This window comes from Megalodesulfovibrio gigas DSM 1382 = ATCC 19364, assembly GCF_000468495.1.
Taxonomy (GTDB): domain Bacteria; phylum Desulfobacterota; class Desulfovibrionia; order Desulfovibrionales; family Desulfovibrionaceae; genus Megalodesulfovibrio; species Megalodesulfovibrio gigas.
The window spans coordinates 617,480-675,150 of the sequence record NC_022444.1 but is presented as its reverse complement, the minus strand read 5'-3'; the positions used below and the strand labels follow the sequence as shown (position 1 = coordinate 675,150).

General features: G+C 65.6%; 46 protein-coding genes (2 of these 46 running past the window's edge). 21 read left to right on the top strand and 25 right to left on the bottom strand.

Annotated elements, in window-relative coordinates; all coding sequences use genetic code 11:
- Window positions 1–117 carry the beginning of a carboxymuconolactone decarboxylase family protein gene (locus tag DGI_RS02935; protein WP_021759181.1) on the bottom strand. It extends 267 nt beyond the left edge of the window, so only the first 117 of its 384 coding nucleotides appear in the window; its start codon is at window positions 115–117; the stop codon falls past the left edge of the window.
- Window positions 118–373: 256 nt separating this feature from the next.
- Between DGI_RS02935 and DGI_RS16805 the strand changes: the two genes are divergently transcribed.
- The 4 genes from DGI_RS16805 (at window position 374) to ftsH (ending at window position 7,601) form a co-directional block, all read left to right on the top strand.
- Window positions 374–3,733, top strand: coding sequence for an ABC transporter substrate-binding protein (locus DGI_RS16805; RefSeq protein ID WP_021759179.1), 3,360 nt, complete (start codon window positions 374–376; stop codon window positions 3,731–3,733).
- Between the two features lie 4 nt (window positions 3,734–3,737).
- A complete protein-coding gene (locus DGI_RS02925) occupies window positions 3,738–4,598 on the top strand; it encodes an AraC family transcriptional regulator (RefSeq protein WP_021759177.1) in 861 nt (286 codons plus the stop codon).
- 51 nt (window positions 4,599–4,649) lie between these two features.
- A complete protein-coding gene (locus DGI_RS02920) occupies window positions 4,650–5,564 on the top strand; it encodes a DMT family transporter (protein WP_021759175.1) in 915 nt (304 codons plus the stop codon).
- Between the two features lie 93 nt (window positions 5,565–5,657).
- The gene (ftsH, locus tag DGI_RS02915; RefSeq protein WP_021759173.1) at window positions 5,658–7,601 is read left to right on the top strand and encodes an ATP-dependent zinc metalloprotease FtsH; all 1,944 of its coding nucleotides are present in this window, start codon (window positions 5,658–5,660) and stop codon (window positions 7,599–7,601) included.
- Window positions 7,602–7,799: 198 nt separating this feature from the next.
- On the opposite strand, the gene DGI_RS02910 is transcribed toward ftsH, so the two are convergent.
- On the bottom strand, window positions 7,800–7,997 hold the full coding sequence (locus tag DGI_RS02910) for a heavy-metal-associated domain-containing protein (RefSeq protein ID WP_027192729.1): 198 nt from the start codon (window positions 7,995–7,997) through the stop codon (window positions 7,800–7,802).
- Window positions 7,998–8,254: 257 nt separating this feature from the next.
- Between DGI_RS02910 and DGI_RS02905 the strand changes: the two genes are divergently transcribed.
- The 5 genes from DGI_RS02905 to DGI_RS02885 all read left to right on the top strand — a co-directional run bounded on the left by DGI_RS02905 (window position 8,255) and on the right by DGI_RS02885 (window position 13,107).
- A complete protein-coding gene (locus DGI_RS02905; RefSeq protein ID WP_021759171.1) occupies window positions 8,255–10,006 on the top strand; it encodes a GspE/PulE family protein in 1,752 nt (583 codons plus the stop codon).
- A 123-nt stretch (window positions 10,007–10,129) separates the two neighbouring features.
- On the top strand, window positions 10,130–10,858 hold the full coding sequence (locus DGI_RS02900) for a metal-dependent hydrolase (protein ID WP_021759169.1): 729 nt from the start codon (window positions 10,130–10,132) through the stop codon (window positions 10,856–10,858).
- A 108-nt stretch (window positions 10,859–10,966) separates the two neighbouring features.
- Window positions 10,967–11,407 (top strand): thioredoxin family protein, encoded by a 441-nt coding sequence (locus tag DGI_RS02895; RefSeq protein ID WP_021759167.1) that lies wholly within the window; start codon window positions 10,967–10,969, stop codon window positions 11,405–11,407.
- A 55-nt stretch (window positions 11,408–11,462) separates the two neighbouring features.
- Window positions 11,463–12,641, top strand: a complete 1,179-nt coding sequence (locus DGI_RS02890; RefSeq protein WP_021759166.1) for an aminotransferase-like domain-containing protein — start codon at window positions 11,463–11,465, stop codon at window positions 12,639–12,641.
- A gap of 121 nt (window positions 12,642–12,762) precedes the next feature.
- On the top strand, window positions 12,763–13,107 hold the full coding sequence (locus tag DGI_RS02885) for an EF-hand domain-containing protein (protein ID WP_021759165.1): 345 nt from the start codon (window positions 12,763–12,765) through the stop codon (window positions 13,105–13,107).
- 92 nt (window positions 13,108–13,199) lie between these two features.
- On the opposite strand, the gene trpA is transcribed toward DGI_RS02885, so the two are convergent.
- The 13 genes from trpA to DGI_RS02820 form a co-directional block, all read right to left on the bottom strand.
- The gene (gene trpA / locus DGI_RS02880; RefSeq protein WP_021759164.1) at window positions 13,200–13,973 is read right to left on the bottom strand and encodes a tryptophan synthase subunit alpha; all 774 of its coding nucleotides are present in this window, start codon (window positions 13,971–13,973) and stop codon (window positions 13,200–13,202) included.
- The gene (gene trpB, locus DGI_RS02875) at window positions 13,970–15,172 is read right to left on the bottom strand and encodes a tryptophan synthase subunit beta (protein ID WP_021759163.1); all 1,203 of its coding nucleotides are present in this window, start codon (window positions 15,170–15,172) and stop codon (window positions 13,970–13,972) included. The genes trpA and trpB overlap by 4 nt, the downstream gene beginning before the upstream one ends.
- Before the next feature lie 25 nt (window positions 15,173–15,197).
- On the bottom strand, window positions 15,198–15,869 hold the full coding sequence (locus DGI_RS02870; protein ID WP_021759162.1) for a phosphoribosylanthranilate isomerase: 672 nt from the start codon (window positions 15,867–15,869) through the stop codon (window positions 15,198–15,200).
- Entirely contained in the window at window positions 15,869–16,675 is an 807-nt protein-coding gene (locus tag DGI_RS02865) for an indole-3-glycerol-phosphate synthase (protein ID WP_021759161.1), read from the bottom strand. The genes DGI_RS02870 and DGI_RS02865 overlap by 1 nt, the downstream gene beginning before the upstream one ends.
- Window positions 16,669–17,703 (bottom strand): anthranilate phosphoribosyltransferase, encoded by a 1,035-nt coding sequence (gene trpD / locus DGI_RS02860; RefSeq protein WP_021759160.1) that lies wholly within the window; start codon window positions 17,701–17,703, stop codon window positions 16,669–16,671. The genes DGI_RS02865 and trpD overlap by 7 nt, the downstream gene beginning before the upstream one ends.
- 5 nt (window positions 17,704–17,708) lie before the next feature.
- Window positions 17,709–18,287 (bottom strand): anthranilate synthase component II, encoded by a 579-nt coding sequence (locus DGI_RS02855; protein WP_021759159.1) that lies wholly within the window; start codon window positions 18,285–18,287, stop codon window positions 17,709–17,711.
- Window positions 18,268–19,686 carry an anthranilate synthase component I family protein gene (locus DGI_RS02850; protein WP_021759158.1) on the bottom strand — a complete coding sequence of 473 codons (1,419 nt, stop codon included), beginning with the start codon at window positions 19,684–19,686 and terminating at the stop codon, window positions 18,268–18,270. Before DGI_RS02850 ends, DGI_RS02855 begins: the two co-directional genes overlap by 20 nt.
- 113 nt (window positions 19,687–19,799) lie before the next feature.
- Window positions 19,800–20,585: a prephenate dehydrogenase gene (locus tag DGI_RS02845; RefSeq protein WP_021759157.1), complete on the bottom strand. Its 786-nt coding sequence runs from the start codon at window positions 20,583–20,585 to the stop codon at window positions 19,800–19,802.
- Complete coding sequence (aroA, locus tag DGI_RS02840) at window positions 20,582–21,946, bottom strand: 3-phosphoshikimate 1-carboxyvinyltransferase (RefSeq protein WP_021759156.1); 1,365 nt, start codon at window positions 21,944–21,946, stop codon at window positions 20,582–20,584. The genes DGI_RS02845 and aroA overlap by 4 nt, the downstream gene beginning before the upstream one ends.
- A 10-nt stretch (window positions 21,947–21,956) precedes the next feature.
- Window positions 21,957–23,108: a prephenate dehydratase gene (gene pheA, locus DGI_RS02835; RefSeq protein ID WP_021759155.1), complete on the bottom strand. Its 1,152-nt coding sequence runs from the start codon at window positions 23,106–23,108 to the stop codon at window positions 21,957–21,959.
- A 1-nt stretch (window position 23,109) separates the two neighbouring features.
- A complete protein-coding gene (locus tag DGI_RS02830; protein ID WP_021759154.1) occupies window positions 23,110–24,087 on the bottom strand; it encodes a 3-dehydroquinate synthase II family protein in 978 nt (325 codons plus the stop codon).
- A gap of 9 nt (window positions 24,088–24,096) precedes the next feature.
- Window positions 24,097–24,900: a 2-amino-3,7-dideoxy-D-threo-hept-6-ulosonate synthase gene (locus DGI_RS02825; protein WP_021759153.1), complete on the bottom strand. Its 804-nt coding sequence runs from the start codon at window positions 24,898–24,900 to the stop codon at window positions 24,097–24,099.
- Window positions 24,901–24,932: 32 nt separating this feature from the next.
- Entirely contained in the window at window positions 24,933–25,736 is an 804-nt protein-coding gene (locus DGI_RS02820) for a 2-amino-3,7-dideoxy-D-threo-hept-6-ulosonate synthase (protein WP_021759152.1), read from the bottom strand.
- 673 nt (window positions 25,737–26,409) lie between these two features.
- On the opposite strand from DGI_RS02820, the gene DGI_RS02815 reads away from it, so the two are divergent.
- A complete protein-coding gene (locus DGI_RS02815) occupies window positions 26,410–27,828 on the top strand; it encodes an ammonium transporter (RefSeq protein ID WP_021759151.1) in 1,419 nt (472 codons plus the stop codon).
- 36 nt (window positions 27,829–27,864) lie between these two features.
- Window positions 27,865–28,194, top strand: a complete 330-nt coding sequence (locus DGI_RS02810; protein ID WP_021759150.1) for a P-II family nitrogen regulator — start codon at window positions 27,865–27,867, stop codon at window positions 28,192–28,194.
- 121 nt (window positions 28,195–28,315) lie between these two features.
- Here the strand turns inward: DGI_RS02810 and DGI_RS02805 are convergent, their stop codons facing one another.
- The 5 genes from DGI_RS02805 to DGI_RS02785 form a co-directional block, all read right to left on the bottom strand.
- Entirely contained in the window at window positions 28,316–29,338 is a 1,023-nt protein-coding gene (locus tag DGI_RS02805) for a DHH family phosphoesterase (protein WP_021759149.1), read from the bottom strand.
- Between the two features lie 32 nt (window positions 29,339–29,370).
- Entirely contained in the window at window positions 29,371–29,928 is a 558-nt protein-coding gene (locus DGI_RS02800; protein ID WP_235619895.1) for a bifunctional adenosylcobinamide kinase/adenosylcobinamide-phosphate guanylyltransferase, read from the bottom strand.
- Window positions 29,925–30,743 carry a cobamide remodeling phosphodiesterase CbiR gene (gene cbiR, locus DGI_RS16800; RefSeq protein ID WP_021759147.1) on the bottom strand — a complete coding sequence of 273 codons (819 nt, stop codon included), beginning with the start codon at window positions 30,741–30,743 and terminating at the stop codon, window positions 29,925–29,927. The genes DGI_RS02800 and cbiR overlap by 4 nt, the downstream gene beginning before the upstream one ends.
- Window positions 30,740–33,958, bottom strand: coding sequence for a UvrD-helicase domain-containing protein (locus DGI_RS02790; RefSeq protein ID WP_021759146.1), 3,219 nt, complete (start codon window positions 33,956–33,958; stop codon window positions 30,740–30,742). Before DGI_RS02790 ends, cbiR begins: the two co-directional genes overlap by 4 nt.
- A 101-nt stretch (window positions 33,959–34,059) precedes the next feature.
- Complete coding sequence (locus tag DGI_RS02785; RefSeq protein WP_021759145.1) at window positions 34,060–35,049, bottom strand: SAM-dependent methyltransferase; 990 nt, start codon at window positions 35,047–35,049, stop codon at window positions 34,060–34,062.
- On the opposite strand from DGI_RS02785, the gene DGI_RS02780 reads away from it, so the two are divergent.
- Window positions 35,032–37,227 (top strand): fused MFS/spermidine synthase, encoded by a 2,196-nt coding sequence (locus DGI_RS02780; protein WP_021759144.1) that lies wholly within the window; start codon window positions 35,032–35,034, stop codon window positions 37,225–37,227. The genes DGI_RS02785 and DGI_RS02780 overlap by 18 nt on opposite strands.
- Before the next feature lie 169 nt (window positions 37,228–37,396).
- On the opposite strand, the gene DGI_RS02775 is transcribed toward DGI_RS02780, so the two are convergent.
- Together DGI_RS02775 and acs are read right to left on the bottom strand one after the other, a co-directional pair.
- Window positions 37,397–39,172: a HAMP domain-containing methyl-accepting chemotaxis protein gene (locus tag DGI_RS02775; protein WP_021759143.1), complete on the bottom strand. Its 1,776-nt coding sequence runs from the start codon at window positions 39,170–39,172 to the stop codon at window positions 37,397–37,399.
- A gap of 470 nt (window positions 39,173–39,642) precedes the next feature.
- Window positions 39,643–41,628 carry an acetate--CoA ligase gene (gene acs / locus DGI_RS02770; protein ID WP_021759142.1) on the bottom strand — a complete coding sequence of 662 codons (1,986 nt, stop codon included), beginning with the start codon at window positions 41,626–41,628 and terminating at the stop codon, window positions 39,643–39,645.
- 280 nt (window positions 41,629–41,908) lie between these two features.
- On the opposite strand from acs, the gene DGI_RS02765 reads away from it, so the two are divergent.
- From DGI_RS02765 to DGI_RS02755, 3 genes are read left to right on the top strand one after another with little or no spacing between them, the layout of a single operon-like run.
- Window positions 41,909–42,256: a DMT family protein gene (locus tag DGI_RS02765; protein WP_021759141.1), complete on the top strand. Its 348-nt coding sequence runs from the start codon at window positions 41,909–41,911 to the stop codon at window positions 42,254–42,256.
- 55 nt (window positions 42,257–42,311) lie between these two features.
- Entirely contained in the window at window positions 42,312–42,989 is a 678-nt protein-coding gene (locus DGI_RS02760; RefSeq protein ID WP_021759140.1) for a response regulator transcription factor, read from the top strand.
- Window positions 42,990–42,992: 3 nt separating this feature from the next.
- Window positions 42,993–44,441: a sensor histidine kinase gene (locus DGI_RS02755; RefSeq protein ID WP_021759139.1), complete on the top strand. Its 1,449-nt coding sequence runs from the start codon at window positions 42,993–42,995 to the stop codon at window positions 44,439–44,441.
- 73 nt (window positions 44,442–44,514) lie between these two features.
- Here DGI_RS02755 and DGI_RS02750 read toward each other — a convergent pair whose 3' ends face one another.
- Both DGI_RS02750 and DGI_RS02745 read right to left on the bottom strand, forming a co-directional pair.
- A complete protein-coding gene (locus DGI_RS02750; protein ID WP_021759138.1) occupies window positions 44,515–45,411 on the bottom strand; it encodes an EF-hand domain-containing protein in 897 nt (298 codons plus the stop codon).
- Window positions 45,412–45,686: 275 nt separating this feature from the next.
- The gene (locus tag DGI_RS02745) at window positions 45,687–48,827 is read right to left on the bottom strand and encodes a transporter substrate-binding domain-containing protein (RefSeq protein WP_034606725.1); all 3,141 of its coding nucleotides are present in this window, start codon (window positions 48,825–48,827) and stop codon (window positions 45,687–45,689) included.
- A 125-nt stretch (window positions 48,828–48,952) separates the two neighbouring features.
- Here DGI_RS02745 and DGI_RS02740 point away from each other — a divergent pair, with 125 nt between their 5' ends.
- The 5 genes from DGI_RS02740 (at window position 48,953) to DGI_RS02720 (ending at window position 54,770) form a co-directional block, all read left to right on the top strand.
- Window positions 48,953–50,128, top strand: coding sequence for a PAS domain-containing sensor histidine kinase (locus DGI_RS02740; RefSeq protein WP_021759135.1), 1,176 nt, complete (start codon window positions 48,953–48,955; stop codon window positions 50,126–50,128).
- Window positions 50,129–50,154: 26 nt separating this feature from the next.
- Complete coding sequence (locus DGI_RS02735) at window positions 50,155–50,682, top strand: chemotaxis protein CheX (RefSeq protein WP_021759133.1); 528 nt, start codon at window positions 50,155–50,157, stop codon at window positions 50,680–50,682.
- Window positions 50,679–51,065: a response regulator gene (locus tag DGI_RS02730; RefSeq protein ID WP_021759132.1), complete on the top strand. Its 387-nt coding sequence runs from the start codon at window positions 50,679–50,681 to the stop codon at window positions 51,063–51,065. Before DGI_RS02735 ends, DGI_RS02730 begins: the two co-directional genes overlap by 4 nt.
- Window positions 51,058–51,960 (top strand): GGDEF domain-containing protein, encoded by a 903-nt coding sequence (locus DGI_RS02725; RefSeq protein WP_021759131.1) that lies wholly within the window; start codon window positions 51,058–51,060, stop codon window positions 51,958–51,960. Before DGI_RS02730 ends, DGI_RS02725 begins: the two co-directional genes overlap by 8 nt.
- Window positions 51,961–52,052: 92 nt before the next feature.
- Window positions 52,053–54,770, top strand: a complete 2,718-nt coding sequence (locus DGI_RS02720; protein WP_021759130.1) for a bifunctional acetate--CoA ligase family protein/GNAT family N-acetyltransferase — start codon at window positions 52,053–52,055, stop codon at window positions 54,768–54,770.
- A gap of 99 nt (window positions 54,771–54,869) precedes the next feature.
- Here the strand turns inward: DGI_RS02720 and DGI_RS02715 are convergent, their stop codons facing one another.
- A complete protein-coding gene (locus tag DGI_RS02715) occupies window positions 54,870–56,207 on the bottom strand; it encodes a tetratricopeptide repeat protein (protein ID WP_034606662.1) in 1,338 nt (445 codons plus the stop codon).
- 186 nt (window positions 56,208–56,393) lie between these two features.
- On the opposite strand from DGI_RS02715, the gene DGI_RS16795 reads away from it, so the two are divergent.
- On the top strand, window positions 56,394–57,671 hold the 5' portion of the coding sequence (locus tag DGI_RS16795) for a GGDEF domain-containing protein (RefSeq protein WP_081696647.1). It continues 72 nt past the right edge of the window; 1,278 of the gene's 1,350 nt are visible here — the first part of the coding sequence; it begins with the start codon at window positions 56,394–56,396; its stop codon lies off the right edge, out of view.

Here is a 57,671-nt window from a genome sequence, read left to right as displayed (position 1 = left end):
CTCCACCACATAGCGCGCCAGATCCGGGGAAATGGCTTCCAGACTGGCCAGAACCTCCTGACCGGCACGGCCGTCGATGGCCTGCAGGTTGCGCAGGCCGGTTTCATATCTGCTCATGCTCGCCTCCTTGGCTGACAAAGAGGTTAGCATGCTAATAGGATTTGTCAAGATGTGCCGCCGCGCCTGCACCATACCGGGCCTTGAGCTTCCGCCAGCCGGATGCTATCGCTCTGCGAGGCCGTCTGATCCACCAGGACCGCGGCGCAATGCGCGCACGAAGTCCTGGCCCGGACCGGCAGGGGGGGCGATGCAGGCGTATGGGAAAACGGGTCCGCAGCACTGGCAACGGCTGGTCCAGGCAGTTTGCCTGGCCATGTTGCTGGTGTGGGCAGGGGCTGCGCCGGCGCATTCCGTTGCCACCGACGCCAATTTCGATCAGCCCCTGGAATCGGTGACGCTGCAGCTCAAATGGAAGCGCCAGTTTCAGTTTGCCGGCTATTACGCGGCCCTGGACAAGGGATTCTACCGCGAAGCCGGCCTGGACGTGACCATCCGCGAGCGCGAGCCCGGTGAGGATGCCGCCGCCCTGGTGCTGGCCGGCAAGGCAGAGTATGGCGTCGGCTCCGGCGAGGTGCTGCTGGAGCGGCTCAACGGCGCGCCCCTGGTGGTGCTGGCGGCCATATTTCAGCATTCCCCCGTGGCCCTGCTCACACTCGAAAGTGCAGGCCTCGTGACTCCGCACGATCTGGCGGGCAAGCGGCTGCTGCTGGGGCACGGCCCTGCGCCCACCATCCGGGCCATGCTGCAGCACGAGGGCATTCCCATGGCGCGCATCATTCCTTTGTCCGGCCCCAACCACCCGGAGGCGCTGTACAAGGGCGAGTGCGACGCCATGGTCGTCTATACCTCCAACGAGCCGTTTTTTTACCGGAAGGCCGGCATTCCCGTGCGTGTCATCCACCCCCGGTCGTATGGGGTGGATTTTTACGAAGACAGTTTGTTCACCACGGAAGAGATTGCCCGCCGCCACCCCGACCGCACCCGCCGCTTCAGGGATGCCAGCCTGCGAGGCTGGCAGTACGCCCTGGCGCATCCTGGCGAGATCATCGATCTGCTCATCGAGAAGTACCAGTGCCCCAACACCCGGGAGCATCTGGAGTTCGAGGCCACGGAGGTCCATGCCAACATCCTGCCGGAGCTGGTGGAGATCGGCCACATGAACACCGGCCGCTGGCAGCGCATGGCCGATGTTTTCTTTGCCCTGGGCATGGCAAACACCAACATCCTGACTGGCTTCGTGCATGATCCGGAGGACGAGCACCACAAGAGCCAGCACCGCCTTGCCCAATGGTGGCTCACCATGGCGGCGGCGGCGTGCGGGCTGCTGCTGCTGATGTACGTCTGGGTGTTTTTTTTGCGGCGCGGCATCCGAATCAAAACAGCACGCCTGCGCCAGAGCGAGGCCCAGTTCCGGGCCGTGTTCGACGCCCTGCCCCTGTCCCTGGCCCTGTGGAAGTGGCGGGGGGACGACTTTGTGCTGACCGACGTGAACCCGGCCCTGGTGCGCCTTACCGAAGGCAATGTCCTTGTGCACCTTGGGGCGCGGATGCGGGAATTCTACAAGGATATGCCATCGATACGTGACGATGTGGAGCGCTGCTTCACCCAGCGGACCGTCATGCACGGCGATTTGGCCTATACGTTCCGCTCCACGGGCCAGACGCGGCACCTGGAATACTTTTTCGTGTACGTCCCGGACGACACGGTGATGACCGTTGCCGAAGACATCACTGACCGCAAGCGTTTCGAAGCGGTGCTCCAGGAAAGCGAATTCCGCCATCGCACGCTGTTCGAGGACAGCCCCATGGTCATGCTGCTGCTGGATCCTGTCTCCGGCCGCATCCAGGATGCCAACATTTCCGCCAGCACCTATTACGGCTGGACCCTGGACGAGCTGCGCAGCATGCACATCTTCGACATCAACGTCCTGCCTCCCGAAACGCTGCGGCAGGAAATGCAGACCGCACGCACGCGGGGCAAGCGCGTGTTTCTGTTCCAGCACCGCCGCAAGAGGGGCGATGTGCGCGATGTGGAGGTTTACAGCCGGCCCGTCAAGCTGGGGGATGCGGAGCTGCTGTACTCCTGTGTGGTGGATGTGACAGACCGCAAGCGCGCGGAACGGGCCCTGCAAGCCAGCGAGGAGCGGTTCCGCCTGCTCTTTGAGTCCATGCAGGAGGGCATGGCCCTGCATGAGGTGCTGTACGACGCCGCCGGCCAAGCCGAGGAATATCGCATCCTGGACGTGAATCCCTCCTATGAGCGTCTGGTGGGGCTGCACCGGGAACAGGTGCTGGGCCGGCTGAGCCGGGAGGCCTACGGCACGCCGGAGCCGCCGTTTTTGGACGTGTACGCCCAGGTGGCCCGCAGCGGCAACAGCGCCTACTTTGAAGCCTACTTCGAGCCCCTCGGCAAGCAGTACGCCGTGTCTGTGGTGTCGCCTTCGCCGGGTCATTTCGCCACGGTGTTCGAGGACATCACTGCCAGAAAGCGGGCGGAGCAGGACCTGCTGGCGTCCAAGGAGGCGGCCGAGGCGGCCAGCCGGGCCAAAACTGAGTTCCTGGCCAACATGAGCCACGAAATCCGCACGCCGCTCAACGGCGTTGTCGGCATGCTGCAGCTGCTCAAGTATTCGCTGTTGTCGCAGGAGCAGCAGCTGCATGTGGATACGGCGCTCATGGCCAGCCGTCGGTTGACGAGCCTGCTTTCGGACATCCTGGACATCTCTGCCGTGGAATCCGGCAAGTTGCGGCTGCACTACAAGCCGTTCCGGGTGAACGAGGTGCTGGTATCCGTGGAAAACCTGCTGGGCATCGTGGCGGCGGAAAAGGGCCTGCAGCTGCAGGTGCACATCGCCCCGGAGGTCCCGGAACTGCTGCAGGGGGACGAACAGCGGCTGCGGCAGATCCTCTTCAATCTGGTGGGCAACGCCATCAAGTTCACGGACTATGGCCAGGTCCGGGTGGACGTGTTCCGCCTGGATGGCCCGCATCTGCGCCGTCCGCATACCCTGTTCATGGTCAGCGACACCGGCCCCGGCATCCCCGATGAGATGCTGGACGTGGTGTTCGAGGCCTTCGGCCAGGGCGATCAGGGTCTGGCCCGCAAGCATCAGGGCGCCGGTCTGGGACTGGCCATCGTCCGAAGGCTGGTGGGACTCATGGACGGTACCTTGTGTCTGGAAAGTGGCGATGGCCAGGGGACACGGGTGCATGTGTCCCTGCCCATGGACGGTGCAGCCCCGGAGCCGTCGCCGGCCCAGGCCGCCAAAGCGCCGCAGGACGATGCCTTGCGTCTGCCAACGGTGCTGCTGGCCGAGGACGACGACACCAACCGCCTGACCATGCAGCGCATGCTGGAAATCGCGGGCGCGCGGGTGGATGCGGCCCCTAATGGGTTGATTGCCCTGGAAATGCTGCGGCAGGCGCGCTACGATATGGTCTTCATGGATGTGCAGATGCCCGTGATGAACGGCCTGGAGGCAACCAGAGCCATCCGCAACGGCGAAGCCGGCGCGCACCAGGCCGACATTCCCGTCATCGCCCTCACGGCCTATGCCATGCCCAGGGACCGGCAGGCGTGTCTGGATGCCGGCATGAACGAGCACCTGGCCAAGCCGGTGGAAATGGACCACATGCGCGCCGTGCTGGCCCGGTTCTCGCCGACCGGGCGGTGAGCGCATGGCCGCCGGCATGCGCCAGGGGGGTGAGGAGGCACGCCTGCTCGTCCGGCCGGAAGCGCCCGGCGTGGAGCTGCTCAGGGCCTCCTTCCGCACCCAGCGCTTTGACCGGCACTTTCACGAAGAATACGCCCTGGGCGTGGTCGAGCGGGGAGCCTTGCGGTTTCGGTATCTGGGCCGGACCATGACCGCCGCCGCCGGACAGGTCAATCTGGTCGTCCCCGGCGAACCCCACGATGGCCATGCCGCCCTGCCCGAGGGCTGGACCTACCGCATGTTCTACCTTGCGCCCCAGGTGGTGGACGCCGCCTGCGCCGAGCTGGCTCCCCGGCGGGCCGCGCCGCATTTTGCCGCCGGGGTGCTGGATGATCCGACCCTGGCCGCGCGGGTGCGGCAGGCGCATCTGCTGTGGGAGCTGCCCGGCGCGAGCAGTCTGGCCCGCCAGACGGCCTTGCTGGGGGCCGTGACATGGTGGATTGCCCGCCACGCCGAGCGCCCGGCCGTCCTGCCCCGCCTGGGGAACGAACGCGGCGCGGCAGCCAGGACCCGGGCGTTGCTTCAGGAGCGCTACGCCGAGGATCTTTCGCTGGATGTGCTGGCCGGGCATGCGGGGTTGAGCCCCTATCATCTGGTGCGCGTCTTCAAGGCCTGCTACGGCCTGGCCCCCCATGCCTATCTGGTGCAGGTGCGGCTGGCCCGGGCCCGAACGCTGCTGACCGGGCCGGATCGGCTGGCAGACATCGCCGCGGCGGTCGGGTTTGCGGATCAAAGCCATTTCACCAGACTGTTCAAACGGCGCCATGGCCTCACACCGGGTGCCTGCCGCAATTTTCTTCAAAACCGGGAGACCGGGAAAGGGTAGGGTGCGCGCAATCATCTGTCGGGATCGATCCCCGAAAGCAAGGAGGCGCGCATGCAACGACCCTGGACGGCATACGGCAATCTGACGGCGGCCATGGTCATCGTCGGCAGCTCGGTGGTGGCGGGCAAGCTGATGGTGGCGGAACTGCCGGTGTTTCTGGCCTCGGCCCTGCGGTTTGTGGTGGCCCTGGCCGTGCTGCTGCCCCTTATGTGGTGGCGGGAAGGCCGGCTGCTGCCGCGGCTGCGGGGCCGCAACTGGCGCATCCTGGGTCTGCAGTCGCTTTTTGGCTCCTTTCTGTTCACCACCTTCCTGCTGTACGGGCTCCGCTGGGCCTCGCCGGCGGCGGCCGGGGTGGTGGCCGGGTCCACCTCTGCCTGGATGGCCGGGTTGGCGTGGCTGTTCCTGGGCGAGCGCCCCGGCCGGCGCGGTATGGTCGGCATCCTGTGTGCCATGGCCGGGGTGGCCTGCCTGAATGTGATGACGCCAGACGCGGCGGCAGCGTCGGATGCTGGGCAGGCCGGCGCGGCCGATGCCTGGCTGGGTCTGGCCCTGGTGCTGGCGGCGGTGCTGTGCGAGTCCCTGTTTCTGCTCATGCGCAAGGGCGTGGATCAGCCGCTATCGCCCCTGGGAGCGGCCACGGCCGTCTCTGCGTTCGGGCTGTTGTGGTTCCTGCCCATGGGGGTGGTGGAGGCGGTCCGCTTCGACTTCGCGGTGGCAGGTCCCGGGGCCTGGGGGGCGGTGGTCTATTATGGTCTGGTGGTGACCATTCTGGCGTACTGGTGCTGGTTTGCCGGGGTGGTGCGGGTGGATGCGGCCACGGCGGGCGTGTTTACGGGCCTTATGCCGGCCAGCGCGGTGTTGTGCGCCGTGCTGATACTGCATGAGCCGCTGACCTGGCCCGTGGCGGCCGGCTGTCTGCTGGTGCTGGCGGGCATCGTCCTGCTGACGGCCCGCAGCAGGGGCTGAAACCGTTCGGCATTCCGCCTTTTTTCTTGCCGGACATCGGATTTCCAGGCATGAATACGGCCACCCTCACGAGGAACCCCACAGGGCCAGCGCATGCCACCACGCAGCACCCCTTCCGCGCCGACCTCCAAGAAAGCCCCGGCAGGCAAGGAGCGTCCGCGGGAAAAAAAATCGCCCCTTAACACCAAGGTCACGTTCAGCATCTGGTATGTGCTGCTGGCCATTTGGGGCGTATACCTGCTGCAGTACGGCATTTCGCACTATTACGGCCCCAAGCGCATCCCCTACAGCGAGTTTCTGCAGGCGCTCAACGAAAATCGTGTCCTGGAAGTGGCCATCACCCAGGATGCCATTGAGGGCCGCATGCATCCCCGGCATTCCGGTCAGCCGCCGGCGGAAAACGCCACCGAGCCGGCCAAGCCGGAGACCATCATCTTCAGCACCGTGCGGGTGGAGACGGATCTTTCCCAGCAGCTGGCCAAATTCGGCGTGAAGTTTCGCGGGGAGATCGAATCCACCCTCTGGCGCGACGTCGTTTCCTGGCTCATCCCCATTGTGGTGTTCGGGGTGGGCTGGTTCTTCATCATCCGGCGCATGACGCCGGGCGCAGGCATGCTCTCCATGGGCCGCAGCAAGGCCAAGGTCTACATGGAAAAGAGCATCCCCACGCGCTTTGCCGACGTGGCCGGCGCGGACGAGGCCAAGGAAGAGCTGCAGGAGATCATCGAGTTCCTCAAGAATCCCAAGGTGTTCACCCGTCTGGGCGGCCGCCTGCCCAAGGGCGTGCTGCTGGTGGGGCCCCCCGGCACGGGCAAGACGCTTCTGGCCAAGGCCGTGGCTGGCGAGGCCCGCACGCCGTTTTTTTCCCTGTCCGGTTCGGACTTCATGGAAATGCTGGTGGGCGTGGGCGCGGCCCGGGTGCGCGATCTCTTTCAGGAGGCGCGGGACAAGGCCCCGTGCATCATCTTCATCGACGAGCTGGACGCCATCGGCAAGTCCCGTGGGCCGGGCGGTTTTTCCGGCAACGACGAGCGCGAGCAGACCTTGAATCAGTTGTTGGTGGAGATGGACGGCTTTGATGCCCGGGTGGGCGTCATCATCATGGCTGCCACCAACCGCCCGGAGATTCTGGACCCCGCCCTGCTGCGCGCCGGCCGTTTTGACCGGCAGGTGCTGGTGGACAAGCCCGACGTGCACGGCCGCGAGGCCATCCTCAAGGTGCATGCCCGCACGGTGATCACTGCGCCGGACGTGGACCTGCTCCAGATCGCCCAGCGCACCCCCGGTTTTTCCGGGGCTGATCTGGCCAACGTGACCAACGAAGCCGCCCTGCTGGCTGCGCGGCGCAAGAAAGACGCCGTGGAGATGGCCGACTTCGAAGAGGCCGTGGATCGCGTCATCGGCGGCCTGGAGAAGAAGAACCGGGTCATCAATCCCAAGGAAAAGCGCATCGTGGCCTACCACGAAACCGGCCACGCCCTGGTGGCCGCGGCCACGCCGGGGGCGGATCCGGTCCACAAGATTTCCATCATCCCCAGGGGGATGGCTGCCCTGGGCTACACCGAGCAGCGCCCCACCGACGACCGCTACCTCCTGAGCAAAACCGAGCTGTTGGCACGCATTGATGTGCTGCTGGGCGGTCGGGTGGCCGAGGAGCTGGTCTTCGGCGACGTGACCACCGGCGCCCACAACGACCTGCAACGCGCCTCGGACATTGCCCGGGCCATGGTCACGGAATACGGCATGGGCGAGACGCTGGGCCTGGCCAGCTTCCCGCAACGGGGGCAATCCATGTTTCTGGCCCAGGAAGGCATGGGCGTGAACCCGCGGGAATACTCCGAGGCCACGGCCGCCCGGCTGGACCAGGAAGTCAAGGGCATCCTGACCGGGCGCGAAGCCCACGTCCGGGCGCTGCTGACCGCCAGAACCGCCCAGCTGCACACCATCGCGGCGCGGCTGCTGGAAACCGAAGTCATGGGTCAGGAGGAGTTCATGCGCCTGGCCGAATCCACCCCCACGGGTTCCATTTTCCCATAGGGCAAGGTATCTTTGAAAGGAGTTCTCGGGGGAAAACCTTTCTGAAGAAAGGTTCTTCCCCCGAACCCCCTTTCCAAAGACTTTTTATTGTGATTCAAGGTCACTATCAAAGTTTTGGAAGGGGAGAGCGTGAGAGGGGAGAACCTGTTGCAAAAAGGTTTCCCATCTCGCAATGTCCTTTTTCAAGAGTAAAATGCTCTACGCCACCTCGAAGCCGATCATCTTGATGGCCAGCTTGATCTGCTCGGCGGGCAGGCCCTTGGTGTTCTCGAAGGTGGCCGTGCCTGTTTCCAGATTCACCTGGACCTGCTGCACGCCGTCCAGCTTGGACAGGGTGTCGGTGACGGATTTGACGCAGTGCATGCAGGACATGCCGACCACTTTGATTGTTTCCATGGATGCATCCTCCTTGCCGCAAAATAGTGATGCGTTGGGCGTGATTATACGTACGATGCCATTGCGGGCGGAAAAACGCCAGCCGTTTTTCCGCCGCGTTGCCTGCCGCCATAAGGGGGGCCGGGTGCGCTGGCCTTTCGCGGCGAAGCCGTGTATGTCGGCAGGGATGCGGCACCTGGTGCCATGACCCTTCAATGGATGCAGCGCCCGGGGCAGATGTTCCCGGGAGCGGGCATTGCTTGTAACGAGAAGCGTGCATGACCAACACCTCCGCCACATCCGCGCCTGCCGGCCGATATGCAGGGGGCCGGAAGCGATTGGGCGAGATGCTCATCGAGGCCGGCTTCATCACCGAAGCCGTCCTCAAGGAGCAGCTTGCGGAACAGAAAGCCCGCAAGATGCGCCTTGGGCAGTGCCTGATCTTCAATCGCATCGTCACCGAAGAAGACATCATCGCCGTCGTCTCGAAGCAGTTGCGCATCGAGACCTTGCGCCAGAGCAAGTTCGCCGCCGAGCCGTCCCTGGCGAGCGTGGTCAGCGAAAAGCTGGCGCACAAATGCTCGGCCATTCCGGTGCACCGGGAAGGATCGTTGTTGTGGGTGGGGATGACAGATCCCACGGACTTCAACAGCATCAACGATCTGATGCAGGCCACCAACCATGACATTGAACCGGTCATGTGCACGGAGCAGGAGTTCGAGGAACTCTTCTTCGCCACGTATGGCAGCAAGTACAGCGCCCAGTCGGACATGCTGCTGGATGTGGAAGACATCGCCGTGGAGCAGGAGCGCCGCAGCGATGCGGAAACGGCCACGTTCTCCGTAGACTCGTTGCAGAACATGGCCGAAGAGGCCCCGGTGGTGCGGCTGGTGAACTCCATCCTTGTTCAGGCCCTCAACAGGCGCGCCTCGGACATCCACATCCAGCCGGAGCAAGACAGCATTGGCATCCGTTTCCGGGTGGATGGCAAGCTGGAGAACGTGCCCTCGCCGCCCAAGTCTGTGCTGCTGCCCCTGGTCTCCCGCATCAAGTTGCTGTCGAACATCGATATTTCCGTCTCCCGCATGCCCCAGGACGGCCGCTTCACGTACCGCGCCCAGAACCGCGAGGTGAGCGTGCGCACCGCCACCGCCCCGAGCATCTACGGGGAAAAGGTGGTCATGCGTCTGCTGGACCAGGGCGCGCACTCCCTGACCCTGGAGGACATGGATATCGTGTCCTCGGATCGCCGGAAAATTGACGCTGCCCTGCGCAGGCCCCACGGCATGCTCCTGGCCACCGGCCCCACGGGCAGCGGCAAGTCCACCATGCTCTATGCGCTGCTGAAAAAGATGAACAAGCCGGAGCATTCCATCGTCACCCTGGAAGATCCCGTGGAATACCGCATCAAGGGCATCTGCCAGATGCAGTTGAACACCAGGGCGGGGATGACCTTTGCCTCGGGCCTGCGGTCCATCCTGCGCCAGGACCCGGACACCATCATGGTGGGGGAGATTCGGGACCAGGAAACCGCGGATATCGCCATCAAGGCCGCCCTTACCGGTCACAAGGTCCTGTCCACCCTGCACACCAACGACGCCCCCGGCGCCGTGACCCGCTTTGTGGAAATGGGCATCGAACCGTTTCTGGTGGCCTCCACCGTGGTGCTGGTCATGGCGCAGCGGCTGGTGCGGCGCATCTGCCCGGACTGCGCCGCGGCGTATACCCCCACCCGGGAGGAGCTGGCCCAGCTGGGCGTCCGCTACGACAGCGGCATCCAGTTCTTCCGCGGGGCCGGCTGCTTTGCCTGCAACAGGACGGGGTACCGCGGCCGGCTGGCCGTGTTCGAGATGCTGCCCATGGAGAACACCGTGCGGGATCTGGTGCTGCAGCGGGCGTCCTCCCAGGAAATCCGCGACAAGGCCGTGGCCGGCGGCCTCTTGCGCACCCTTACCCGCGATGCTGCCGAACGCGTGCTGGCCGGACAAACCACCTTCGAGGAGTTCCTGGGCGTGAGCTTTGACACATGACACACGCGCCCGCCGGCTTTTTCAGGGGGATCTCCCCCGCGTTCCCCTTTCTACAGAAAGAGGTTCCCCCAGAGGCTCTTTTCAACCATAGATTCCCATGCACACCACAGCGCGGAGGACCCCATGCGTACCACGCTCACTTGGCACGGCCACTCCAATTTTCAGATTGTCGATCCCGCCATCAACATCTGCATCGACCCGTTCTTCGAGGGCAATCCCAGCGCCGGCAGCACCATTGAGAGCATTGCCGCGCCGGATCTGATCTGCGTCACCCACGATCACGGGGACCATATCGGCCAGACCGTGGAACTGGCCAGGGCCTCGGGCTGCATGGTGGCAGCCGTGGTGGAGACGGCCGGCAAGCTCATGCACCTGGGGGTGCCGCAGGCGCAGATCGTCAACGGCATCGGCTTCAACCTGGGCGGCACGATGGTGGTCAAGGGCGCAGCCATCACCATGGTGCAGGCCTGTCACACCTCGGAATCCGGCGTGCCCGTGGGCTACATCATCACCCTGCCGGACGGCTTTACCCTGTACCACGCCGGCGACACGGCCATCTTTGCCGAAATGGCGCTCTGGGGCCAGCTGTACGCCATCGACGTGGCCTGTCTGCCCATCGGCGGCGTGTTCACCATGGATCCCCGTCAGGCGGCCCATGCCTGCAAGCTGCTGCAGTGCGACCGCGTGGTGCCCATGCATTGGGGCACGTTCCCCGTGCTGGAAAAGAACACCCGCGCCTTTGCCCGGCATCTGGCGGAAATCGCCCCGGACACCGCCCTCATGGAAATGGCTCCCGGCGAAACCGTGGTGCTGGAGAAAAATCCCGACACCTGCGGCTGCCACGACGGCTGATGCATCGGCGGCCATGACGTCAGGATTGCGTCCGCCGCGGGAAAGGAATACATACGAACCGTTGCGCCTTACCCCTGCTGTTTATTGCAGTGCCTGCGAGGTTTGCTCATGTCGTTTCGTCTGTTGATTGCAGCAGGAATGCTGCTGCTGTGCACGGTGCAGCCCGTCTGGTCCCAGACCCTGCCCTGTGCGGTGCGGGGCAAGGTGACGTTGGTGGACTTCACTGCTGTCTGGTGCGGGCCATGTAAGGCGCAGAAGCCCATCGTCCAGGCCCTGGCCAAGGAGCTGGGCAATCGCGCGGCGGTGGTCATCGTGGACATCGACAAGGACACCCGCGCCAGAGCCTACAAGGTCGCCTCCATCCCCACCCTGGTGTTTCATGACGCTGCCGGCGAAGTGCGCTACCGGCATGTCGGGATTATGGGGCGCGAGGCCATTCTGGCAAAACTCATGGAAATCGGGCTGCCCCCGGCTGCGCCGCCCGCCGTACCCGGCGCGCCTGCCGCGCCCACCACGGCATCGCCACGCAACACGCTGACCGTCTATTGATGCCGGAAGGCGTTCACCCCTCATCCTGCTGTTCGCGGCCAAGGACCGCCACCCCGTGCGCTATTCCCCCAGACTCGCCACCGTCAAACGCTCCTATATCCGGGAAATTCTCAAAGCCACGCAGGATCCCGCCATCATCTCCTTTGCCGGCGGGCTGCCCAGCCCGGATCATTTCCCCTCCCAGGCCTTTGCGGAGGCCGCCCATGCCGTACTGACCGAGAACGGCGCCGCCGTGCTGCAGTATTCCATCACCGAGGGCTACCCGCCCTTGCGGGAATATATTGCCCGCCGCTACGCCGACACCCTGGGACTGGACGTTCCCATGGAGCAGATTCTCATCACCACCGGCTCGCAGCAGGGGCTGGACCTCATGGCCAAGGTGTTTCTGGACCCCGGCGACGGCGTGCTCATGGAGCGCCCCGGCTATCTGGGGGCCATCCAGGCCTTTTCCTTGTTCGGCGCAGCCTTCGACACCGTGGACCTGGGGCCCACAGGGGTGGATCTGGCCCAGCTGGAAGCCGGCCTGGCCAAGAAGCCCAAGCTGTTCTATGCCGTGCCCAATTTTCAGAACCCGTCCGGCTGCACCTACGATGAACCCACCCGCCGCGAGGTTGCCCGGCTGCTGGCCGGCAGCGACACCGTGCTGGTGGAGGACAACCCGTACGGCGAGCTGCGGTTTTCCGGCACGCCCCTGCCGCCCCTGCGGGCCTTCGCGCAGGGTGCATGCACCGTGCTGCTGGGATCCTTCTCCAAGATTGCCAGCCCGGGCATGCGCGTGGGCTGGCTGGTGGCCGATCCGGATCTCATGCACAAGCTGGTCACGGCCAAGCAGGCCTCGGACCTGCACACCTCCATCTTCACCCAGCGCGTGCTGCACAGATTTTTGACGGACAACGATCTGGACGCACACATCGCCGTCATCCGCAAGGCCTACGGCGAGCGCTGCCAGTGCATGCTGCAGGCCATCCGGGCCAGCTTCCCCGAGGAAGTGCGCTACACCGAGCCCGAGGGCGGCATGTTCCTCTGGGTGCAGCTGCCGGAAGGGCTCTCATCGGAACGGCTGTTCCAGAAGGCCATTGCGCGCAAGGTGGCCTTTGTGCCCGGACATCCGTTCTACGTGGACGGCACGGCCAATTCCCTGCGGCTCAATTTCTCCAATTCCACGCCGGAGCGCATTGAGGAAGGCATCCACCGCCTGGCCGAATGCCTCAAGGAGTTGCTGGCGACACGCTGACGCTTGCCGGGTCCGTGCGTATCGGTGAGGCCGGTGCGCACGGACTGCTGGAACGATTGCTGCATGTAGCTCGTGCGAGGGCAGTTTTTTCACCCGCACGATACCGCAGCAGGAGTCCGCCATGCGTCGAGTCAGCCACAGCATGCTTGAATATTCCTTGTCCTGCTACATGGGCAAGGAGTCCTCCGGGTCCACCCAGTTTGACAACCTGGCCTCCAAGGTCGCTGCCCAGAAATACCTCAAGGAGCGCGACACCAACAAGGACGGTACGTTGTCGCAGGATGAAGTGACCTTTTCCGAAGAAGCGTTCAGCAAGCTGGATACCGACAAAAGCGGCGTGCTGTCCGTGGACGAACTCAAGGTCGGCCTGTCCGGCTATGAAGGCGAGATCTACAATTATCTGGCCAAGACCGATGCCCGCTGGGCCAAGATCAGCCAGCTTTCGTCCATGCTGAAGAAGGTGTGACCCACACTCCAGTTGCAATCGGCTGCGGGTTGGGCAAGGCATTCAGGGGCGGCGCATCATGCACGATGCGCCGCCCCTTTTATTTCAAGCGGTTACTGCCATCTGGCCATGAAGCCGGCGGCGTCGCCACCGGCTTTGATGTGGCGGATCAGGGCGCTGCCGAAGATGGCTGCGTCCGCCGGCAAATCCTGCAGCTGCTCCGGCCGGCTGATGCCGAAGCCCAGGGCCACGGGCACGGGGAAGATCTCCCGGGCCACGGCCAGTTGGGCCTTGACCGGCTCCGGCAGGGTGTCGCGCTCGCCCGTCACTCCCATGACACTCACCAGATAGGCGAAGCCGCGGGCGTTGTCTGCATAGAGCCGCATGCGCTCGGGGCTGGTGTTCAGGCCGATGAGGGGGATGAGGTCCACGCCGGCCGCGGCCAGGGCGTCCTGGAACGGGCCGCGTTCTTCATAGGGCAGATCAGGGATGATCATCCCGGCCACGCCACCGGCGGCGGCGTCCGCGGCCAGGGCCGCCAGGCCGTATTGCAGGAACGGGTTGGCGTAGCCCATGAGCACCAGGGGGGCCTTGGGAGCCGTGCCGGCGGCGGCGCGGGCCTTGAGCTCCGCCAGGATCCAGGCCAGGGTGACGCCGGCCTCCAGGCATTCCAGGGAGGCGGCCTCCACCACGGGGCCGTCGGCCACGGGATCGGAGAAGGGCACGCCGATTTCGATGACGTCTGCCCCGTGTGCGTCCAGGGCGGCCAGCTCGGTCCAGAAGCGGTCCTTGTCTGGATAGCCGGCGGGGAGGAAGGGAATCAACGCGGGACGACCGGTGGCGGTGGCGGCACGGATGGCCGCTTCGAGTCTGGAGGGGGCGCTCATGCCTGCTTCCTTTGCGTTTCCTGGATTTCCTGGATGATGCCCAAGTCCTTGTCGCCACGACCGGAAAGCGTCACGGCCACGTGGCAGCCCTTTGGCAGGGAGGCGCTGTTTTCCAGCACCCAGGCCAGGGCGTGGGAGCTTTCCAGGGCCGGGATGATGCCCTCGGCGCGGCACAGGGTATGGAAGGCCGCCAGGGCCTGCACATCGTTCACGCATTCGTAGCGGGCGCGGCCGCTGGCCTGCAGCCAGGCATGCTCGGGACCCACGCCGGGATAGTCCAGCCCGGGGGCCACGGAGTGCGAGGGCAGGATCTGCCCGTCCTCGGTCTGCAGTAGCTTGGTGCGGGTGCCGTGGAGCACGCCGTTCGTGCCCTGGGTCAGGGTGGCGGAGTGGTAGCAGCCGGGGTCACCGGTGCCGGCGGCTTCCACGCCCACCAGCTGCACGCCCTCGTCCTCGATGTAGGGATAGAAGGTGCCCATGGCGTTGGAGCCGCCGCCGCAGCAGGCCACGACGTAATCCGGCAGGCGGCCGATCTTGGCGCGGAACTGGGCGCGCATCTCGTCGCCGATGCAGCGTTGGAAATCCCGCACGATGATGGGGAACGGATGCGGCCCCACGACGGAGCCGATGCAGTAGTGCGTGGTGGCCTGTTCGGCAATCCAGTACCGCAGGGCGGCGTTGATGGCGTCCTTGAGGGTCTGGGTGCCGGACTGCACGGGATGCACCGTGGCGCCCAGCAGTTCCATGCGGCGCACGTTGTGGGCCTGACGCACCACGTCCGTGGCGCCCATGAACACCAGGCATTCCAGGCCCAGCATGGCCGCGGCCGTGGCGGTGGCCACGCCGTGCTGCCCGGCGCCGGTTTCGGCCATGAGCACGGTCTTGCCCATGTGCTTGGTCAGCAGGGCCTGCCCCAGGGTGTTGTTGATTTTATGGGCGCCCGTATGGGCGAGATCCTCGCGCTTGAGCCACAGATTGATGCCGAGTTCCTTGGACAGGGTCCTGCACCGATACAGGGACGTGGGCCGGCCGACATAATCGGTCATCAACCCGGCCAGCTCCTCCTTGAAGGCGGGAGAGGCGGCGATGGTGGCGTAGGCCTCCTCAAGCTCGTGCAGGGGCGGCATGAGCAGTTCGGGCACGAACTGGCCGCCGAAGTCGCCGAACCAGCCGGCGCGCAGGGGGGCGGAAGTGGTCATGACAATGCCTTTATCTGATGACGAATCAGGTTGTTTTGTTGGAAGCCGGCGCGCAGAGGGCCTCGCGCGCGGCGGCAAGTTTGGCGGGGTCCTTGATCCCGGGGGCAGCTTCCACCCCGGAATTGAGGTCCACGCCGTCGGGGTTGCAGGCGTCCACGGCCTGCCGCACGTTGTCCGGCGAAAGCCCCCCGGCCAGAAACCAGCTCCGGGGCGATTTGAGCCGGCCCAGGGCCGCCCAGTCCAGGGACTTCCCGTGCCCGCCGCCAGACGCGCCGGCGTCGAACAGGAAGAAGCGGCAGAACGGGGCAAAGCGGGCCAGCTCGGCCTCAAAGTCCGCCAGGTTGGCGTGGCGTTCGGGCCAGAAGGCGCGCATCACCCGCTGCCGGCCCAGGGCCAGGCAACAGGCTTCGTCCTGGTCGCCGTGCAGCTGGGCCAGGTGCAGGCGGGCGTCGTCCATGATGTCCAGGATTTCGCCGGGGGTTTGATTGACGAAGACTCCCACACGCATGCGCTCCCCGGTGCAGATGGCCCTGGCCTTGGCCGGCGTCATCGCCCTGGGGCTGGCGGGGTGGAAGATGAATCCCAGCAGGGACGCGTTGATGGCGATGGCCGCGTCGGCATCTTCCTGACGGGTGATGCCGCAGACCTTGACCAGCACGTCGCCACAAGCACAGGCGCAGGGGGAGCTTTCGTACATCACGGGCGGACCTCCGAGAGCAGTTCATGCAGGGCGGATCCTGGATCCGGCGCGGCCATGAGGGACGAACCGACCAGAACGCCGTCGTACCGAAGTGCTCGCATCTGGGCAAGGTCCCCGGGGCGGGACATGCCGGAGGCGCTGATCCACAACTCGCCCGGCTGCCGGAAGGCCGCCAGACGGGCGGAGGTGTCCATATCCATGCGCAAGGTGTCCAGATCCCGGTTGTTCACCTGGATGATGCGCGGCGTGGCCGCCTGCTCCAGGGTGCCCATGGCGGTTCTGGCGCGGCGCAGATCCGTCTCGTCGAAGATCTCCACCACCGCCTCCACCCCCAGGGACTCGGCCGTGCGCAGCATGCCGGCCAGGGCGTCATCGGTCTCGAACATGCGCACGATGACCAGCGCTGCCGCCGCCGGGGTGGCCGCGGTCTCCACCAGTTGCAGGGGATCGAGCAGGAAGTCCTTGCGCAGAAGCGGCAGGCCGAGGCCGGTGGCGTTGGCCATGCGCTCCAGGAACTGCAGGGAGCCCTGGAAGTGCTGCTCCTCCGTGAGTACGGAGATGGCCGAGGCCCCGCCGCGGGCGTACTGCTCCGCCACGTCCTCGGGGGACAGGGCAAGGTTGATGGGCCCCTTGGACGGCGAGGCCCGTTTGTATTCGGCAATGACGGCCAGGGGCGGCGCAGCCAGCACCGCAGCCAGGGACAATCGCGGGCCGGGCCGGGCCGGTGGCAATGCGCCGGCCGCAGCCAGGGTCCTGAGTCGGGCAATGCCCGGCTCCTGGGCTTGGCGGAAGCGCGCTAGCATCCGAACCGCTCCCGCAGGTACTGGGCGGCCACGCCCGAGGCGATGACGCCGCGGGCCTTGTCCATGCAATCGCCCAGGGTGGATTCCTCGTCGGCCAGGTGCAGGGTGACGCCCAGATTCAGGGCGCACATGTCCTGCATGGCCTTGGGGCCCTTGCCGGCCAGCACCTCGCGCATGCGGGCCACGCCTTCTTCGCGGTTTTTGATGGCCACCTCGGCCGGGGTGTAGGCCGGGAAGTCGAAGTCCTGCGGGTCCAGCTCGGTGTGGGCCAGATCGCCTTCCACCACCCAGGTGACCAGGGCCGGGCCGAAGGTGGTCAGCTCATCCCAGCGTTTGCCCGCCTCCCCGCCGCTGCCGCAGACCACGGCGGCGCGGGCCACGCCGGACAGGGCCAGGGTTTCGGCCATCAGCTCCATGAGCTCGGGCCGGGCCACGCCCACCAGCTGGTGGCTGGGTCGGGCCGGGTTGAGCAGGGGACCCATCAAATTGAACACGGTGCGGATGCCCATCTCCCGGCGCGCCGGCATGACGTGCCTGAAGGCGGGGTGGAAGTTGGGGGCAAAGAGGAATACGAAGCCGCGTTCGTCCAGCTGGGCGGCAGCCAGCTCCGCATCGGCCAGCAACTCCATGCCCATGCCCTCCAGCACGTCGGCCGAGCCGCAGTTGCCGGTCATGGAGCGGTTGCCGTGCTTGGCCACGGGATACCCCAGGGCGGCCATACAGAGAGCCACGGCCGTGGAGCAGTTGAAGGAGCAGCTGTGGTCGCCGCCGGTGCCGCAGGTATCCACCAGCACGGGATAGTCGGCGCGTTTGGCCACCATGTTGGCCTGGGCCAGGGCGGCGTCCACGGCGGCGGCCACTTCTTCCGCCGTCTCGCCCTTGGCCCGCAGGCCCATGAGCAGGGCCCCGGTCTGGGTGGGGGTGAGCTGGCCGGCCATGAGCATGCCGAAGGCGGCATCGGCCTCGTGGCGGGAAAGCGTCGCCCCCCCGGCCAGGGCATCCAGGATTTCTGCAATAGTGATGGACATCTGCACTACTCCGCCAGAAGCTGTTTGGGGAAGTTGGCCAGCAGTTGCGGGCCATCCGGGGTGAGGATGGATTCCGGGTGAAACTGCACCCCGGCCCAGGGACGATCCTTGTATCTGAGGCCCATGACCTCGCCCTCGTCCGTGGTGGCCGTCACTTCCAGCAGCGCCGGCGCTTCCTCGGCCCGCACCAGCAGGGAGTGGTAGCGGCCCACCTCGAAGGGGTTGGGCAGCCCGGCGAAGAGGCCCTTGTCGTTGTGCCGGATGGGCGACGTCTTGCCATGCATGATGCGGTGTCCCACGTTCACCGTGGCCCCGGCGAAGTGCCCGAGGATCTGGTGTCCCAGGCAGACCCCGAGCACGGGCGTGGTCCTGGGCAGACGCTCCAGGAATTGCAGGCACAGCCCGGCGTTTATCGGGTGGCTGGGGCCGGGAGAGATGCAGACCATCTCCACCTCGGGCGAGGTGGCCAGATCCAGCAGCTCGGGACGGTCGTTGCGCACCACCGTGGGCTCCAGGCCGATCTTCTGAAACGCCTGGACGAGATTGTAGGTAAACGAATCGAAATTATCGATGAGCAAGAACATGCTGCACTCCTTCGCCGGCCAGGGCGGCTTGCTGGGCGCGGGCCTTGTTGTGGCACTCCTGCCATTCCTTGTCCGGATCGGAATCGTAGACCAGGCCGGCGCCGGTCTGCCATTGGACGAGGCCGTCGCGTACCCAGAAGGAGCGGATGAGGATGCCTGTATCCATGTCCACACGATCCTTGTCCAGCCCGAACCAGCCGATGGCCCCGGCGTATGGCCCGCGGGCAATGCCTTCCAGCTCGGCGATGATCTCCATGGCCCGCACCTTGGGCGCACCGGAGACGGTGCCGGCCGGGAAGCAGCTGGCCAGCACGTCCAGGCTGTCCTTGCCCTGGGCCAGTTGCGCGGAGACGTAGGAGGTCATGTGCATCACGTGGGAGAAGCGTTCCACTTCCATGCTGCGATCCACCTGCACGCTGCCGGGCGTGGCGATGCGGCCCAGGTCGTTGCGGCCCAGGTCCACCAGCATTACGTGTTCGGCGCGTTCCTTGGGGTCTGCCAGCAGTTCTTCGGCCAGGCGCTTGTCTTCGGCCTCGGTGGCGCCGCGGGGGCGCGTGCCGGCGATGGGGCAGGTGGTCAGGCGGCCGTTGTCGCAGCGCACCAGCATTTCCGGGGAGGAGCCGAACACCGCCACCTTGGGCAGCCGCAGGAAGAACATGTACGGCGAGGGGTTGATCTGCCGCAGCCGCCGGTACAGCACAAAAGGTTCCCCGGAGAAGGAGGCCTGAAAGCGTGTGGAGAGCACCACCTGGATGCATTCGCCCTGGGTGATGAGTTCCTTGGCCCGCAGCACGCCTTTTTTGTAGGCCACTTCCTCGGGCATGTTCATGATGGGGCCGTGGACGGGAATATCCTGACGGCGGTTGACGTACTGGGAATCCAGTTCCACCTTCACGCCTTCCACCACGCTGAGGATGCACAGCTTGCCGAAGAGGTGGTCGAAGAGCGCCACATGCCCGGGCAGCACCAGAGTGGATTCCGCCGCCTCCACAGGGATGAGGGATTCCAGCTTGGGTTCAAACAACCGGGCCGTGGCATACCCGAAGTAGCCGTACAGGCCGCGGCAGATGGGCGGCAGGTCTGCGAACTCGGCGTCAGGCTCGATGCGGATGTGCTGCATCACCGTGCGCAGGCCCTCCAGATAGGGCATGCCTTCGAATTTTTTCAGGCCTTCCAGGCGATTGTCGCGGCAGGCCACTTCCAGCAGGCCGTTTTTGCAGGTAAGGCGCAGCCGGTAGTTCCAGGCGATGACCGAATAGCGGCCCAGGCGGCCGTCCACCTCGGCGCTTTCCAGCAGCAGGCCCTGCTTGGATCCCACCAGGCCCAGGAACAGGCTGATGGGAGTATGAATGTCCGCGGCCGTCCAGGACCCGGTTTGTCTCAATACCACAGGTTCCATTGTCGTGCTCCGTTGATGCGGGTTCAGCGTTCAGATCCCCTGTCTCGTCGGGCTTGATGGACCTTCCGCAGCGGGGCGGAACGTCCGGGCGGCCCTTCAGCCGTAGTCCGTTCTCATGATTCGCTCCGTGCGGATGCGTCCTCCCACCAGCGTTGGGCGTGCTGGATCAGCAGATCCATGTCTCCGCCTGCCGCCACGTGGAGGAAGTTGCGGTATTGCCGCACCAAATCCATGGAATATGGATTGGCGTCGAACAATGTGGAAAAAAGCGTCGCGTCCTGGGTGAGCATTTTGCGGGAGGCATCCAGCCGGCGCTGGAACGACGGCGTGAGGAACGGCCGCAGGGACGCATCTCCCGAAAGCGCCGCCAGATACGCCACGGTGGTGACGAAGTTCAGGTTCTGGATGGCAGCCATGGCCCGGTCGTGCTCCTCGGCCGTGGTCCGGAAGCAGGCAAAGCCCATGGCCTCGAAGAGCGCCGTCACGCGGGCCAGGGCCTCAGCATCCTGCGGCCGGTCGCCCTGCACCAGGGCCACGCGGGCGTCCTCGGGCGGTTCCGGTCCGAAGAGGGGATGCGTGCCCACCACCGGCCCGTTCCAGGCGCGCAGCATGGCCTGCATGGGGCCGAGCTTCACCGAACAGACGTCGGCCAGCGTCGTCTGCGGGTGCAGGTGCGGGAGGATGGCCTCCAGCACGGCATCCATGGCCGTTACCGGCACGGCCAGCAGCACCAGATCCGCCTGCGGCAGGCCTGCGTCCCGGTCGGCCAGGGCCGCCGCCTCCAGGGGCTGGTCGTACACCTGCACGGCCAGCCCCAGAGCTTCGGCCCGCCGGACGAACAAGCCGCCCATCTGCCCGTGGCCGCCCAGGACGGCCAGGTGTCTAAACGGCAGGTTCACGCGGACGCTCCATGCTGGGTGCGGACGATTTTCCAGGCGTCCCAGAAACCGGGGAAGCTCTTGGAAACCACATGGGGCGTATCCAGCCGCACGGCAATGCCCCTGCGCTCGAAGAGGGACAGGCACATGGCCAGGCGGTGATCGTTGTAGGTCAGGCAGTCCACCCCGGTGCGCAGCACGGCTTCCGGCACCGGCTGCGGGAGGATGCGCAGGCCGTCGTCCAGGATCTCCACCTGCGTGCCGATGCGCCGCAGCTCCGTGGCCACGGCGTCCAGGCGGTCGCACTCCTTGATGCGCAGATGGGCCACGTTGCGGATGACCGTGGGCGAGGACGCGAACGCCGCCGCCACGGCCACGGTGGGGACAATGTCCGGGCAGGTGCCCATGTCCAGCTCGGCCCCGTGCAGGGCAGTGGGTTCCATGGTCAGGGTGCGGCCCTCCCAGCGGGGGGATGCGCCCATGGCTTCCAGGCACGTCAGGATGGCGCGGTCGCCCTGGAGGGAATCCCGGCGCAGTCCCTGCACGGTCACGGGACCCATGGACGCCGCGCCAAGCACCCCGGCGGCCAGGAAGTAGGAGGCGTTGGACCAGTCGCCCTCCACCACATAGTCGCAGGACTGATAGGCCCCCGGCGCGACGAGGAAGCGGAACCTGCCGGGGGTGATCTGCGTCAGCGTCTGCCACTCCACCGTGCTCCAGACGTCGTCCTGCAGCTCCTGCACGGTCACGTCCACGCCAAAATCCTGCATGGCCTGCAGGGTCAGGGAGACATACGGCCAGGAGACGGCCTTCTTGCCGCTGACATGGATGCGGCTCGCCTCCCGGGCCATGGGCGCAGCCAGGAGCAGGCCCGAGAGGTACTGGGAGCTTTCTTCCAGGTCGATTTCCACATCCCCGCCGGCCAGGCCCTGCGCCTCGATGATGCAGGGCGGGTTGCCGGGAGTCCCTTCCCATTGGAACACCGTCCCCTGGGATTCCAGCGCCCGGGCCAGGGGCGCGATGGGCCGGTCGTGCATGCGGCCGCGGCCGTGCAGGCGGAACCGGCCCTGCCCGGCGGCGGCGATGGCCGTGACCAGGCGGCAGGTGGTGCCGGATTCGCCCACGTCGAGATCGGCGGGCGTGTCGTCCCCGCCTGTCGGGTGCCCGTCCAGCCCGGTCACGGCGTAGGCGCCGGGACCCTGGCGGGTGATGCGTGCGCCCATGGCCGCCAGCACGGCGGCGGTACGGGCCAGGTCCTCGCTTTCCAGGACATTGCGGATGGTGGAGACGCCCCCGGCCAGGGCGGCGCACAGACAGGCGCGATGCGAAACCGATTTGGACGCCGGGGCTGTGACAACAGCCGGAGTAGGTGATGCAGTCATGACGGGCTCCTCACATCGCTTCCAGGTATGGTCCCTGGGGATAGCTGCCCAGGATGCGCAGGGTGTGGCAGTGTTCGCGCATGGTTTCCAGCGCGCCGCGGTAGCTGGCCTCTTGCAGGTCGGCCTCCACATCCACGAAGAACACGTACTGCCAGCGCTCCCCGCGCAGGGGGCGGGATTCCAGCTTCTTCATGTTGATGCCCAGGCCGGAAAGGACCATGAGCACCCGCACCAGGGACCCGGCCTTGTCCGGCAGGGTGAAGAGCATGGAGGTCTTGTCCCGCGTTTCCTGCCTGACCGGGGACGCGCCGATGATGACGAAGCGCGTCCAGTTGTCTGGCAGGTCCTCGATGGACCGGGCCAGGATCTGCAGTCGGTGCTTCTCGGCCAGGGCGGCATGGCCGATGGCCGCGACCTTTTGGCCGGTTGCGCCCAGTTCCGCCACCAGACGCGCGGCGGCGGCGGTGGATTCCGTGGGGATGTACTTTGCCTTGGGCAGGCGGGCCCGCAGCCAGTCCCCGCACTGGGCCAGGGGCTGGGGATGCGAGTACACGGCCTCCACCTCGGCGATGTCGTCCGTGGTGCCCAGCAGGCAATGGGAGATGCGGCTGGAGAGTTCCGCCTGGATGAAGACCTCGTACCGCAGGAAGAGATCCAGGCTCTGGCCTACGGTGCCCTGCAGGGAATTTTCCAGGGGGATGATGCCCAGCTCGCATTCCCGGCTGTGCACGGCGTGGAACACGGCCTGCAGGTCGTGCATGGGCGTCAGATCCACGCTGTGGCCCAGATACTGCTGCCCGGCAAAGTAGGAGAAGGTGCCTTCCGGACCCAGATACGCCACCTGCTGGGGCCGCTGCAGGCTGCGGGAGGAGGAGAAGATCTCCCGGTAAATGGCCTGCAGGTGCGATTCCGGCAAGGGGCCGTCAAGGGCTTGGTTGGTCTGGACGAGCTTTTCCAGCACGTCCTTTTCGCGGAAGGGTTTGAAGATGAGGTCCTTGGCCCCGGCCTTGACCGCGCCCACCTCCTTGCTGCAGGCGGCGCGCCTGTTCAGCAGGGCCAGCAGTTCCTTGTCCAGCCCGTCGATCTGCTCGCGCAGGGCGCGCATGCGTTCCTCGGCAGTCGAGGTGGGCGCGCATGCTGTGTGTTTGTCCTCGACTGGCATCCTAGTGCTCCTTGATCTGTTCCTGGATGCGCATGCCGAAGTGGCGGCCGGGCGCGTCGGCGTTCACCAACACGTCATCGCCCACCTTGAGGGTCACCACGCTCACGGGCTGACCGCCGGGATGCACCAGACGGATGGTCTCCGCGTTCTGCAGGAAGATGGCTCCCTTCTGCCCTGTGGCCTTGATTTCGGCGTCGATGCGCAGCATGGGCCGCACTTCCACCTTGGCCCGGCCCACGGTGGCCACGGTGGTGGCGCCGTCGTGTCCCACAATGAGCACTTCGCGGCCGGAGGTCACTTCTTCCAGGTAGCAGGTTTTGTCCCCGGGCATGAGGGCATAGGCGTGCACGGCGCCGGCGTTGATGCGGAAGGGCCGGGCGGCCACATAGGGGTTGGACTCGGTTTCAGCATTCACCAGAAAGGTGAAGGCCGAGGAGTTGCCCACCAGCATGCCCTGGCCGGACTTGAAGACGCTCATGGTATCCACACACACGCGATGCCCCAGCCCGGCCGAGGCGATGGCCGTGATGGTGGCCGTGGCCAGCTCGATGCGGCCCTGGGAGAGCTTGATTTCCTGCACGATGGTCTTGAGCTCCGGCGCAGCCTCGGGGTTCACCACCAGAAAGTCCACGCCGCGTTCCAGAATGCCGGCAGCCAGACGTGCCTGATCCAGATTGTCCACCTCCACGCCCAGGCCGGTGCTCTGGGCCAGGATGTTTTCCACGGGGATGATCTCCCAGCCCTTGGTCAGGATCACCTTGTCCCCGGCCATCAGACAGGTGACGGCCTGTTCCTCGTCCGCCTTGGCCGTGAGACAGATGGCCGTGAAATCCGCAGGGGTGAGCGCTTCCACGCGGCTCAGCGCCTTGACGTCCTCCACGTGCTCGGGATCCACAATCACGCCATCCACGCCGGATTCCAGCGCCAGGGTGACCAGGGACTTCTCGTACGGCAGTGCCTTGAAGTACACGGTTTTCATGAACAGTCCTTATTGGGGTCTGGGGATCATGGCCAGGGCTTCATCCACGGTGGCGTCATCATGCACCACGGCATGCAGGGCAGACACCAGTTCCCGGATGGCGCGATGCTGGAAGATGTTGCGGCCCACGGAAAGCCCCGCGCCGCCCGCCTGCACGCTGTCGTACGCCATCTGGATGAAGGCGCGCTCGGAGTCCAGCTTGGGACCGCCGGCAATGACCACAGGAATGCAGCAGCCTTCCACCACCTTGACGAAGGAGTCGGGGTCGCCGGTGTAAGGCACCTTGACGATATCCGCGCCCAGCTCCATGCCCACCCGGGCGCAGTGGGCCACTATGTGGGGATCGAAGGAATTTTTGATTTTGGGGCCGCGGCCGTAGACCATGGCCAGGAAGGGCACGCCCCAGTCTGCGGCTTTTTCCGCAGCCTCGCCGGCTTCCTTGAGCATGTGGCGCTCCAGCTCGTCGCCCAGGTTGATGTGCACGGACACGGCGTCCGCCCCGTGCTTGAGGGCTTCTTCCACGCTGGTCACCAGGGTCTTGGCGTTGGGGGTGGGGGAGAGATCCGTGGAGGCAGACAAATGGATGATGAGCCCGATATCCTGCCCGCGGGTGCGATGCCCGCACCGCACCAGGCCTTTGTGCATGAGCACGGCGCTGGCGCCGCCCTCGGCAATCTGGTTCACGGTCTCCTTCATGTCGATGAGCCCTTCCACAGGCCCGATGGAGATGCCGTGATCCACGGGGACGATGATGGTGCGGTTGGTGTTCCTGTTGACGAAGCGTTCAAGCCGGACGGATTTGCCGATGCGCATGGTCGTGTCCTCGCAATGTGCAAAATTGGTAATCAGCCCTCGGCTCCCACGAGCTCAAGCGCCTGGTCCACGTCCCAGTCTTCATGGACGATGCCGTGCAGGGCCTGGCACAGGCGCACGGGATCGGCATGCTGGAAGATGTTTCTGCCCACGGAAAGGCCTGCGCCGCCGGCCTGCACGCTGTCGTGCACCATCTGGAGCAGATCCCGGGTGGACTCCATCTTCTCCCCACCGGCAATGACCACCGGCACGCAGCAGGCTTCCACCACCTTGTTGAAGGAGGCGACGTCGCCCGTGTACACCACCTTGATGATGTCTGCGCCAAGCTCCTGGGCCACGCGGGCGCAATGGGCCACCACGTCGGCATCATAGGGGTTTTTGATGCCCTTGCCACGGGCGTACATCATGGCCAGCACGGGCATGCCCCAGCCGGCGGCGTCCGAGCAGATGCGGCCCAGGTCTTCGAGCATCTTGGGTTCGGATTCGTCACCCAGATTCACATGCACAGACACGGCGTCCGCGCCCAGGCGGATGGCGTCCTCCACCGTGCCCACCAGGGTCTTGGCGTTGGGAAAGGGACACAGGGAGGTGGAGGCGGAAAGATGGACGATGAGGCCGATGTCGCGCCCGTAGCCGCGGTGGGTGCAGCGGGGCAGACCCTTGTGCATGAGCACGGCGTTGGCACCGCCGTCTGCCACTTTATTGACCGTACCCTTGAAGTCCACAAGCCCGTAAATGGGGCCCACGGAAACGCCGTGGTCCAGGGGCACCACAATGGTACGGCCGGTGTTCCGGTTGAAGATACGTTCCAGACGGACGCTTTTTCCGAGCAACATGGATCGCCTCCTGCAGCGTTTGGGTCGCTGGTGCAGACGCATGGTGCGCCTGCTGCGTTCGCCAGGGCCAAAAAAAACGGGCCGCTGGCGTGTCGCCCGCGGCCCGTGTGGTGGTGGTGCGCTGGTTATCTGGTTAAGGCTGCACCCCCCCTGCCGGACCCCGGGCCCTGGTAAACCAGAAATAAAACCAAAAGTACTGAGGGGTCTGACAGGTGTGCATGTGGGGCGAATATCCCAGGGCAGGGCGCAATGTCAAGCGGGAGCCGCAGTGGGTCGGGAAAAAATCCCGGGATGGCGTGTCACGTAGCCTTGATTGTCAATTGCGGTGTGCTGCTGCTCGCGCCGGCCGGTGGTGTTTGACATTTTTGTGTATCTGGAGCAAGACGTCCAGCGTGGATGGATGTTCATATTTGTCAGGTGCGGCGCAAAAAAGTTTTCCAAATTGTTAAATTTGGACCAGTCGCACAGGGGGAATGGCAGCGGCATTTTTCTTACTTACTGAAATTGCGTGGTTTTTTAGTTTGGCGAAGTTTTTGCTTTAGCAGGGCTGGAAATCAGGTTTTCACTGGCTGCGTTGCAAATGAATCACCCTGCTGCCCCGGGCCGCATGCGATGTCCACCCCGGTTCGCTTCAACAGGGAATGATTCAACCCATTTTAAAGGAGGCACGATCATGAGTTTCTGGACTTCATTCCGCATGCGGCGGCCCGGGATGCTCCGGGCAGGCTTGCTGGGCGCAACCGCCCTGGTGGCACTGTTGCCGGCCCTGGCTCTGGCGCAGGACGCTCCCGCAGAAGAGGCCCCGGCCATGCTGCTGCAGAAGCACGGGGACATCATCTGGACGCTGATTGCGGCCATGCTGGTCATGTTCATGCAGGCAGGGTTTGCCCTGGTGGAAACGGGCTTCACCCGCGCCAAGAACGCCAACAACATCATCCTGAAGAACGTCATGGACTTCGCCCTGGGCGCGCCGCTGTTCTTCTTCATCGGGTTTGCCCTGATGTTCGGCACCAACGCGGGCGGCGGCTTCATGGGCCTTTCCGGCTTTGCCTTGTCCGGGGTGGACGGCTCTGCGCTGGAGGGGCAGTGGACTCTGACGTTCTGGTTCTTCCAGTGCGTGTTCTGCGCCACGGCGGCCACCATTGTTTCCGGGGCCATCGCCGAGCGCACGAATTTCAAGGCGTATTTGATGATGACCATGTTTGTCTCCGCCATCATCTACCCCATTTCCGGCCACTGGGCCTGGGGTAGCTTCTGGCTGGGCGAGGAATCCATGGGCTGGCTGCAGGCGCTGGAAGTGCCCTTTGTGGACTTCGCCGGTTCGTCCGTGGTGCACTCCTGCGGCGGCTGGATTGCCCTGGCCGGGGCCATGCTGCTTGGGCCCCGCATCGGCAAATACACCAAGGACGGTCAGGCCCGCGCCATTCCCGGCCACAACATCCCGCTGGCTGCCCTGGGCGTGTTCATTCTGTGGTTCGGCTGGTTCGGCTTCAACCCCGGCTCCACCACCGCGGCCAACGGCACCGTGGGCTACATTGCCATGAATACCAACCTGGCCGCCTGCCTTGGTGTGGTGGGCTCCCTCATCACGGCATGGCTGCGTTTCGGCAAGCCAGATCCGTCCATGACCCTCAACGGCGCCTTGGCAGGCCTGGTGGCCATCACCGCCGGCTGCAACGACGTGGCTCCCATTGGTGCCTGCCTCATCGGCTTCATGGCTGGCATTCTTGTGGTGCTCTCCGTGGAATTCATCGACAAGGTGCTCAAGATTGACGATCCCGTGGGCGCGGTCTCCGTGCATGGCGTGTGCGGCTTCTTCGGCACGGTGATGGTGGGCTTCTTTGCGGCTCCCGGCTTTGGCGGCGACGTGGAAGGCTTGCTGTACGGCGGCGGCACCGGCCTGCTGCTGTCGCAGTTGCTGGGCGCATGCTCCATTGCAGTGTGGGCTTTCGGCGGCGGCTTTGTGGTCTTCAAGCTGGCGGACCTTATCTTCGGCATCCGCGTCAGCCCTGAGGAAGAACTCAAGGGCCTGGACATCACCGAACACGGCAGCGAAGCGTACAGCGGCTTCCAGATCTTCACCGTGGAATAACGATCCAGCGATCAGCCAGATCAGGAGGACGCGCACATGAAACTCGTCATCGCATACGTTCGGCCCGAGAGCCTCACTGCCGTCAAGCAGGCGCTCTTTTCCAAGAACATCTACTCCATGTCCGTCACCAACATCCTTGGTGCGGGTCGGCAGAGGGGCTTCACCGAAATGTACCGCGGCGTGCAGATCGAAGTGAACCTGCTCAAAAAGGTGCGCATCGAACTCGGCGTGGCCGATGAGAAGGTGGATGCAGTCATCGAGGCCATCACCTTGGCGGCACGCACGGGCAAGGAAGGCGACGGCATCATCTTCGTCCAGGATCTCGGCCGCGCCATCCGCGTCCGCACTGGCGAAGAAGGGTTGTAGGTCGTCCACAACGCAGGCCTGCAGACCATCCTGCACCAGCACAGACACGCCAGTCCTTCCGGGGGCTGGCGTGTTGCATTTGGCGATGTTTACAAGTTTGTAAAAGGCGGCACGGTGTTCATCAGCCAGTCACGGCCGGCGCAGTGGTGCGCTGACCGTGGCTGCGCTTGCGGCACAGCCGGCTCCAGACGAAGTGCTCCGGATCCTCGTCGCCGATGGCGGCCAATGGAATTTCAGCCCGGGCCATGGTGGCGTGCCCGCCGGCCGAGCCCACATCGCCGAAGGTGTCGGCGGCCAGCTGGCCCAGGTTGCGCACGCCGCGGCTCTGCCCGTCGCCCCGGAAGATGCAGACGATGCGCTGATCGAACAGCCCGGCCACGGTGGTCCAGGAAATTTCCTGCACACCCATGAAGAAATCCGCCAGGATCACCAGCACGTCGGGATTCTCCACCGGGCCCATGAACACGTGCAGGCCGTTTTTGTCGAAGCGGATCTGCTCAATGGCCCGGGAGAAGTAGTGCAGCCAGTCCAGGCGGAATTCGCTGCGGGCCACCTTGCGCAGCAGGCCCTGGTCCGCCAGGGGGGTGAGCATGCGGAAGGCGCGCACGTCCACGTCTGCGAAGGCCCGGCCGAAGCTGTTGGTGTCGGCCTTGATGGCGTATTGCAAGGCTGTGGCCAGCCGCTTGCCAGGCTTGATGCGCAGGGCGTGCAGGTATTCCACGAGGATGGTGGCGTTGGCGCCGTACTCGGTCTTTATTTCCACAAAATCCGCGCGCACGGGCTTTTCCGGCACCAGGGGGTGATGATCGATGACGATGGAAAAGCGCACGCCCTCGAAGAGGGGGTGGTGGTGAGGCTGGGAGTCCACCAGGGCGAATTTGTTGTACTCCCTGGCCTTTTCGGGGTCGTAAAACTCGGTGGGGATGCGCAGATAGCGGATCATGGACAGGTTGTCCGGCCGGCGGACCTCATTCACATGCATGATGCCCACGGCCTTGACCTTGCGCTGCATGATGCGCTGCAGGGCCAGGGCCGAGGCCAGGGCGTCGGGGTCGGCATTGATGAGGATCAGCCAGCGGTCCTCGCGCTGGAAGAGTTTTTCCAGCTGGGCACATTGGGCGGTCAAGGTGCGGAAGTAGCCCATGGAATCACCCCCCTTCAGGTCTGCCTGCGCAGTCAGCGTTGTTTGAGGAACAACGGCAATCCGGCCGCCACCAGCACCACTTCCTCGCAGCATCGGGCCAGGGCCTGATTGCAGGCGCCCAGGCTGCGCACGAACCGCCGGGTGACGGCGTCCGCGGCGATGGGGCCAAGGCCTGTTTCGCAGGAAACCAGGGTCACGGCCAGGTAGTCCTGCAGCGTGTCCAGGGTATCGGCCAATCGCAGGATCGCGGTTGCGATTCTGTCTGCGATTCTGTCCGGATCCGGGGTGTCCTGGGACTGAGCCGCGGCGAAGAGCCAGAAATCCACGCTGTCCACCAGCACGGCGGCCATGCCGGCCTCGGCGGCGCGTTCCAGGGCCAGGGGCAGGGCCTGGGGCGCGGCGGCCACTTCCTCCACAAAGAGCGACGGCGCGCGCTCCTGGCGGTGCCGCTCAATCTGCTGGCGGAAGGCCAGGTCCCGGGCCTTGCCGGTGACAAGCAGCCGATGCGGTCCGGAATCATCCAGAAACCGGGCCATGGCCCAGGCCGACTTGCCGCTTTTTTCTCCGCCCAACACCAACCTGTGCATCATCCCGCCTTGCGTGCTTCGGCTGCCTGCAGCCAGCGGATGGACGACACCACGCCGTCCCAGTCGAACACCTCCACCATGCGCCGTGCCTGCGGCGCGCCGTCAAGCAGCGCCCTGGCCAGGCGGGTTCCTGCCGGGTCCAGCCGGCCCAGCCGATCCAGCCGATCCAGCTGATCCAGCCGATCCAGCCGATCCAGCTGATCCAGCCGATCCAGGGGCAGATGCCGGTGCCCGCGTCCCCGTTGTTCCGGGCAGCTCAGGTGCAGCATCCGGCACCGGGCCAGGGCCGCGGCGTCCGGCTGTTCGCCGGTCAGCAGCAGATGCCCCAGGTCCAGGCACAGACCCATGCCCAGTTCGTACGCCAGGGAGACGACGGATTCAAGCCGCACGGCGGGGATATTTTCCAGCAGCAGGGCCGCCGTTGGCCAGCCGGCAGCGCTCCAGGCGGCGACAAGGTCGCGCAGTCGTGCCGGCTCCTCGAAGGGATGCACCACGCAGGCCCAGGGCCGCAGGGGGCGGGCGCGATCCATGAGCTGCAGGCAGACGCCGGTGGGATCGGGCTGGTGATCCAGGTCCAGGGGGAGATGCAGGTGGTAGCCGAGGGGCAGGGCGGCCAGTTCCTCCCAGACGGCGGCGGGATACTCCAGGCAGGCGGCGGACTCGAACAGGCACAGCCCGACCTCGGTCACGCCCCAGGCGCGCGGGGCGTCGTCCCTGGCCAGGAAGCGGCAGTTCTCCAGCATGTCCCCGGGCAGGACCCACGACGGGACCGCAACGGAACTGGCCGGGGCGGCGATGGGTTCGGGGGCGTGCATCATCCCAGTAACGACAACGTCGTTTCCTTGTGCCGGACCTTCTCCAGCAGCGCGGAACGCCGGCAGGCCGGGTGCGAGGTGGCCGCACTCAGGAACCGCGAGGGCGGCAGCCGCAGTTCCCGGCCATACAGGCGACGTCGGCCGGCACGGGACAGGAACAGCGCATCCCGGGCCCGGGTGCAGGCGACGTAGAACAGGCGACGCTCTTCTTCCAGATCCGGCCCCTGTCGTCCCTGTCGCGCCTGTCGCAGATTGCCCGGCGGCAGCGCCCCCGAGAGCAGCCCGGGCCCGGCAAAGGGCACGAGCCCGTCTTCCAGGGCCGGCAGGAACACGGCGCGAAATTCCAGGCCCTTGGCAGCATGCATGGTCATGATGCGGACGGCCTCGCTGCGGGCGCGGACCTGCTCGGCCTCGGTCTGCAGGGCCAGCCAGTTGCAGACGGCCTGCCAGGACCCCTGGGCTGCGAACACCGCCGCAAGTTCCCGGAATTGCGGAGAGGTCCAGTAGGCGGCGTCAAAGGGGGCTGTGGCGGCCAAGGTTTTGGGCAGGGCCGCCGGGCCGCGGGTGAGAAGTGTTTCGGGGATCAGCGAGGGCGTGTGTGTCGAATCGTCACCCTCGATGTCCTCATTTTCCAGGCCGAGCATGGCCCGCACCGACCGCAGGATGCACGCCGTGCGGGATTCCTCCCAGAATCGTTCCGCCTCGGCCGCATCCACGGGCAGGCCGGCCTCGGCCAGGGCAGCGCGCAGGGGGGCCGCCAGGGTGGAGAGGCGCACCAGCACGGCCATGTCGCCCGGGGCCAGACTGCCGGCCAGACCCGTGCCGGCCAGGGAGCCGCCCGCAGCGTCCTGCAAGGTGTGGCTGGTGGCGCCCAGCAACTGGCGCATCTGCTGGGCCATCCACTGGACTTCGGCCGCGGCGGTGGGGGCTTCGAACAGGCGGATGCAGGCATCGCCCTGCCGCACCGGGCGGATGATCGGCCGCATGAGGAAGTCTTCCGGCGGGAACACGGCCATGGCCACCTCCAGGATGGCCGGCAGGGCGCGGTAGTTTTCTTCCAGCAAGAGGGTCTGCAACAAAGGCCAGTGGTGGGTGAGGGTTTCCTGCACCTCGGGGGCTGCGCCGCGGAAGCCGTAGATGCTTTGATCCGGATCGCCGATGAGAAACAGCCCGTCGCCCTCGGCGGGCATGAGCCGGGCCAGGCAGTGGAGTTGCAGGGGGGTGAGATCCTGCACCTCGTCCACCAACACGTGGGTCCAGGGCCGCTGCCAGAGGCCATGCTCCATGGACTGCAGCCAGAATTCCAGCAGATCGGTGTAGTCCGCCAGATTCAGGTGTTTCTTGCGATGGTCGTATTGCAGGAGGATGTCTTCCCACTGGTCCAGGCGTTCCAGGCGTTCGCGGGCCAGCTGGCAGGCGTTGTACAGGGGGTCGGCTTCCCTGGCAGGCAGGCTGGGCCGCGCGGCCTGGGCGGATTCGCGGAACAGGCGGCGGGCGGCGGGTTCGTCCATGATGGTGGGCGGATTCCCGGCGTGGCTTGTGCTCCAGGCATCGTAGGCCAGGGCATGGAGGGTGTCCGTCCGGGGCAGGGCCTGGCTGTCCCCCAGGGTGTTCAGGAGGCGTTCTTCAATCTCTGCCGCCGCCTTGCGGGTGAACGTCACCAGCAGCAGATGCCGGGCGGGGCGTCCGGCTTCCAGCAGGGCCAGACAGCGGGCCAGCAGGGTGCGGGTCTTGCCCGCGCCAGGACCGGCCACCACCAGCACCGGACCGGGACCAGCCTGGACGGCCGCCTGCTGGGAGGGATTGAGGCCGGCCGGGGAAGCAGGCGGCGGGATGACTGCCGCTTCGCCGGGGTCCGGGTCGGCCGGGTCTACCGGATCGGTACGACTGGCGCTGGCGTCCCGCTTCCGCCGGGGAGCGGGCGAGAGCCGGCCGCCCTGCTTGCGTGCGGCGCGTTCTTCTTCGGAAAACACGCGGATGACGCCGAATTCCCCGTCATAGCCGGCCTGACGGATGACCTGCCCGCGCCGCATGCGGTCCAGGGCCTCGGCCAACACGGTGTTGACCCGGCGCACGTCTTCCAGGGGGGCGTCGCGCAGCACGTGCAGTTCCGGTCCCAGCCGCTGCAGGGTGGTGGCGTAGAGCTGTTTGACCTTTTTGGTGGAGGGGCCGGCGCCCAGCACGTCGGCGATGCATTCCGACAGCGGGAACAGGGAGGTGAACCCCGGCTGGAAGGCCGGCTGCGCCGGTGCCTGACGGTCGGCGAGTTCCATCACCCGGTGCAGCACGCCCACGGTGAGGGGTTTGCCGCAGATGGGGCAGCGGTCCTCGGGAAAGGTCTGCACCGTGGGATCGAACTTCACGCCGCAGGCGCGGTGCCCGTCCAGGTGGTACTTGCCTTCCTCGGGAAAGAACTCCACCGTGCCCAGAAAGGTGTGGGAGAGGGATTCGCGCTGCAGGGCCTGGAAGATGCCGGCATAGTCCGGCTCGCCCTGGAAGAGATTGCATTCCCGGGCCAGCTTTTCGCCGGAGTGGGCGTCCGAATTGGAGATGAGGGCGTAGCGGTCCAGGGCGGAGATGCGCCAGTTCATTTCCGGATCAGAGGACAGGCCCGTTTCCAGGGCGAAGATGTGGGGGGCGAGATCCCCGAAGCATTCCTCCACCGAATCAAAGCCGGATTTGGATCCGAAGAGGGAGAACCACGGCGTCCAGATATGCGCCGGCACCAGAAAGGCCTGGGGGTGCAGCTCCAGGACGATTTCCAGCAGGTTGCGCGAGTCCAGCCCCAGGATGGGCCGGCCGTCCGAGGCCAGATTGCCGATGGCGGCCAGCTTGCGGTTCAGAGCGCGGGCGGTCTCGAAGTCCGGCACGAACACCAGATTGTGCACCTTGCGCACCTTGCCGCCGCGTTTGTAGATGGAGCTGATTTCCGCCTGCAGCATGAACAGGGTGCGGCCGGGCAGGGGCGCGCCGTCCAGCTCGGGGAGTTCCCGGGCCAGTCCGCGATCATCCTTCAGGCGGTACAGGCCGCTGTCCTGGTGCGGGGTGAGGGTGGCTTCCAGCTCGTCCAGCCAGACGGGATGCGTGAAGTCCCCGGTGCCCAGCACGTCCACGCCTTTGGCCCGGGCCCAGGCGGCCAGCAGCCGGGGGGTGAGGGCCTTGCTGGTGGCCCTGGAAAAACGGGAATGGATGTGCAAGTCGGCAATGAACGTCTGCATGCGTCTATCCCTGGGCTTGCCTGTGTGAACAAAACCGGGCCGGGCGACAACGCCTGGAGGCCCCGGGCTTTTACCATGATTCCATGCCGACCGCCACCGGCCTATGCCTGCGCCAGCACCCAGGTCAGCTCGTGCTTGTTGTGGGACAGATGCAGCAGCGTTCCGCCAAGGGCCTGGAATCCTTCCATGGCCGCGTAGTCCGTCTCTCCCTGGAACTTGAGGGTGCAGACGAAGTTGCGGCAGCGGCCATAGGCGATCCACCGGCGGACATATTCAAGCAATCTTGCCGGATAGCAAATGACATCGGAAAAAATCCAGTCTGGATGCACGTCGTTTTTGGAGGAGCGGGGATCAATGCCAAAGGCGCTGCCGCGGCGTTCCGTCACGCCGGGAAGGCCGGTCACCCGCGGATCCAGGGGGGCGCGATCCACGGCCAGCACCCGGCAGCCCAGCCGGGCCAGCACCCAGCTCCAGCCGCCGGGGGAGGCCCCCAGGTCCAGGCACAGGGCGTCCGGGGCTGGGCGGATGCCCATGCGGGTGAAGACTTCCCAGAGCTTGAGATAGGCCCGGCTGGGCGGGCCGGTCTTGTCTTCCACAAACCGCAGTTCCCCCAGAGGAAACGGCGAGCTGCAGCGCGGGGCGGCCAGCAGGGTGTGCTCGTCCAGCAGGGTCCAGGCACCCAGGGAGGCCGTGGGCAGGGGATCGCCGAAGCGGTGCGGTCGGGCCGAGACCGGCGGCAGCTGCTCCTGGATGAGGGCTGCCCGGCGGTGGTGGGCATGGCTGTAGCAGACCCAGTTGCGCTGGATGGCCTTGAGGGCCTTGGCCGCCTGGGAGATGGACGCCGCCTGGATGCGCACGGGGGCGAACCACAGGTGCTGGGCCCAGGCCGGGGGCGGGACGGGGACCTCCTCCAGCAGATGCAGCCGGCCCAGGGCCTGGAAGGCCAGGCCGCGGCGGGTCAGTTCGCCCTGCAGGGCCTGCTCGAAGCCTTCGGGTGCCAGGCAGGCGGCAGGGTGCGGAATGTCCTGCGCGGAGGATGGCAAATCGTCGGGATATGGGGTAGTCACGGGGGCATGCATCTCGTCTGCCACGGTCTCGTCTTCCTTGCTGCGGCGCTGCTGTTTCAGGTGGAACTCATCGCCGCCAAGGCCATGCTGCCGGGATTCGGCGGCAGTTCGCTGGTTTGGGCGGCGGCCATGCTTGTGTTTCAGGTGCTCCTGCTGGGCGGCTATGCCTGGGCCGCCTGGATTGGCGGGCGGCTGGCGCGTCCCTCGGGCCGGCTGCTGCACGGGGCGCTGCTGCTGGCCATGGCCGGGATGTTTCCCCTGCACCTGGAGGCCCTGTCCACCCCGGGGCAGGTGTTCACTGCCTGGGCGGAGGCGGCCTGGGCGGACATCGCCTGCATGCTCGCCCTCACCGTGGGACCGGCCTTCGCCATGCTGGCCACGGTTTCAGTGGTCTGTCAACGATTGCTCGCCATGTCCAGCCTGCCGCAGGCCGGACGGCCGTATGCCTTGTATGCGACGTCGAATCTCGGATCCTTTGCAGGGCTGCTCAGCTATCCAGTGGCCGTGGAACCATTTTTGGATCTGGATGTCCAGCTTGAGGCCTGGCAGGCAGGGTATCTGCTGGTGGCGGCGCTGCAGATTCTGGTGCTGTGGCGACTCAGGCCCGTGCCGCGGGAGACGGCGGCGGCGCTGCCCGATCCTGCCCCCCTGCCGCGGGTGGAGCAGGGACGCTGGGTGCTGCTGGCCGCGGCGGGGTCGGCCATGTTCATTGCCACCACCAATGTGGTGACCATGGATCTGGCCTCCATCCCCCTGCTGTGGATCGTGCCGCTGTCGCTGTATCTGCTCAGTTTCGTGCTGGTGTTCAAGCATCCGCCCTGGCAGCCGGACTGGGTGCGCTCGCGTTTCGCCCTGGCGCTGGCCGTGGGCAGCCTGCTGTTTCTGCTGGCCTCGTTGTCCTATCATCTGCCGGTGCAGGCGGCCTTGCCGGCCTATTGGCTGACACTGCTGGCCGTCTGCCTGGTGTGCCATGGGGAGCTGGCCCGCACCGCACCGAAGGATCCGCGCCGGCTGGGGCGGTATTATCTGCTCATGTCCCTGGGCGGCGCGTCGGGCAGTCTGCTGGCGAGTTTTCTTGCGCCTCTGGTGGCCACCAGTCTGGCCGAGTACCCGGCGGCCCTGTGCCTGGCCGCGGCGGCGATGTCCATGGGCAGACGGGAGACGCGCCGCCGAACGTGGTGGGAGCGCCCGTTGCGCATGCTGGGCATGCTGGCCCTGGTGCTGGGCTGGCCGGTGACGCTGACCCTGTGGCCCGGGCTGCCCACCAATCTGCTGGCCGGACTGGCGGGCCTGGGCATGGCCGTGCTGTTCTTCCGACTGGAGACGCAGCCGCGCACCGCCGCCTATGTACTGGTCATGCTGCTGGCGGCCACGCAATGGCTGCCCGGTCTGGTCCCCGGCCGCACCCTGCAGAGCATCCACCGCAATTTCTACGGCATCACCAGTGTGTACGACAGCGGCCCCCGGCGGCATCTCAAGCACGGCACCACCCTGCATGGCTCCCAGTATCTGGACCCGGCCCGCGCCGGCGAAGCCCTGACGTACTACCACGTCTCCACGCCCTCCGGGGCCCTGTTGTCCCGGCAGGAAGAGGCCCTGGACGGCGTGCATCCCCTGGCCCTGGTGGGCCTGGGCACGGGCAGCCTGGCCGTGTATGCCCGGCCGGGTCAGGCCGTGGACATCTTCGAGCTGGATCCCCACAACGGGCACGTGGCCCGCACCTGGTTTTCCTTTCTGGACCGAAGTCGCGGCGAGCTGACCATGACCTTCGGCGACGCCCGGCTGACCTTGCGTCGCGCACCGGCCTGGCGCTATGGCATCCTGGTGGTGGACGCCTTCAACAGCGACTCCATTCCCGTGCACCTGCTCACCCTGGAGGCCCTGGGCGAGTATGGCCGCGTGCTGCGCAAGGATGGCGTGCTGCTGCTGCACGTCTCCAACAAATACCTGGAACTGCCGCCGGTGGTGCAGGCCACGGGGCAGGCCGCGGGCTGGCTGGTGCTGGAAAACGCCTCGGTGCACACTGTGCATCCCGACGCCGAAGCCTGCGTGTGGATGGCGCTGACACGGGATCCGGCCACCGCCGCGCGGCTGGTGGCGCGCTTCGGCTGGCGGGATCTGCGCAGCATGCCGCTGCGTGCGGCAGAGTCGATCCGCCCCTGGACAGACCGCTTCAGCCACGTGCTGGGGGTGCTGCGGTAGAGCAACGTATTGTTGAAAAGGATTTGTGCGAGAGGGGAAACCTTTTTGCTGTGCAACCGGAAAAAAGGTTCTCCCCTCTCGCGCGCTCCCCTTCCAAAACTTTCATAGTGGCCTTGAATNTCTGCAGAAAGGTTCTTCCCCCGAGAACTCCTTTCAAAGATACCTTGCTCTAGCCGCCGCGCTGCATGTCTGCAATCACCTCGCCCAGGGCCTGGGCCTGGCTGAGCAGCTCGCTCACGGCCTGGGCCGAGCGGCCCATGCTGTCCGTGGTCTGGGCCGAGATGCCGTGGATGTCGTCCAGGCTGCGGTTGATTTCCTCGCTGGTGGCGGACTGTTCTTCGGACGCCGTGGCGATGGAGCTGACCTGATCCGAGGCCAGTTCCACCAGGGAGACGATTTCCCGCAGGGCCTCGCCGGACTGGGCAGCCAGGGTGGTGACGTCGCCGATGGCGTCGGCGGCGTTGTCCACGCCTGCGGCGCTGGTGCGCGCGCCCTGCTGGATGCCGCCGATGGCCTGCCCCACTTCCTTGGTGGCCTGCATGGTCTTTTCCGCCAGCTTGCGTACTTCGTCGGCCACCACGGCAAAGCCCCTGCCGGCATCGCCCGCGCGCGCGGCCTCGATGGCGGCGTTCAGGGCCAGGAGGTTGGTCTGATCGGCGATGTCGCTGATGACGTCGAGGATGCGGCCGATGCTTTCGGCCTTCTCGCCCAGGCGGGCCATGTCTTCCTTCACGGCCCGGGCCTGGTTCCCCACGCGGTCGATGGAGTCCACCACCTTGCGCACCACGCCGGCGCCGGTTTCGGCCTTGGTCCGGGCCTGGGCTGCGGTCTGGGCGGCCTGGGAGGCGCTGCGGGCCACCTCCAGCACCGTGGCGTTCATCTCTTCCATGGCCGTGGCGGTTTCGCCCACGCGGGCGGCCTGACGCTGGGCGCCCTGGGTGGCTTCCTCAATGCGGCCGGCCAGCTCGTCAGACGCGCCGGAAACCACGGTCACCACGCTTTGCAGGCGGGAGGCGGCCTCCAGCATGCCCTGGCGGCGGGCCTGGTCGGCCTGGGTGCGGGCCTGGTCCGCCTCGGCCACGGCCAGACGGGCGCGTTCGGCCTCGCGGGCGGCCTGGGCCTGGCTGGCCGTGGCGTTCTCCAGTTCCTGCTTGAGCGTGCCCACCATGTGGCGCAGGCCTTCGGCCAGGCGGCCCACCTCATCGCGCTGGCGCACGTCCAGGGTGCTGTCCAGCCGGCCTTCGGTCACGGCTTTGGAAAAGGCCAGACACCGGCCCAGGGGGCGGACGATGGAACGGGTGACCAGCACCGTCAGCAGGATGGCCAGCAGCACGCCGCCGCCGGTGAGGCCCTGGATGCGGGTGGTGATGGCGGCAAAGGTGGCGTCGGCAAGGTCGTTCTTTTTGGCGGCGCTTTCTTCGTTCATCTCGGTGAGCTTGTCGATGACGTCGCGCATGTGGTTGAAGGCGCTCCGGGATTCTCCAAGCACCAGCGCCATGGCCTGCTGCCGGCCTTCGGGGGTGTTGGCCTGAATGCCGTCCACCACGCGGCGGGAGACGGCCATCCACTCTGCGCGGCGGGTCTCATAGTCGCCGAAGAGCCGGCGTTCGTCGTCGGTGTCCACCAGCGCTTTGTACTTTTCCCAGCGGGTGTTGGCCTGCTGCAGGTTGGTGTCGTATTCCTTGATCAGTTCCTGGTAGACCGGCGCTGCAGGGTCGGCAAAGATGAGGGAGCGTTCGGCCACCACCAGTTGGTGCAGGTCGCGGTCTGCCTCCAGCAGCAGGGACTGGCTGGGCAGGCTGATGTGGAACAGGCTGTCCAGTTGTTCGCCCTCCTCCTTGACCCCGACCAGCCCCACCCAGCCGAGAATGAGCACAAACACCGTGAGCAGGGTGTACGAGACGAACAGCCGCAGGCCAAGGCGCGAGTCGTTGAGCATGTGCATGGAAATCCCCCCGAGTGCTGAGCCGTTGACAGGCCTCCGGCATGCCTGCGTGTGTTGCATTCCCCCTGGCGCTGCATGCGGCGTTTGCCTCTGCGCTGCGCCCTCCGCATGATTCCGGACGGAGGATGTCAGATTGTCCACCATAGCATGGGTTTTTGTTTTTGGGCAAGAATTCTATACTGGTGACGGGTGGCAACGCAGCACGGCCGGCAGGAACGCATGCGCTCCGGCCGGCCGTGGAAAGCGGACAGGGGAAGAAACCGGCCGGTGCTAGAGCATTTTAATATTGAAAAAGGACATTGCGAGAGGGGAAACCTTTTGCAAAAGGTTCTCCTCTCTCGCGCTCTCCCCTTCCAAAACGTTGATAGTGCCCTTGAATCACCATAAAAAGTCTTGGAAAGGGGGTTCGGGGGAAGAACCTTTCTTTAAAAAGGTTTTCCCCCGAGAACTCCTTTCAAAAGTAAAATGCTCTAATTGCCGGTGAGATCCTTCTTGCCTTCGATGAGGTCCTGCACCACGCCCGGATCGGCCAGGGTGGAGGTATCGCCGAAGTCGTCGTACACGCCGGCGGCGATCTTGCGCAGCACGCGGCGCATGATCTTGCCGGAGCGGGTCTTGGGCAGGCCCTCGGTGAACTGGATGACCTCCGGCGTGGCGATGGGGCCGATCTCCGTGCGCACCCAGGCCCGCAGGGCCTTGCGCAGGTCTTCGGACTCGTCGATGCCGGTCTTGAGGGTGACGTAGGCGTAAATGGATTCGCCCTTGATGGCGTGGGGCATGCCCACCACCGCGGCTTCGGCCACGGCTTCGTGGGACACGAGGGCGCTTTCCACCTCGGCGGTGCCCATGCGGTGGCCGGAGACGTTGATGACGTCATCCAGGCGGCCCATGATCCAGAAGTAGCCGTCGTCATCCACGCGCGCGCCGTCGCCGGATTCGTACATGCCGGGGAAGCGCTGGAAGTAGGTGGACTTGTAGCGTTCCGGATTCCCGTACACCCCGCGCAGCATGCCGGGCCAGGGCTTGCGGATCAGCAGGTGGCCGCCTTCATTGGGGCCGGCCAGGGAGCCGTCCGCGCGCACAATGGCCGCATCCACGCCGGGCAGGGGTTTGGTGGCGGAACCGGGCTTGAGGGTGGTGGCGTAGGGCAGGGCGGAGATGAGGATGCCGCCGGTTTCCGTCTGCCACCAGGTGTCCACAATGGGCTTGGTGCCGGCGCCGATGTAGGTGTGGTACCACATCCAGGCTTCGGGGTTGATGGGTTCGCCCACGGACCCCAGCAGGCGCAGGGAGGAAATGTCGTGCTTGCGGGTCCAGTCCACACCTTCGCGCATCAGGGCGCGCACCACGGTGGGGGCGGTGTAGAAGATGTTGACCTTGAACTTTTCCACCACCTGCCAGAAGCGGTCCGGCCCGGGCCAGGAGGGCACGCCTTCAAACATGAGGGACGTGGCGCCCAGGCACAGGGGGCCGTAGACGATGTAGCTGTGGCCGGTGATCCAGCCCACGTCGGCGGTGCACCAATAGACGTCGTTGTCGGTGACGTCGAACACCCACTGGGTGGTGTGGGCGGCATAGGTCAGGTAGCCGCCGGTGGTGTGCACCACGCCCTTGGGCTTGCCCGTGGAGCCGGAGGTGTAGAGGATGAACAGGATGTCCTCGGCGTCCATGGGCTCGGGCTCGCAGACGTCGGTGATGCCGTCGGCGTGCGTGCATTCGTGCCACCAGCAGTCGCGGCCTTCCTGCATGGGGACCTCAAGACCGGCGCGATTGACCACGATGCAGTGATCCACGCTGGGGCACTTCTTCATGGCTTCATCGGCATTGGGCTTGAGGGGGATGGTGCGGCCAGCGCGCAGCACGGCGTCCGCCGTGACCACCACCTTGGCGGCGCTGTCCTGGATGCGGTTTTGCAGGGAAACGGCGGAGAAGCCGGCAAACACGATGGAATGGATGGCCCCGATGCGCGCGCAGGCCAGCATGGCGATGGCCAGTTCGGGAATCATGGGCAGATAGAGGGCAACGCGGTCGCCCTTTTTCACGCCCTTGGCCTTGAGCACGTTGGCGAAGCGGCAGACCTCGGTGTGCAGCATCTGATAGGTGTACACCTTGACGTCTTCTTCCGGCTCGCCTTGCCAGATGATGGCCGCCTTGTTGCGGCGGCCGTTTTCCAGATGCCGGTCCAGGCAGTTGTAGGAGACATTGAGCTTGCCGCCGGCAAACCATTTGATCTCCGGCTTGTGCATGTCGTACTCAAGGGTTTTTTCCCAGGGGCTGAACCAGGTCACGAGCTCCTTGGCGCGCTCGGCCCAGAAGCCTTCCGGGTCTTCGTCCGCCCGCTTGTACAACGCCTCGTACGCCTCCATGTCGGGCACATAGGCCTTGGCGCGCGGGTCCGAAATGGGTGCGAAAGTGCGCTTTTCTTTTGACAAACTCTCGATATCCAATTCGCTCATACAGGAGGCTCCTGGGTCTGTAAGGAAAAGGGGCTGCCGGGCGTTGCCCGAGGCTGCATGCGAACGGCAGCAGGCCGCGGCGCCGCACGTTGATTCCTGCCGTCTTGACGTTACGATATGCGCCAAACCAAGACCCTTGGCAAGCCGGCCGCCGCCGCAGGACTGCCGTTCATCGAAAACCCGCCGCCCTTGCCGCCTGCCGCCCGCCTTGACCTGGGCTGCTCGCGGGCATAGAGAGCCGGCATTCTGGTGGTGCAATCGTTTTCGCCCGGGAGGGCGCATGCGCAGTCTGGTGATCCCGCAAACCATCGTGCTGTTGGCGCTTTCCAACGTGTTCATGACCTTTGCCTGGTATGCGCATCTCAAGCATCTGCATGCGCGGTCCTGGGTGGTGGCGGCGTTGGCAAGCTGGGGCATCGCCCTGTTCGAATACCTCATCCAGGTGCCGGCCAACCGGCTGGGGTACACGGCGCTCACATTGCCGCAGCTCAAGATCCTGCAGGAAGTCATCACCCTGGCCGTCTTTGTGCCCTTTTCGGTGTGGTACATGGGCAACCCCCTCAAACTGGACCATCTTTGGTCTGGCCTGTGTCTGCTCGGGGCGGTATACTTTGCCTTCAGGAGCTGAGGTTCTTCGCCCGGCGGGGCGGATTGTGCGCACTTCAACCACGCTGGCGGCCTGCATGAAACGTGTGCTTCTGGTTGATGACGATGTGGAACTGAGCAGCATGCTCACGGAATATCTGGAACGTGAAGGCATGGTGGTAACCGCCGTGCATGACGGGTTGGCCGGTGTGGAGGCCTGCCGCGTGGGCGGGTTCGACATCGCCGTACTGGATGTGATGATGCCCGGCATTGACGGCGTGGAAGTACTGCGGCGCATCCGGGCCTTCAGCCGCCTGCCGGTGCTCATGCTTACGGCCCGCGGCGACGAGGTGGATTGCGTGGTGGGGCTGGAGCTGGGCGCGGACGATTACGTGGCCAAGCCCTGCACCCCGCGGGAACTGGCGGCCCGGCTGCGGGCCATCCTGCGGCGTACCGCGAGCGATGGGCCGGCGGACGTGCTTGCCGTGGGTCCGCTGACCATGTGGCCCCAGGAGCGCCGGGCCCAGTGGTGCAACGCAACGCTGGAGCTCACCAGCACGGAATACAGCCTGCTGGAACTGCTGGTGCGCAACGCCGGCCGGCCCGTGAGCAAGGCCGAGCTCTCCGAACAGGTCCTGGGACGCCCCCTGGCGCGCTACGACCGCAGTATCGATGTGCACATGAGCAGCATCCGTCACAAGCTGGCCACCGGGGACGATTCGCGCGCCTGGATCCAGACCATCCGCGGCCTGGGCTACCAGTTCGTCAAGATCTGATCCATGGGCCGGCTGTTCTGGAAATTCTTCTTCGCGTTCTGGTGCGCCCTGGTGTCCGCCGGCCTGGGGGTCTGGCTGGGGCTGACCCTCTACGAACGCGCCGCCGCCGGCAACTCTACCCTGGCCACGGGGCCGCGGGCGTCCTTCATGGCGGACACGCTGGCGGATCTGCTGTCCCGGGGCGATGTGGAGTCTGTGCGCCGCGTACTGCAGACCTGGGGGCAATTGAGTCCGGATCTGCAGGCCTTGTTCATCGTCGATGCCCAGGGGCAGGACCTGCTTGGGCGTCCCGTGTCGGCAGTGCTCCTGGAGCGGGCCCGGGGAACCGCCCTGCCGTACAGCCCGACCCAGAAGCCTGAGCCGTGGTTCTCCGCCGTGCGCGAGGCGCACAGCCCCAACGGCAGCCTGCATTTGGTGTTTGCCGCGGCCGCAGACAGGGCGCTTGATTCGGGGCGGCCCCTGCCCGTAACCAGCCACGGACCGCCGCCGCCCTATCTGCCTCTGGCGGCCGGGCTGCTGGCCAGCCTGGTGTTCAGCGCGCTGCTGGCCTGGCACTTCGCCAAGCCGGTGCGGCTCCTGCGCTGGGCCTTGGGCTCCGTGGCCGCGGGCAGGCTGGAAACCAGAATCCAGCCCCTCATGGGCGACCGGCGCGACGAAATTGCCGACCTGGGCCGCGACTTCGACCGCATGACCGAAACGCTCCAGCATCACATCGCCGCCCAGCGCCGGCTGCTGCACGATGTCTCCCACGAATTGCGCTCGCCCCTGGCCCGGCTGCAGGCGGCCATCGGTCTGGCCCGGCAGGACCCGGCAAAAATGGCCGCCACCCTGGACCGCATCGAGCGTGAAGGGCAACGGCTGGATCGGCTGGTGGGGGAAATTCTTACCCTGGCCCGGCTGGAGGCCGGCCCGGAGCGCGGCCCCGGCGAGGTCCTGGATCTGGCCGAGCTCCTGGCCGATGTGGTGGCCGATGCCCGGTTCGAGGCCCACGCGGTTGGAAAATCCTTGCAAACCGATGGGTTGGATCCCTGTCCGCTGCATGGGCACGTGGAATTGCTGCATCGCGCCCTGGAAAACATCCTGCGCAACGCCGTGAGCCACACGGCCCCCGGCACAACCGTGGAGGTGCGCACGACCCTCGGCAGCGCCGCGCCGGCAGGGCGGCAGGTGCGGATTACGGTATGCGATCGTGGCCCGGGCGTGCCATCGGAGGAGTTGGAGGCAATTTTTTCCCCCTTCCATCGCGCGGCGAATTGCCAGTCCGGCGTTGCCGGCCAAGCCGGCCAATCTGGCCAATCTGGCCAATTTGGTCAGTCTGGGGTGCCCAGGGGCGGGTTCGGGCTGGGGCTGGCCATCGCCCGCCGGGCCGTGGAGGCGCACCGGGGCGCAGTGCGTGCGAGCAATCGGGAAGGCGGCGGGCTGTGCGTGGAGGTGCGGCTGCCCCTGGACTGAGCAGGGCCCCTGCGCCAAGGGAGGCCGGCGAATCGACCTCCCCTTGCGCGAGGATGCCCGGCATGCGCAGCCGTCATGCCATCTGGCTGAGGGAAGAGACGGAGATCTGCGAGGACGCGCCGTACCGCGTGACCAGGGACTTCAGCAGTTCCGGAGCCATGGAGAATCCGGTGCTGTCCTCTTCGCCGCTCGTGCTTCCTTGCGTGCCCTGGCTTCCGGAGTTGCCGGCGTTGCCCAGGGCGGCAAACAGTTCGTCCAGGCCGGTGTTGTCGCCGGCGCTTTCCGTGCCGGTGGCGCCGAGGTATTCGGCCATCTCTTCGAGGGTGACCACGCCATCCTGGTTGAGGTCAGCCTCTTCATATTCTTCCTCTTCTTCAGCGGAGGCCGCGCCGCTGCCCTGGGCGCCGGCGGGCTGGCCACCCTTGCCGGCCAGGGCGTCCGTGTGCTCCTGTTCGGTGACGAGGCCGTCGCCGTCGCCATCGAGTTTGGCGAACAGTTCGTCGGCCTCTTCCTCGGTGGCGTTCGGGTTGCGGTCCAGCAGGGCGGAGAGCAGTTCTTCCTTGGTGATGGAACCGTCGCTGTCGGCGTCGGTGCTGGCGAAGAGTTCCGCTGCCGAGGCCGTCGCCTGCTGCTGCATGGCGATCATCGTCATGTTGGCCTTCTGCTCCAGCTTCTGGGCCATGGCCTCCAGGGCGTCCGCATGCTCCTGTTCGGTAACAAGGCCGTCGCCGTCCGTGTCGAGCTGGGAAAAGAGCTCGTCCGCATCGGGACCGTTGGCGCCGCCGGTCTTGGCGCGCGATTCCAGGGCGGAGGTGAGCTCCGCTTTGGTGATGCTGCCGTCGCCGTCGGCGTCTGTGGCTGCGAACAGCTCTTCGGCGGAGGGAGCAGCACGTTTTCTGGCCTGCTCGTTGAGAATGCTGCTCCAGGATGTTGATGAAGTGCCGTAACTGCTGCTGATGGCGCTGGTCATACTCATTCCTCCATGCAGGAATGTCTGTGGAGGCGGGCGGAGGGGGACGCCTGCCGATGGGGGGCGAGTGGTTCGGGGGACGAGGCGGCAATTCCTGCCGCATGCGTCCATGCCCTCCCATCAAGCAATCCAGGCACCAACCAGCGTGTTTTTCGCGCGGGAATATGTAAAGGTGGGTAAAAGTTTTAGTCGCGGTATAAAGTTTCCGAAATGTCCTTGAAAAACATTCGGATGGAATGATGCTGCCCACGGGGGCCGGAAGGAAAGGCCTCGGGTCAGGCTGCTGCCAGGGGGATGCGGAAGAGGAAGGTGGTGCCCTGTCCGGGCTGCGACTGCACCAGGATTTCGCCGCCCAGGGCCTGCACCGCTGCCTGCACGGCCGCCAGGCCGACGCCGCGGCCGGACAGTGACGTGATTTCGGGTGCGGTGCTGAAGCCGTGGTGCAGGATGAGGGAGAACGCCTCGGCATCGGAAAGGGCGTGCGCCTGTTCCGGGGTGAGCAGGCCCCGGGCCTGGGCGGTGGCGCGCAGGGCGGCGGGGTCCAGGCCGCGGCCGTCGTCAGCGATGCGCACATCCAGCAGGCCGTCGCGGAGGGTGACGTCACAGGACAGGCTGGCTTCCTGGGCTTTGCCCGCGGCCAGGCGTTCGTCGGGCGTCTCGATGCCATGGTCCACGGCATTGCGGAAGACATGGATCAGCGACCGGGCGAAGCCGGCGAAGCGGGCAGCGGAGACGCGCGTGGTCCTGTCATCGGGGGCCGGCATGCGCAGGATGCCGAGCTGCTTGCCTTGCCGCGCCGCCAGCTGGAGGGCGTATTCCGGGGCGCGGCCCAGGAGGGCGCGGAACGGCACGCGGTCCAGATCCGCCAGCTCTTGCAGAAGGCGGCGGATGTCTTCGGTCAGCAGTTCGTCGGGCAGCGTGTGCAGCAGCTGCCGGGCCAAGCCGGCGGCCCGGGCCTCGCCCAGGCTGGCGCCGCGTTGGAGGAAGTCCGATCCCAACGCCTCCCGGATGATGCCGACATCCTGGGCCATGGCCTCCTGCAACGTGTCGCGAAGGGGCGGCAATGCCGCAAGGCCGTCCGCGGCGAGGGCGCTTTCCAGCTCGTGCAGGACCTGGGGCAGGTGGATGAAGTCGAACTGGGCGAACTGGCCCTTGAGGGTGTGGATCTGGCGCTGCAGCGCGTGCGGGCAGCCGTTCCGGCCGGCCTCGTCGAGCCCCTGCAGGAAGGTCTCGAACTCTGCCAGCAATTGCCGGACGATGGTCGTCTCCCGCACGGCGCTGACCACCAGGGAGAGCCGGTCCCGCTCGGCCTTGACCTCCCGGCGCAGGCGCTCCACGTGGGTGATGTCCGTGAGGATGAGCATCATCCGCCCCGGCGCCACCACCTTGTACTGCACCCGCAGGCGTCGGGCACCCAAGGAGAGGCGTGCCGGCATGAGAGACAGGAGCATGCCCTGTTTGAAGTCGTCCTGCGCAGCCAGGATGCGTTGCAGGTTTGTGGCGAACTGGGCCGCGGCCTGGGGGTCGTCCGGGTACAGCAGTTCGTGGATGGGCCGGCCTTCCAGGGTGCCGGGCGCTTCCTGCTGCAGCAGCACGCCGCATTCCCGGCTGTATTGCGGTTGCAGGCGCAGGTCGTCCCCAAAGGAAAGAAAGCCCTGGCCGGAATTGTCCAGCAGTGCGCCCAGGCTGGCGTGGGCTTTTTCCAGATCCTCGTGGGCCTGACTGATGTTGCGATTCAGGCTGGAGAGCTTGCGATTCCAGGCCACCACCCCCAGCAGCAGAGCCAGCACGGCCAGGGCAGCCAGGCCGATGCGCCACAGCTGGGCGGCGTCGAGGCTGTGTGCAAAGGTGACGGTGACCCACTTTTTGAACGCGGCATCGATTTCCTGCGGCGTGAGGGTGTTGACGGCTTTCTGCATGATGCCAAGCAGTTGTGGGTCATCGCGGCGCACGGCCAGACTCAGGACGAGACTCTCGTTGAGGCGGCCGGCAACCTTCAGGTCCGAAAGATTTTCCTTGCCGATGGCGTAGCTGATGATGGGCAGGCCATCCACAAAGGCGTCCAGATGGCCGGCTGCCACCGCCTCCAGCCCTTTGGAGAGACTGGAGAATTCCGTCAGGATCAGGCCGGGATGGGCCTGCCGCAGCACGGTGCCGCTGATGTTGTCCTCCAGCACGCCCACGGTGTGGCCGTACAGGCCGGCGGCGTCCTCGATGAAGGGCATGTCCGCGCGGGCGGCCACCACCAGGGGGAATCGCAGGTAGGCGCTGGTGAAGTCCAGAAAGGCGCGACGTTGCGGCGAATCCCCGGCGGCGATGATGAGATCGCAACGGCGGGTCCTGACGTATTCCAGGGTCTGGGGCCAGCTGATCGTGGGCGTCAGTTCGAAGCGCACGCCCAGGCGCTCGGCCATGAGGGCCAGCAGATCCGCCGTCATGCCCTCGTGGATGCCGCGTTCGTTGATGCGTTCCACGGGCATCCAGTCCGGGTCGATGCAGTATCGCACCACGCCTTTTTGTCGCAGATGCGCCTGCTCCCACTCGTTCAGGGTCAACAGAGGAGGGCGCTCCGCGGACCGGGATTGCTCCAGGGGCTCGCCGCCCACGCCGGTAGGGTACATGGGCAGCCAGCGGGACAGGATATCGTGCTTTTCCCGCGCCGGAATCTGCTTGTGGGCCTTGTCCAGGATGGACTGCAACAGGGGCATGTCGTCGCGGATCAGGGTGAAGACGTCGAAGGTGTAGTCGGCCTGGCCGGAGATCTTGACGTTGGTGAGGCCGGAGGTGCGGATGGCGTGGGCCACCACGGCCAGATTGTCCAGCATGGCATCGGCCTGGCTGGTGGCCACCATGCGCAGGGCCGTGCCGGGATCTTCCACAAAGGCCAGGGGCAGGCCGGGATGGCGCTCGCGCAGGTGCTCGGAGGCGGTGGAGCCGCTGGCCACCACCACCCGCAGGCCGAGCAGGGCCGCCGTATTGGGGGCCATCACGTCGTCACGCGAGGCGATGGCCAGGGGAAAACGGAAGAAAGGGCCGGCGAACAGCGCATAGCGTTCGCGATCCCGGGTTTTGCCGGTGCCGTCGATACAGTCTATCTCTTTGTTCTGCAGGGCATCCAGCACCTGCTGAAAATCAAGGCCGTCGCCAATCTGGACGAATTTGAACGTCAGGCCGGTGCGGGCGGCGACAAGTTGATAATAGTCGTGCAGGATGCCCTGGTAGCGGCCGTTCTCGATCATGGCCAGGGGCTCCCAGCGCACGTCGCTGAAGGTGATCACCGGATGGGCGCGGATGAACTCTCGCTCCGCCTCGGTCAGGTCCAGCTGGGCTGCTGCGGCTGGTCCGGCCGCTAATCCGGCCAGTCCGGCCAGCAGGCACACCTGGCACCATAGCACCGCCGTCTGCACGGTTGTCATCACCCTGTTGCGTTGCATTCTTCTCCTCGCAGAAAAGGGCGCGTTCCGGCGGCCCCTTGCCAAGCATGGCATAATCGATTCTAATACACGCAACAATCATATGTCCAACCCAAAGGCTGCCTGCGATGGTCTCCCTGGATCAGATGTCGCCCTCCACCAATGTCACGGAAGGCATGCTCCTCGAAACCTATTTCGAGGTGATTCCCTTCGATATTTACGTGGTGGACGTGCACACCTTCGAGCTGGTGTATGCAAACCGCCTGATGCGGCAGCATTTGCCAGCCTCCATGGACCGCGCCCAGCCGTGTCACCTGCTGCTGTACCAGGAGCCTGCGCCCTGCCGGTTTTGCAAGATCAGGCAGTTGGTGGATGAACACGGGCTGCCGAGCATGCAGACGCATGTGTACGAGATGTACGATGAGCCGCGGGAACGGTGGCTGCAGCTGCACGAAAAGGCCATCACCTGGCCGGACGGCCGCACCATGAAGTACACCATCGCCGTGGATATTTCCGAACTCAAGGCCATGCAGAACCGCCTGGCCGAGGCCCATGCCCGCATGGCCCTGATGAACAAGGAGCTGCAGGCGCAAAACCAGCTGCTGCAGGAGCACCTCCGGTTGCGGGAGGACGTGGAGCGCATGACGCGGCACGATCTCAAGTCCCCCCTGACGCCCATCCTCAACTTTCCCCAGATGATCCTGGAAGATCACCCCGAGCTGCCGCCGCGCACGGTGGAAGCCCTGGAATGCATTGCCACGGCCGGGAGCAAGATTCTCAATCTGGTGAGCAAGACGCTGGATCTGCTCCGGCTGGAGCAGGGCACGTATGTGCTGCGCCCGGAGCCGCTCAACGTGCTTGCCTTGCTGCGCTCGGCCCTGCGGGATCTGGACCCCCTGCTGCGGCAGCGCGGGGCGACGTGCGTGCTGCAGCATGCCGGCCAGCCGGCGGAGAAGGGGGCGTGCCTGCTGGTGGCGGCGGAAGAGCTGTTGTGCTATTCGCTCTTCTCAAACCTGCTGAAGAATGCCGCGGAGGCGTCCCCGTCTGGCGCCGAGGTGGTGGTGGACGTGACGCAGGAGCCCGGCATGGCCTGCGTGCGCGTGGAAAACCAGGGCGAGGTGCCGGCTGTCGTGCGGCAGCGGTTTTTTGAAAAATATGCCACCGCCAGCAAAGACGGCACCGGCCTTGGTACGTATGTAGCTAAATTGATTGCCGAGGTGCACGGTGGTGCCGTGGTGCTGGACACTGCCCAGCCGGGGCGGACCAGCGTGCTCGTGCGGCTGCCCCTGGCGGGCCCGGCGTGATGCCGGCAGAACAAGGAGCCTCGGACATGGAACCGTGCAACTGTCCCCAACTGGTCCGGGCCGTGGCCGCCCGGGCAACCTCATTCTTGCAGGAAGAGGTGGATATTGATGTGCAGGGCTGTGAATTTCATCTGGAAGACGTCCTGCAACTGCAGTTGGGCTATCTGACGTCCCTGATGAGCGTGGAGTGCGCCCAAAAGCTGTACCTGGCGTTGAGCTTCGACGAGCCTCTCATCCTGCGCGCCTTTGAACGCTACACCGAAGATCTCGAAATCGACGACGCCGAGCGCAGCCAGTATCTGGAGGAAACCGCAGCGGATCTGGTCAACATCATCGTGGGCAACGCCACGGCGGCGTTCTCCGATTCCGGGGCCCCGGCCATCCAGCTCTCGCCCCCGGTGCTCATCACCCAGGGCAAGAACATTTTCCGCCACAAGGAGGCGCAGTTCTTCCGGGCCATGCTGCACACCGAGTACGGCGTCCTGGACGTGTTCTGCATCGGGCCAAAACGGCTGTTCGACGAAAAACTCAACTACATTGAGGAGTCCGCATGAAGCCGCTGCGCATCATGGTGGTGGACGACTCCGCCATTACCGTGAAAAAACTCGCTAAAATGCTGGAGGAGCTCGGGCACGAGGTGGTGCATGTGGCTGGCAACGGCCAGCAGGCGGCACAGGCCTACCCCGCCGTGCGGCCCGACGTGGTGACCATGGACATCACCATGCCGGACATGGACGGCATCCAGGCCACCAGCCAGATACTTGCCAGCGATCCCGACGCGCTCATCGTCATGATCACCTCCCACGGGCAGGAGCAGATGGTCATCAGCGCCATCGACGCCGGGGCCAAGGGCTACGTGCTCAAGCCGGTCAAAAAGGAAAAGCTCGGCGAACACCTGCAGCAGGTCTACGAAAAATATCGTCCCGGCCATGCTTGAGAACATCCTGTTCGAGACGCACTTCAGCATCATTCCCTTCCCCATCTATGTGGTGGATGTGCACTCGTGGGAAATCATCTTTGTCAACAATTCCTTCATGCGGCTGTACGGTGCAGTCAAGGGCCGCATCTGTTACGCCGCGCTCTTCGGCCGCGAAAAGCCGTGCATGCATTGCAAGATAAAGGATCTGGTGACGGCGGACGGCAAGCCCAACGGCCGCAGCATCGTCTTTGAGCTGTATCATGACGTGGATGACTGCTGGTACCAGTTGCAGGAAAAGGCCATCAGCTGGCCGGACGGCCGGACCGCCAAGTATTCCATCGCCGTGGACATCAACGAACTCAAGCTCACCCAGAACCGTCTGGCCGAGGCGCATGCCGAGCTTTCCCTCAAGAATCGGGAGCTGGAGCGGCTCTCCACCACCGATGCCCTGACCGGCGTGGCCAACCGGCACAAGATCCAGCAGCAGCTGGTCTGCGAGATGGAGCGCGCCCGTCGCCACCAGCGGCCCCTGGGGTTGTTGTTCATTGATCTTGATCACTTCAAGGCTGTGAATGACGACTACGGCCATCAGGCCGGCGATGCCGTGCTGCAGCATTTTGCCCGGCTGGCGACGGCCAACATCCGCGCCGCCGATGCGCTGGGCCGTTGGGGCGGGGAGGAATTTTTGCTGATCTGTCCGGAGGCGGATCTGCTCCAGGCCGTGGCCGTGGCCGAGAAGCTGCGGCAACAGGTGCGCGAAAGCGAGTTTCCGGCCGTGGCGCGGGTGACGGCCAGTTTCGGCGTCACCGTGTTTCAGGATGGCGACACCGTGGAGTCCCTGGTGCATCGGGCGGACAAGGCCTTGTACCGAGCCAAGGAGAATGGCCGCGACTGCGTGGAGACGCTGGTCTGAGCGTCCTTCCTGCCGCGGGCTGCACTGCCCATTGACTTGCCGCGTCCGGCAGGCCATACCAGCTTGGGCCAATCCACAATAAGGAGGCGCTGGTGAACGCGGCCTGCTTCAAGCAGCTTTTCAATCCCACGTCAGTGGCCGTCATCGGCGCAACGGACGAACCCGGGCACCCCGGGCAGATTCTGATGAAGAATCTGCTCTCGGGCACGTTCCTGGGCCCGGTGATGCCTGTGCATCCGGAACTGGCCTCCGTGGCTGGCGAGGAATGCTATAAGACCATCGACACGTTGCCCCTGACGCCGGAGCTGGCCTGCTTCTGCACGCCCCTTGCCGAGCTGCCGGCGCACATTGCCGAGCTTTCCAAGCGCGGGGTGCGGGCCGGTGTGGCCCTGAGCCTGGGGGCCTTCCGCTATGCCGGCGGCGCCAGCCAGGAAGTCAAGCGCGCCGTGGTGCAGGCCTGCAAGGAGCACGAGTTCTGCCTGCTGGGCCCCAACTGTCTGGGGTTCATCAATCCAAGCATCGGCCTTAATGCCAGCCTGGCCCATCGTCATGCCAAGCCGGGCAAGGTGGCCTTTGTGTCCCAGTCGGACTCGCTCTTTGCCACGGTGCTGGACTGGGCGTCCTCCAAGGGCATCGGCTTTTCCCACTGCATCACCCTGGGCGATCGCTACCAGATCCACTTCGGGCACCTGCTGGACTTTCTGGCCCGGGATCCCAACACCCGCGCCATCCTGCTGTATCTGGAAACCATCACCCACGCCCGGGCGTTCATGTCTGCCGCGCGCGCCACGGCCCGCAACAAGCCGGTGCTGGTGGTCAAGTCCGGCCGCTCCACCGAGGGCGCCAGGGCTGCGGCGGCGCATTCCGGTTCCTTCCTGGGTGCGGACGACGTGTACGACGCCGCCTTCCGCCGCGCCGGCATGCTCCGGGTGTTCGACATCGACACGCTGTTCGACACCGTGGAAACCCTGGCCCGCACCCGGCCCCTGCGCGGGGAGCGGCTGGCCATCCTCACCAATGGCGGGTCCCCGGGCTTCATGGCTGCGGATGCGCTGCTCCTGGGCGGCGGGCAGCTGGCCCGCCTGTCTGCGGAAACCAGCCGGCATCTTACCGATGCACTGGGGTGCGACTGGTCCTCGGCCAATCCCCTGGTGCTGCGCAGCGATGCGGATGCGGACAAGTATGCCACCGCCCTCAAGCTGCTGCTCAATGCGCCGGAGGTGGATGCCGTCCTGGTGATGCGCGTGCCCACCTCCAAGATTCCCGGCCTGGAAATCGCCAAGGCCGTGGCCGCCGTGAGCCGCAAGACCAAGCGCAACGTGCTTACCAGCTGGCTGGGCATCGACGATGCCCTGGAGTCCCGGGAGTTTTTCGCCGAAGCCGGTCTGGCCACCTATGACACGCCGGAAAAAGCCATCCGCGGCTTCCTCTCCATGGTGCAGTACCGTCGCAACCAGGAACTGCTCATGGAAACGCCCACCTCCCTGCCCGAGACGTACAATCCGGACACCTTCCACGCCCGCGAGGTGGTGCGCACCGCCATCGAGGCCCAGGGGCCGCTGCTCACCGGGCCGGAAACCATGGAGGTGCTCAAGGCCTATTCCATCCCCGTGGTGGACATGCGGGTGGACCTGCCCGTGGACGACGACGAAACCGTGGTGCGTGCGGCGCAGGATCTGGGCTTCCCCGTGGCCCTGAAGCTGGACTCGCCGGACATCATGCGCAAGAGCCACATGGGCGCCGTGGCCCTGGATCTGGACACCCCCGAGGCCGTGCGCCACGCCGCCAGGACCATGCGCGAGCGCATCCGGGCCGTGCTGCCTGAGGCGCGGCTGACGAGCTTTGCCGTGCAGCGCATGATGCGCCGGGCCGCGGCCCATGAGCTGCTGGTGGAGGTGGTGAACGATCCCGTGTTTGGGCCGGTCATCCGCTTTGGCCAGGGCGGCAGCCGCACGGATCTGGCCGGGGACCGGCAAGTGGCCCTGCCGCCGCTGAACATGCATCTGGCGCGCGAACTCGTCTCCCGCACCAAGGTCCATACCCTGCTCAAGGGCTCGCGGGATTTCCCCGGGGCAGACATCGACGCCATCTGCCTCACCCTGTGCAAGATTTCGCAACTCATCATCGATATTCCGGAAATCTTCGAGCTGGAAATCAACCCCCTGTTTGCGGATTCCCGCGGCGTCTTTGCCCTGGACGCCCACTGCTCCGCCGCCCGGGCAGACCATGCCACCGGCGCGGACCTGCTCTCCATCCGCCCGTACCCGCGGGAGCTGGAGGAGTGCACCACCCTGCGCGACGGCCGGCAGGTGACGCTGCGGCCCATCCGCCCCGAGGACGAGCCGGCGCATTACGACTTCCTGGAGCACGTTTCCGCAGACGACAAGCGCTTCCGCTTCTTCTCCAACATCGGCGAGCTGCCGCGCATGGAGATGACCAAGCTGACGCAGATCGATTACGACCGGGAGATGGCCTTCATCGCCAAGGGGCCGGACCGGCTCTGCGCGCCCGGAGAGTCCTGCGAAATCAAGACGCTGGGCGTGGTGCGGGCCATGACTGATCCCGAGAACCGCGATGCCGAGTTCGCCATTCTCATCCGGTCGGACTGCAAACGCCTGGGCCTGGGCCGGATTCTCATGGACAAGATCATCCGCTATTGCCGCTCCCGCGGCACGCACCGCATCATCGGCCAGGCGCTGTTCATGAACAACGCCATGGCCGGCCTGGCCGAGCGGCTGGGCTTCCAGGTCTGGAAGGATTACGATGACGAGGTGTACAAGTTTGAGCTGGAAGTGAATCCGGAGCAGTAGCAGCGGGGGAGCCCGTCTGCCCCGGACACGCCCCGGACACGCCCCGGACACGCCCCGGACATTTTCGGCGCGGGATGCGTGTTGTCGGCGGGTCCCCGGTTATTTTCCTTCCAGCGAGGCCAGCAGCTTCTGGGCCTTCTCGAAGTTCGGGTTGAGCTCCAGGGAGGCGCGGGCGAAGCGGGCGGCTTCCTGGTTGCGCCGGCCGCGGGAATGGATGAGGGCGAAGTTGTACGACATGACTGGATCCTGCCGGAAACACTTCGGGTTCAGCGCGAGGGCCTCTTCCAGGTGCTTGATGGCGCGCAGGAAGTCCTTGCCCTCGGCATAGGCCATGGCGATGTTATAATGCAGGTTTTCATCGTCCGGGGCAATGCGCTGGGCTTTTTTGTATTCGTCCACCGCCTCCATCCAGCGGCCTTGCCGGCGCAGGGCGATGCCCAGGGAGTTGAAGGTGCCCAGGTCGCTGGAGTCCAGCATGTCGCCCTTGAGCTCCAGCGCCTTGCGGTAATACTTCACGGCCCGGGCAGGGTCCTTCTGATTGTAGGTGTCTGCCACGCGGCTGGTGATGTCTTCCAGATAATTCAGGGCCTCGCGCTTGGCCTGCTCCAGGGCGGTGTCGAAGAGCTGTTCAGCTTCTTCCATGTTGCCCAGTTCCACATGCACGCTGCCCATCTCCACCTTGCGATCCACATTTAGCGGTGAGAGCTTGTCCAGCTTTTCAAGGTATTTGAGCTGTTCTTCCAGCTGCCCTTCCTCCCGGAAGAACTCGGCCAGCTTCTTGAGCGGCTCCAGGAACAGCTGGGCGGCGTTGGAGGCTTCCAGGAAGCACTCCATGGCTTTATCCTTGTAGCCCAGCCCCTTGAAGGCGTCTCCCATGATGAGCAGCCCTGCGGCGGAGTTGGGTTTTTCCTCCAGGATGAGCTGGCAGACCTTGAGCGTGTCGTCGTAGTTGCCGGCAGCCAGGAGCTGGCGGGCCTTGTCGATGAGTTTGCCGATTTTGCCTTGCGGCTTGATGGTGAAGGCGATCTTCTCGATGAGCACATTGATGGAAATGGGCTTGGCGATGAAGTTGTCGGCTCCGATTTCATGCAGCAGCACCAGACGTTGCCGGTCGGCCTCGCCCGTCAGGATGATGACCTTGATGTTGCTGTAGGCATTCTTCACCTGACGGACCAGAAAGAATGTCTCCCGGTTGTTGAACACCCGTTCGACAAACAGCACGACCTTCTTGCGCCGCGCTGAGATTTCCTTGATGCTTCGCAGGATGTGGTTTTCGTCGGAAATCGGGGTGATGCATTCTTCCGAGACGGCGAGTTGCTTGTAAATGGTGTTGCGCAGGACAGCCATAAAGGTGTTGTCCGTGGTGGCCACCAGAAAATGTCCACTTTCCTTGCGGACAAAATCCACCACCGTGGATTCGTACTGTTTGATGCGCATATCAGGGAGAGCTGCCACAGACCACCTCGCAGGCTGCATGTCCGTCTTCTTGTTTGATTCGCTTAGCTTTACGCGGGGGGTTTCTCCTGTGTCAAGTAAGGCGGCAGAACGGCCGGCCTTGCTTGACGTTGTCCGGCAACTTCCCTAACCATACCTGCATACGCCATTACTGAAGAAAAGGCTGGGATGATGTCGGACGCGTCCACTTTCACCCGCATCATGGACTTGTGCCGCCAGGGGCGGGAGGGCTTTCGGGCTGGCCGGCCCGAGCAGGCACTTGCCGCGCTGGAAGCCGTGTCGGAGATTGCCCTGCATGCCATGGCCGCCCCGGTTTCCGTCCCGGGGCCGGATGCACTGCCAGTGGCGCCGGGGGTGCGAGTGGGCAGGACTGCCGCCACGTCCGGCCTCACCACAGAACAGGCCCGGTTGCAGCTCATGCGCCTCAAGGTCGCCAACAAGGCCCTGGCCGTGGCCTACGAATCCACCATCACCGCCTTCCAGACCTTCCGCGAGGGGCTGGATGTGGTGCAGCAGGTGCGCACGGTGCAGGAGCTGCCCGCCCTGTGCGAGCACATTGCCCACCTGTTCAGCCTGGCCGCCGTGGAGCTGGTGATGGCGCAGCAGGTGCTCCCGGCAGATGTCTGCCCCCCGCCGACGCTGCAGGAGGCAGACGCCGCCTGCCCTGTGCAGTTGGATGCCGACACCCTCGCCGAGGCCTGGACCGCCCTGCAGGAGGTGGGCACCCCGCGGTGCTACATCGGTCCGGCCACCGCCCTGGAGCATCCGGCTGCGTTTTTCCCCGTCGCAACCCGCGCCAGTGCGGACGGCATCCTGCGCGGGTCCTGTTTCGTCTTTCCGTTCCACCGTGGCAATTCCAGAATGCCCCTGGGCTTTTTGAGCCTGCTGGATGCCGACCCCGGTCGCTACACCACCGACATGGCCACGGATTATCTGGAGCATTTTTGCGCCGTGTTCGAGGCCATCATCTTTTCCATGCTGGAAAAGGAATCCGTGAGCGGCCGGCAGTATCTGGATCCCCTCACGGGCATCCGCAACCGGACCTACCTGGAACACTACGGTCGCCAGTTGCTGGAGCAGGCTGGCATTCTGGACATCCCCGTGTGCCTGCTGTTTCTGGATCTGGACCATTTCAAACCCGTCAACGATGCCTGGGGACACGAGACCGGGGATCTGGTGCTGCGGGAGGTGGCGCGCACCCTGGACCGCGTGTCGCGCCGCGGGGATGTGGTCTGCCGTATCGGGGGCGACGAATTCATCATCCTGCTGCCGGACGCCTCCACCGAAGAGGCATCGAGCTATGCCAAACGGCTGCATGCGGCGCTGGCAGCCATTACGCCGGAATCCCTGGGGCTGGAGTGCGAGGGCCGGGCGCCGTTCGTGGTCCGGGCGTCCATCGGCATGGCCTGTCACAGCCAGGGCATGGACCTGGAAGCCCTGCTCAAC

Bases quoted from the DNA above. Each gene is read 5' to 3' on its own strand.
- DGI_RS02895 (WP_021759167.1), top strand. From the start codon at position 10,967: ATGTCGTTTCGTCTGTTGATTGCAGCAGGAATGCTGCTGCTGTGCACG.
- DGI_RS02815 (WP_021759151.1), top strand. From the start codon at position 26,410: ATGAGTTTCTGGACTTCATTCCGCATGCGGCGGCCCGGGATGCTCCGG.
- DGI_RS02775 (WP_021759143.1), bottom strand. From the start codon at position 39,172: ATGCACATGCTCAACGACTCGCGCCTTGGCCTGCGGCTGTTCGTCTCG.
- DGI_RS16805 (WP_021759179.1), top strand. From the start codon at position 374: ATGTTGCTGGTGTGGGCAGGGGCTGCGCCGGCGCATTCCGTTGCCACC.
- DGI_RS02910 (WP_027192729.1), bottom strand. From the start codon at position 7,997: ATGGAAACAATCAAAGTGGTCGGCATGTCCTGCATGCACTGCGTCAAA.
- cbiR (WP_021759147.1), bottom strand. From the start codon at position 30,743: ATGATGCACGCCCCCGAACCCATCGCCGCCCCGGCCAGTTCCGTTGCG.
- DGI_RS02730 (WP_021759132.1), top strand. From the start codon at position 50,679: ATGAAGCCGCTGCGCATCATGGTGGTGGACGACTCCGCCATTACCGTG.
- ftsH (WP_021759173.1), top strand. From the start codon at position 5,658: ATGCCACCACGCAGCACCCCTTCCGCGCCGACCTCCAAGAAAGCCCCG.
- DGI_RS02765 (WP_021759141.1), top strand. From the start codon at position 41,909: ATGCGCAGTCTGGTGATCCCGCAAACCATCGTGCTGTTGGCGCTTTCC.
- DGI_RS02830 (WP_021759154.1), bottom strand. From the start codon at position 24,087: ATGAAAACCGTGTACTTCAAGGCACTGCCGTACGAGAAGTCCCTGGTC.
- DGI_RS02745 (WP_034606725.1), bottom strand. From the start codon at position 48,827: ATGACAACCGTGCAGACGGCGGTGCTATGGTGCCAGGTGTGCCTGCTG.
- DGI_RS02780 (WP_021759144.1), top strand. From the start codon at position 35,032: ATGCATCTCGTCTGCCACGGTCTCGTCTTCCTTGCTGCGGCGCTGCTG.
- DGI_RS02755 (WP_021759139.1), top strand. From the start codon at position 42,993: ATGGGCCGGCTGTTCTGGAAATTCTTCTTCGCGTTCTGGTGCGCCCTG.
- pheA (WP_021759155.1), bottom strand. From the start codon at position 23,108: ATGCCAGTCGAGGACAAACACACAGCATGCGCGCCCACCTCGACTGCC.
- DGI_RS02900 (WP_021759169.1), top strand. From the start codon at position 10,130: ATGCGTACCACGCTCACTTGGCACGGCCACTCCAATTTTCAGATTGTC.
- DGI_RS02735 (WP_021759133.1), top strand. From the start codon at position 50,155: ATGGAACCGTGCAACTGTCCCCAACTGGTCCGGGCCGTGGCCGCCCGG.
- DGI_RS02920 (WP_021759175.1), top strand. From the start codon at position 4,650: ATGCAACGACCCTGGACGGCATACGGCAATCTGACGGCGGCCATGGTC.
- DGI_RS02810 (WP_021759150.1), top strand. From the start codon at position 27,865: ATGAAACTCGTCATCGCATACGTTCGGCCCGAGAGCCTCACTGCCGTC.
- DGI_RS02805 (WP_021759149.1), bottom strand. From the start codon at position 29,338: ATGGGCTACTTCCGCACCTTGACCGCCCAATGTGCCCAGCTGGAAAAA.
- DGI_RS02850 (WP_021759158.1), bottom strand. From the start codon at position 19,686: ATGGAACCTGTGGTATTGAGACAAACCGGGTCCTGGACGGCCGCGGAC.
- aroA (WP_021759156.1), bottom strand. From the start codon at position 21,946: ATGACTGCATCACCTACTCCGGCTGTTGTCACAGCCCCGGCGTCCAAA.
- DGI_RS02855 (WP_021759159.1), bottom strand. From the start codon at position 18,287: ATGTTCTTGCTCATCGATAATTTCGATTCGTTTACCTACAATCTCGTC.
- DGI_RS02925 (WP_021759177.1), top strand. From the start codon at position 3,738: ATGGCCGCCGGCATGCGCCAGGGGGGTGAGGAGGCACGCCTGCTCGTC.
- acs (WP_021759142.1), bottom strand. From the start codon at position 41,628: ATGAGCGAATTGGATATCGAGAGTTTGTCAAAAGAAAAGCGCACTTTC.
- trpD (WP_021759160.1), bottom strand. From the start codon at position 17,703: ATGTCCATCACTATTGCAGAAATCCTGGATGCCCTGGCCGGGGGGGCG.
- DGI_RS02825 (WP_021759153.1), bottom strand. From the start codon at position 24,900: ATGCGCATCGGCAAATCCGTCCGGCTTGAACGCTTCGTCAACAGGAAC.
- DGI_RS02740 (WP_021759135.1), top strand. From the start codon at position 48,953: ATGGTCTCCCTGGATCAGATGTCGCCCTCCACCAATGTCACGGAAGGC.
- DGI_RS02885 (WP_021759165.1), top strand. From the start codon at position 12,763: ATGCGTCGAGTCAGCCACAGCATGCTTGAATATTCCTTGTCCTGCTAC.
- DGI_RS02870 (WP_021759162.1), bottom strand. From the start codon at position 15,869: ATGTACGAAAGCTCCCCCTGCGCCTGTGCTTGTGGCGACGTGCTGGTC.
- DGI_RS02715 (WP_034606662.1), bottom strand. From the start codon at position 56,207: ATGCGCATCAAACAGTACGAATCCACGGTGGTGGATTTTGTCCGCAAG.
- DGI_RS02905 (WP_021759171.1), top strand. From the start codon at position 8,255: ATGACCAACACCTCCGCCACATCCGCGCCTGCCGGCCGATATGCAGGG.
- trpA (WP_021759164.1), bottom strand. From the start codon at position 13,973: ATGAGCGCCCCCTCCAGACTCGAAGCGGCCATCCGTGCCGCCACCGCC.
- DGI_RS02750 (WP_021759138.1), bottom strand. From the start codon at position 45,411: ATGACCAGCGCCATCAGCAGCAGTTACGGCACTTCATCAACATCCTGG.
- DGI_RS02820 (WP_021759152.1), bottom strand. From the start codon at position 25,736: ATGTTGCTCGGAAAAAGCGTCCGTCTGGAACGTATCTTCAACCGGAAC.
- DGI_RS02790 (WP_021759146.1), bottom strand. From the start codon at position 33,958: ATGCAGACGTTCATTGCCGACTTGCACATCCATTCCCGTTTTTCCAGG.
- DGI_RS02725 (WP_021759131.1), top strand. From the start codon at position 51,058: ATGCTTGAGAACATCCTGTTCGAGACGCACTTCAGCATCATTCCCTTC.
- trpB (WP_021759163.1), bottom strand. From the start codon at position 15,172: ATGACCACTTCCGCCCCCCTGCGCGCCGGCTGGTTCGGCGACTTCGGC.
- DGI_RS02800 (WP_235619895.1), bottom strand. From the start codon at position 29,928: ATGATGCACAGGTTGGTGTTGGGCGGAGAAAAAAGCGGCAAGTCGGCC.
- DGI_RS02865 (WP_021759161.1), bottom strand. From the start codon at position 16,675: ATGCTAGCGCGCTTCCGCCAAGCCCAGGAGCCGGGCATTGCCCGACTC.
- DGI_RS02760 (WP_021759140.1), top strand. From the start codon at position 42,312: ATGAAACGTGTGCTTCTGGTTGATGACGATGTGGAACTGAGCAGCATG.